The organism is Candidatus Babeliales bacterium, from assembly GCA_019749895.1.
Classification (GTDB): domain Bacteria; phylum Babelota; class Babeliae; order Babelales; family RVW-14; genus AaIE-18.
This window is the reverse complement of record JAIEPG010000002.1, coordinates 1-57,671: the sequence shown is the minus strand read 5'-3', so window position 1 is coordinate 57,671 and position 57,671 is coordinate 1. Positions and strand designations below refer to the sequence as shown.

Annotated in this window: 52 protein-coding genes and 3 rRNA genes (1 of these 55 running past the window's edge); 37 read left to right on the top strand and 18 right to left on the bottom strand. The window is 42.8% G+C overall.

The window, feature by feature from the left end; all coding sequences use genetic code 11:
* From K2W90_01315 to K2W90_01260, 12 genes are all read left to right on the top strand, one after another.
* On the top strand, nt 1-469 hold the 3' portion of the coding sequence (locus tag K2W90_01315; protein ID MBY0352985.1) for an ankyrin repeat domain-containing protein. Its footprint begins 239 nt before the window's first position; the window shows 469 of its 708 coding nt (coding positions 240-708); its start codon lies off the left edge, out of view; it ends in the stop codon at nt 467-469.
* A gap of 121 nt (nt 470-590) precedes the next feature.
* Entirely contained in the window at nt 591-2,129 is a 1,539-nt protein-coding gene (locus K2W90_01310; protein ID MBY0352984.1) for a YifB family Mg chelatase-like AAA ATPase, read from the top strand.
* Nucleotides 2,126-2,554 (top strand): 4'-phosphopantetheinyl transferase superfamily protein, encoded by a 429-nt coding sequence (locus K2W90_01305; GenBank protein ID MBY0352983.1) that lies wholly within the window; start codon nt 2,126-2,128, stop codon nt 2,552-2,554. Before K2W90_01310 ends, K2W90_01305 begins: the two co-directional genes overlap by 4 nt.
* 28 nt (nt 2,555-2,582) lie before the next feature.
* Entirely contained in the window at nt 2,583-4,190 is a 1,608-nt protein-coding gene (locus tag K2W90_01300; GenBank protein ID MBY0352982.1) for an ATP-binding protein, read from the top strand.
* A gap of 135 nt (nt 4,191-4,325) precedes the next feature.
* A complete protein-coding gene (locus K2W90_01295) occupies nt 4,326-4,910 on the top strand; it encodes an OmpH family outer membrane protein (protein ID MBY0352981.1) in 585 nt (194 codons plus the stop codon).
* A gap of 22 nt (nt 4,911-4,932) precedes the next feature.
* On the top strand, nt 4,933-5,979 hold the full coding sequence (gene lpxD, locus K2W90_01290) for a UDP-3-O-(3-hydroxymyristoyl)glucosamine N-acyltransferase (protein ID MBY0352980.1): 1,047 nt from the start codon (nt 4,933-4,935) through the stop codon (nt 5,977-5,979).
* Nucleotides 5,980-5,997: 18 nt separating this feature from the next.
* A complete protein-coding gene (gene prs, locus K2W90_01285; GenBank protein MBY0352979.1) occupies nt 5,998-6,936 on the top strand; it encodes a ribose-phosphate diphosphokinase in 939 nt (312 codons plus the stop codon).
* Nucleotides 6,930-7,496 carry an aminoacyl-tRNA hydrolase gene (pth, locus tag K2W90_01280; GenBank protein MBY0352978.1) on the top strand — a complete coding sequence of 189 codons (567 nt, stop codon included), beginning with the start codon at nt 6,930-6,932 and terminating at the stop codon, nt 7,494-7,496. Before prs ends, pth begins: the two co-directional genes overlap by 7 nt.
* 133 nt (nt 7,497-7,629) lie before the next feature.
* Nucleotides 7,630-8,193, top strand: coding sequence for an elongation factor P (gene efp / locus K2W90_01275; protein MBY0352977.1), 564 nt, complete (start codon nt 7,630-7,632; stop codon nt 8,191-8,193).
* A 35-nt stretch (nt 8,194-8,228) separates the two neighbouring features.
* Nucleotides 8,229-8,780 carry a transcription antitermination factor NusB gene (gene nusB / locus K2W90_01270; protein ID MBY0352976.1) on the top strand — a complete coding sequence of 184 codons (552 nt, stop codon included), beginning with the start codon at nt 8,229-8,231 and terminating at the stop codon, nt 8,778-8,780.
* Entirely contained in the window at nt 8,755-9,597 is an 843-nt protein-coding gene (gene kdsA, locus K2W90_01265; GenBank protein ID MBY0352975.1) for a 3-deoxy-8-phosphooctulonate synthase, read from the top strand. Before nusB ends, kdsA begins: the two co-directional genes overlap by 26 nt.
* A gap of 163 nt (nt 9,598-9,760) precedes the next feature.
* On the top strand, nt 9,761-11,104 hold the full coding sequence (locus tag K2W90_01260; GenBank protein MBY0352974.1) for a hypothetical protein: 1,344 nt from the start codon (nt 9,761-9,763) through the stop codon (nt 11,102-11,104).
* A gap of 50 nt (nt 11,105-11,154) precedes the next feature.
* Here K2W90_01260 and K2W90_01255 read toward each other — a convergent pair whose 3' ends face one another.
* The 5 genes from K2W90_01255 to K2W90_01235 all read right to left on the bottom strand — a co-directional run bounded on the left by K2W90_01255 (nt 11,155) and on the right by K2W90_01235 (nt 16,785).
* Complete coding sequence (locus K2W90_01255) at nt 11,155-12,018, bottom strand: alpha/beta fold hydrolase (GenBank protein MBY0352973.1); 864 nt, start codon at nt 12,016-12,018, stop codon at nt 11,155-11,157.
* A gap of 105 nt (nt 12,019-12,123) precedes the next feature.
* A complete protein-coding gene (gene ndk / locus K2W90_01250) occupies nt 12,124-12,531 on the bottom strand; it encodes a nucleoside-diphosphate kinase (protein MBY0352972.1) in 408 nt (135 codons plus the stop codon).
* A 140-nt stretch (nt 12,532-12,671) separates the two neighbouring features.
* Nucleotides 12,672-14,513: a 30S ribosomal protein S1 gene (locus K2W90_01245; GenBank protein ID MBY0352971.1), complete on the bottom strand. Its 1,842-nt coding sequence runs from the start codon at nt 14,511-14,513 to the stop codon at nt 12,672-12,674.
* A gap of 134 nt (nt 14,514-14,647) precedes the next feature.
* The gene (locus K2W90_01240) at nt 14,648-15,655 is read right to left on the bottom strand and encodes a PilN domain-containing protein (GenBank protein ID MBY0352970.1); all 1,008 of its coding nucleotides are present in this window, start codon (nt 15,653-15,655) and stop codon (nt 14,648-14,650) included.
* A gap of 8 nt (nt 15,656-15,663) precedes the next feature.
* Nucleotides 15,664-16,785, bottom strand: a complete 1,122-nt coding sequence (locus K2W90_01235; protein ID MBY0352969.1) for a carbohydrate kinase family protein — start codon at nt 16,783-16,785, stop codon at nt 15,664-15,666.
* 627 nt (nt 16,786-17,412) lie between these two features.
* Between K2W90_01235 and K2W90_01230 the strand changes: the two genes are divergently transcribed.
* The 10 genes from K2W90_01230 (at nt 17,413) to K2W90_01185 (ending at nt 28,116) form a co-directional block, all read left to right on the top strand.
* Nucleotides 17,413-18,956 (top strand): 16S ribosomal RNA (locus tag K2W90_01230).
* A 226-nt stretch (nt 18,957-19,182) separates the two neighbouring features.
* Nucleotides 19,183-22,191, top strand: a 23S ribosomal RNA gene (locus K2W90_01225).
* 202 nt (nt 22,192-22,393) lie between these two features.
* A 5S ribosomal RNA gene (gene rrf, locus K2W90_01220) occupies nt 22,394-22,508 on the top strand.
* Together the 16S, 23S and 5S rRNA genes form the textbook arrangement of a ribosomal RNA operon.
* A 155-nt stretch (nt 22,509-22,663) precedes the next feature.
* Nucleotides 22,664-24,016, top strand: coding sequence for a family 1 glycosylhydrolase (locus K2W90_01215; protein MBY0352968.1), 1,353 nt, complete (start codon nt 22,664-22,666; stop codon nt 24,014-24,016).
* A gap of 205 nt (nt 24,017-24,221) precedes the next feature.
* Complete coding sequence (locus tag K2W90_01210; protein MBY0352967.1) at nt 24,222-24,692, top strand: YbaK/EbsC family protein; 471 nt, start codon at nt 24,222-24,224, stop codon at nt 24,690-24,692.
* The gene (locus tag K2W90_01205) at nt 24,689-25,567 is read left to right on the top strand and encodes a CYTH domain-containing protein (protein MBY0352966.1); all 879 of its coding nucleotides are present in this window, start codon (nt 24,689-24,691) and stop codon (nt 25,565-25,567) included. The genes K2W90_01210 and K2W90_01205 overlap by 4 nt, the downstream gene beginning before the upstream one ends.
* A 153-nt stretch (nt 25,568-25,720) precedes the next feature.
* Nucleotides 25,721-26,056 carry a hypothetical protein gene (locus K2W90_01200; GenBank protein ID MBY0352965.1) on the top strand — a complete coding sequence of 112 codons (336 nt, stop codon included), beginning with the start codon at nt 25,721-25,723 and terminating at the stop codon, nt 26,054-26,056.
* 35 nt (nt 26,057-26,091) lie between these two features.
* The gene (locus tag K2W90_01195) at nt 26,092-26,481 is read left to right on the top strand and encodes a hypothetical protein (GenBank protein MBY0352964.1); all 390 of its coding nucleotides are present in this window, start codon (nt 26,092-26,094) and stop codon (nt 26,479-26,481) included.
* 102 nt (nt 26,482-26,583) lie between these two features.
* Nucleotides 26,584-27,258 carry a hypothetical protein gene (locus K2W90_01190; GenBank protein MBY0352963.1) on the top strand — a complete coding sequence of 225 codons (675 nt, stop codon included), beginning with the start codon at nt 26,584-26,586 and terminating at the stop codon, nt 27,256-27,258.
* A gap of 57 nt (nt 27,259-27,315) precedes the next feature.
* Nucleotides 27,316-28,116, top strand: coding sequence for a hypothetical protein (locus K2W90_01185; protein ID MBY0352962.1), 801 nt, complete (start codon nt 27,316-27,318; stop codon nt 28,114-28,116).
* A 6-nt stretch (nt 28,117-28,122) separates the two neighbouring features.
* Here the strand turns inward: K2W90_01185 and K2W90_01180 are convergent, their stop codons facing one another.
* Nucleotides 28,123-28,770, bottom strand: a complete 648-nt coding sequence (locus K2W90_01180; protein MBY0352961.1) for a hypothetical protein — start codon at nt 28,768-28,770, stop codon at nt 28,123-28,125.
* A 336-nt stretch (nt 28,771-29,106) separates the two neighbouring features.
* Here K2W90_01180 and K2W90_01175 point away from each other — a divergent pair, with 336 nt between their 5' ends.
* The 7 genes from K2W90_01175 (at nt 29,107) to K2W90_01145 (ending at nt 38,506) form a co-directional block, all read left to right on the top strand.
* Nucleotides 29,107-31,632: a cation-transporting P-type ATPase gene (locus tag K2W90_01175; GenBank protein ID MBY0352960.1), complete on the top strand. Its 2,526-nt coding sequence runs from the start codon at nt 29,107-29,109 to the stop codon at nt 31,630-31,632.
* 89 nt (nt 31,633-31,721) lie between these two features.
* Nucleotides 31,722-33,344: an ankyrin repeat domain-containing protein gene (locus K2W90_01170; GenBank protein MBY0352959.1), complete on the top strand. Its 1,623-nt coding sequence runs from the start codon at nt 31,722-31,724 to the stop codon at nt 33,342-33,344.
* An 81-nt stretch (nt 33,345-33,425) separates the two neighbouring features.
* On the top strand, nt 33,426-34,535 hold the full coding sequence (locus K2W90_01165) for an ankyrin repeat domain-containing protein (GenBank protein MBY0352958.1): 1,110 nt from the start codon (nt 33,426-33,428) through the stop codon (nt 34,533-34,535).
* Nucleotides 34,536-34,642: 107 nt separating this feature from the next.
* Nucleotides 34,643-35,155, top strand: a complete 513-nt coding sequence (locus tag K2W90_01160) for a hypothetical protein (GenBank protein MBY0352957.1) — start codon at nt 34,643-34,645, stop codon at nt 35,153-35,155.
* A gap of 517 nt (nt 35,156-35,672) precedes the next feature.
* The gene (locus K2W90_01155; protein MBY0352956.1) at nt 35,673-36,683 is read left to right on the top strand and encodes an ABC transporter substrate-binding protein; all 1,011 of its coding nucleotides are present in this window, start codon (nt 35,673-35,675) and stop codon (nt 36,681-36,683) included.
* A gap of 210 nt (nt 36,684-36,893) precedes the next feature.
* Nucleotides 36,894-37,787 (top strand): hypothetical protein, encoded by an 894-nt coding sequence (locus K2W90_01150; GenBank protein MBY0352955.1) that lies wholly within the window; start codon nt 36,894-36,896, stop codon nt 37,785-37,787.
* Nucleotides 37,788-37,789: 2 nt separating this feature from the next.
* A complete protein-coding gene (locus K2W90_01145) occupies nt 37,790-38,506 on the top strand; it encodes an energy-coupling factor ABC transporter ATP-binding protein (GenBank protein ID MBY0352954.1) in 717 nt (238 codons plus the stop codon).
* Nucleotides 38,507-38,570: 64 nt separating this feature from the next.
* Here the strand turns inward: K2W90_01145 and K2W90_01140 are convergent, their stop codons facing one another.
* From K2W90_01140 to K2W90_01125, 4 genes are all read right to left on the bottom strand, one after another.
* Complete coding sequence (locus tag K2W90_01140) at nt 38,571-39,062, bottom strand: hypothetical protein (GenBank protein MBY0352953.1); 492 nt, start codon at nt 39,060-39,062, stop codon at nt 38,571-38,573.
* A 15-nt stretch (nt 39,063-39,077) separates the two neighbouring features.
* Nucleotides 39,078-39,539 (bottom strand): hypothetical protein, encoded by a 462-nt coding sequence (locus K2W90_01135; GenBank protein MBY0352952.1) that lies wholly within the window; start codon nt 39,537-39,539, stop codon nt 39,078-39,080.
* Between the two features lie 233 nt (nt 39,540-39,772).
* A complete protein-coding gene (locus K2W90_01130) occupies nt 39,773-40,219 on the bottom strand; it encodes a hypothetical protein (GenBank protein MBY0352951.1) in 447 nt (148 codons plus the stop codon).
* A gap of 29 nt (nt 40,220-40,248) precedes the next feature.
* Nucleotides 40,249-41,388, bottom strand: a complete 1,140-nt coding sequence (locus tag K2W90_01125) for a hypothetical protein (GenBank protein ID MBY0352950.1) — start codon at nt 41,386-41,388, stop codon at nt 40,249-40,251.
* Nucleotides 41,389-41,535: 147 nt separating this feature from the next.
* Between K2W90_01125 and K2W90_01120 the strand changes: the two genes are divergently transcribed.
* Genes K2W90_01120 through K2W90_01090 form a run of 7 tightly spaced genes read left to right on the top strand, consistent with a single transcriptional unit; the run spans nt 41,536 to nt 47,952 of the window.
* Complete coding sequence (locus tag K2W90_01120; protein MBY0352949.1) at nt 41,536-42,759, top strand: type II secretion system F family protein; 1,224 nt, start codon at nt 41,536-41,538, stop codon at nt 42,757-42,759.
* Nucleotides 42,760-42,792: 33 nt separating this feature from the next.
* Nucleotides 42,793-43,230, top strand: coding sequence for a type II secretion system major pseudopilin GspG (gspG, locus tag K2W90_01115; GenBank protein MBY0352948.1), 438 nt, complete (start codon nt 42,793-42,795; stop codon nt 43,228-43,230).
* Between the two features lie 6 nt (nt 43,231-43,236).
* Nucleotides 43,237-43,785 carry a prepilin-type N-terminal cleavage/methylation domain-containing protein gene (locus K2W90_01110; GenBank protein ID MBY0352947.1) on the top strand — a complete coding sequence of 183 codons (549 nt, stop codon included), beginning with the start codon at nt 43,237-43,239 and terminating at the stop codon, nt 43,783-43,785.
* 1 nt (nt 43,786) lies between these two features.
* Nucleotides 43,787-44,209, top strand: a complete 423-nt coding sequence (locus tag K2W90_01105; GenBank protein ID MBY0352946.1) for a type II secretion system GspH family protein — start codon at nt 43,787-43,789, stop codon at nt 44,207-44,209.
* On the top strand, nt 44,206-45,201 hold the full coding sequence (locus K2W90_01100; GenBank protein MBY0352945.1) for a hypothetical protein: 996 nt from the start codon (nt 44,206-44,208) through the stop codon (nt 45,199-45,201). Before K2W90_01105 ends, K2W90_01100 begins: the two co-directional genes overlap by 4 nt.
* Nucleotides 45,198-46,370: a hypothetical protein gene (locus tag K2W90_01095; GenBank protein MBY0352944.1), complete on the top strand. Its 1,173-nt coding sequence runs from the start codon at nt 45,198-45,200 to the stop codon at nt 46,368-46,370. Before K2W90_01100 ends, K2W90_01095 begins: the two co-directional genes overlap by 4 nt.
* Nucleotides 46,371-46,401: 31 nt before the next feature.
* Entirely contained in the window at nt 46,402-47,952 is a 1,551-nt protein-coding gene (locus tag K2W90_01090; GenBank protein MBY0352943.1) for an MCE family protein, read from the top strand.
* Here the strand turns inward: K2W90_01090 and K2W90_01085 are convergent.
* From K2W90_01085 to K2W90_01065, 5 genes are all read right to left on the bottom strand, one after another.
* A complete protein-coding gene (locus K2W90_01085; protein ID MBY0352942.1) occupies nt 47,936-48,130 on the bottom strand; it encodes a hypothetical protein in 195 nt (64 codons plus the stop codon). The two genes, K2W90_01090 and K2W90_01085, sit on opposite strands and share 17 nt — an antisense overlap.
* 130 nt (nt 48,131-48,260) lie before the next feature.
* Nucleotides 48,261-48,902, bottom strand: coding sequence for a hypothetical protein (locus tag K2W90_01080; protein ID MBY0352941.1), 642 nt, complete (start codon nt 48,900-48,902; stop codon nt 48,261-48,263).
* A 40-nt stretch (nt 48,903-48,942) separates the two neighbouring features.
* Complete coding sequence (locus K2W90_01075) at nt 48,943-49,596, bottom strand: hypothetical protein (protein MBY0352940.1); 654 nt, start codon at nt 49,594-49,596, stop codon at nt 48,943-48,945.
* Nucleotides 49,571-50,275 carry a ribonuclease HII gene (locus K2W90_01070; GenBank protein ID MBY0352939.1) on the bottom strand — a complete coding sequence of 235 codons (705 nt, stop codon included), beginning with the start codon at nt 50,273-50,275 and terminating at the stop codon, nt 49,571-49,573. The genes K2W90_01075 and K2W90_01070 overlap by 26 nt, the downstream gene beginning before the upstream one ends.
* The gene (locus tag K2W90_01065; protein ID MBY0352938.1) at nt 50,220-51,530 is read right to left on the bottom strand and encodes a hypothetical protein; all 1,311 of its coding nucleotides are present in this window, start codon (nt 51,528-51,530) and stop codon (nt 50,220-50,222) included. The genes K2W90_01070 and K2W90_01065 overlap by 56 nt, the downstream gene beginning before the upstream one ends.
* 245 nt (nt 51,531-51,775) lie before the next feature.
* Here K2W90_01065 and K2W90_01060 point away from each other — a divergent pair, with 245 nt between their 5' ends.
* Nucleotides 51,776-52,447, top strand: a complete 672-nt coding sequence (locus tag K2W90_01060) for an XRE family transcriptional regulator (protein ID MBY0352937.1) — start codon at nt 51,776-51,778, stop codon at nt 52,445-52,447.
* 93 nt (nt 52,448-52,540) lie between these two features.
* On the opposite strand, the gene K2W90_01055 is transcribed toward K2W90_01060, so the two are convergent.
* The 3 genes from K2W90_01055 to K2W90_01045 form a co-directional block, all read right to left on the bottom strand.
* Complete coding sequence (locus K2W90_01055; protein ID MBY0352936.1) at nt 52,541-54,838, bottom strand: hypothetical protein; 2,298 nt, start codon at nt 54,836-54,838, stop codon at nt 52,541-52,543.
* A 19-nt stretch (nt 54,839-54,857) separates the two neighbouring features.
* Nucleotides 54,858-56,222, bottom strand: coding sequence for a hypothetical protein (locus K2W90_01050; GenBank protein MBY0352935.1), 1,365 nt, complete (start codon nt 56,220-56,222; stop codon nt 54,858-54,860).
* Between the two features lie 4 nt (nt 56,223-56,226).
* A partial coding sequence (locus K2W90_01045) for an ankyrin repeat domain-containing protein (protein MBY0352934.1) occupies nt 56,227-57,671 on the bottom strand: 1,445 nt, incomplete at its 5' end.

The window sequence follows — 57,671 nt, the reverse complement described above, 5'->3', positions numbered from 1 at the left end:
TGAAGATTCAGAAATAAGCTCTTCGCGAAGCCTTTGCTGCCTTTTAAAAAGAGTTGCTTCGCGCACTCCTTCGCCGCTTGAAGAACAAGATCCTTTAATGCAGGCAGTTCGTGATAACGATTATCAGAAAGTTCGATTGTTGTGTTTGTCTGGAGCAAATATTAACATTCAGGGAATCAATGGTACGCCGTTGCATGAGGCTATTCGTCTTAAAAATAATAAGATTGTTCTTCAGCTTCTTTTGTTTGGTGCTCATGTAGAAGATAATGCTAATCCAAAGCGCAAAACACCCCTGCACGTTGCTGTTGAATCTAATAATGACTATGCGGTAGAGCAGCTGTTTTATGCGCGTGTCAATGTCCGCCTTGCCGATAGTGATGGGCGTACGCCTGGGCATTTAGTTCAGATGGGTTATTCTAGCAAAAAAATAGTGAGATTGTTTGAAGTTAATCATGGCTTTGTAGAGTAAGCTTTCTCTCAAAAAATCTTGATCAAGCAACATCTTTTGCAAATTAGAAAAAATAGTGCTATACCTACTTTGCTTTATTTATCGGCAAAAGTATTGTTTGTTTTCACATAAGAAATTTTTTTTGATTATTATGCACGCAAAAGTTTATTCAGCAACAACGGTCGGTATCGACGCTCACGAGGTTCAGGTAGAAGCGGATCTTTCTTTTGGTATGATCAAGTTTTATATCGTTGGTTTGCCCGACAAGGCAATTAACGAAAGCAAAGACCGTATTCGCGCTGCTATAAAAAATAGCGGCATTCGTCTGCCGGAGCGTATGATTACCGTCAATCTTGCCCCAGCCTCGCTTAAAAAAGAGCATATTCTTTTTGACGTGCCTATTTCTGTTGCCATTTTGCAAGCAGCCAAGCTGATTGACCTTGCGCCGGCATTTATTGCTGAGACCATGTTTTTGGGCGAGCTTTCACTGGATGGTTCTATTCGCTCGGTAAAAGGGGTGTTGTCGATTGCGCATGGTGCTCTTAAAGCCGGTAAGAAACGCATTATCATTCCCAAAGCAAATACGCATGAAGCAAGTTTAATTAAAGGTATCGATATTATTGGCGTTGAATCGTTGCCAGAGCTGGTTGCGTACTTGCGCGGCGAGCTCGCTATTGAACCGACGCCGTCGTCGTTTGACAATGTTCAAACAACGTTGCAAAACCATCTGCTTGATTTTGATCAAGTTAAAGGGCAAATTTTAGCCAAACGTGCTTTGCAAATTGCGGCAGCTGGTAGGCATAATATTTTATTTCTTGGGCCGCCTGGCTCTGGTAAAACAATGTTAGCCAAGCGCTTTGCTACCATTTTGCCGCCGATGTCGTTTGATGAAATTATTGAAACTACAAAAATTTATTCCATTGCTGGTCAGCTGGGCAAAAGTTCATTGATGGTGCATCGACCATTTCGTGCGCCGCATCATACCATTTCGCAGGCTGGCTTGGTTGGTGGCGGCTCAAGCCCGCGACCTGGCGAAATTAGTTTGGCACACAACGGTGTTTTATTTTTGGACGAGTTGACAGAGTTTAACAGGCCAACGCTTGAAGTGTTGCGTGAGCCGTTGGAAAATAAAAAAGTGCTTATTTCGCGTGCCAGTTGCGCGGTTGAGTTCCCTGCCAACTTTTTGTTGGTGGCAGCCCTTAACCCGTGCCCGTGTGGGTATTATGGCGACAAGAAAAAGAAATGTGTGTGCACTGAGCAAAAAATTTCAAATTATATCAGCAAGCTTTCTGGCCCGTTGTTGGACCGTATCGATTTGCATATCAACGTTTCTGCGGTAAATTATGAAGAGATTAAGAGCGTTGAGCTTGCAAGCATGAGCTCTGCTCAAATGTTGGAGCTGGTTAATGGCGCGGTTGTGTTGCAAGAGCGTCGCTTTGGTGCCATGCGCAATGCGTTTATGAGTTCAACACAAATCGAGCAGTTTTGTAAGTTGACTGATGGTGCAGAAAGTGTAGTTAAGCTGGCTTTTGACCGTTTGGGCTTGAGCATGCGTGGGTATCATAAAATTTTAAAAATAGCGCGTACTATTGCCGACTTGGACCAAAGCGAGCAGATTGACCGCAAGCATATTCAAGAGGCAATTATGTATCGCTCATTGGACCAAAAGCTAGAAGCATGATTGTTGGTGTTGGTACTGATATTGCCCAAGTTGCGCGCTTTAACGCGTGGCTTTCTTTTTCTCGTGAACAACTTTCTAAAATATTTTCAGACTCTGAGCTGAGTGAATGCGGTTTTGCACGTTTGTCTGCTCATGATCAAGCGCAAAAACTGGCGGTGCGCTTTGCCGCCAAAGAGGCTTTTTTTAAAGCGCTGAGTGCAGCACTGGTGCAGCTGGGCTTTACTGAGACGACCTTTTCGTTTTTATTTTTATGCAAGCAGGTGCAGGTTATTAAGCAAACGTGGGAGATTCCGCAGCTTTGTGTAGACTGGCAAGCATTTGAACGCAAAATTGGCAAGCAGCTGCCAAAGTTTACTATTCATCTTTCTTTGGCGCATGAACGATTACATGTTGTCGCTTTTGTGGTATTAGTTAAAGAATGTTAAAACGTTGATACCTGGATAAGGAGCGCTCATGGTTGATCAGAAAAATCGTAAATGTCTTGGACACGTGCTACTTGGCTCGCTGGTTGAAGGCTTAATAATGCGCTTAAACGCAGACTGTTCGTTGGAAGAAATTAAGACGGGCAAGTTTGTTTCTATTGTTGGTAAGCACTACCGTTTCTTTTCGTTAATCACCGACTTGCAGCTAGAAGTTACACATCCCGACATTTTGCTCTTTCCGCCGTCGCCGGACGAGGCCTTGTTGACCGAAATGCTCAAGCAGCGTGATATGTACGCTAAAGTTGAATTACGGCCCATGCTTATGATTGACCAGCACAATCACAAAATGCCGGTAAAAACTATTCCCGGTCATTTTGCACAAGTGTTTGATGCCAGTGAGCAAGATGTGGCCGACATTTTTGGTGATGAAAAATTAGACAAAAAGTACTTTCACATTGGCTCTCCGCTGGACATGAAAACGCCAGTCTGTTTAGACCTTGAGCGTTTTACCGAGCGTAGTAATGGTATTTTTGGTAAAACGGGAACGGGTAAAACGTTTATCACGCGGCTCATTTTGGCGGGTATGGTTAAAAGTGAGCAAGCAGTTAATTTGATTTTTGATATGCACAGTGAATATGGCTATCAGGCTCGCAAAGAGGGCGGTGGGCATTCATTTGTTAAAGGTTTAAAGACATTGTTTCCCAACAAAGTTGCTATCTTTTCGCTCGATCCAGATGCAACGCGTCGTCGCGGTTGCACGCCGGACTATGAAGTTGTTTTGAGCTATCAAGACATTCATGTTGAAGATGTGATGTCGCTGCAGCAAGAACTTAACTTGCATCCAACAGCGCTTGAAGCTGCCTATTTGATTGCTAGCAAGTATCGAGGGCAGTGGCTTGAAGTGCTCTTGAGCCAAGAGGGCACGCTCAAAGAATTTGCCGACCAAATTGGTGCACATGTGGAGTCGGTTGGTGCTTTGTACCGCAAGCTTAAGCGCATAGAGCGGTTTCCTTTTTTGCAACGATCAACATCGAGCAATTCGATTATCGACCGCATGATGGAGTGTTTGGATAAGGGTATTCACGTTATTTTGGAGTTTGGTAATCAGACTTCAATGCTGTGTTATCTTTTGGTTGCCAACATTTTAACGCGCCGCATTCACGAAGAATATATGGCAAAGACTGAAAAGTTTTTGGCTTCGCAAAATAAAAGCGATGAGCCGCGCAAGTTGCTGATAACTATTGAAGAAGCCCATAAATTTTTAAATCCAGAGGCTGCTCGCCAAACAATTTTTGGTACTATCGCCCGTGAAATGAGAAAATATTACGTTTCGTTGCTGGTTGTTGATCAGCGGCCCTCCGGCATTGATCCTGAAATTATTTCGCAAATTGGCACCAAGATTGTTGCCCTGCTCAACGACGATCGTGACATTCAGGCAGTGTTGACCGGTGTGAGCAATGCAACTGGGCTTCGTACCATTTTGGCAACGTTGGATAGCAAAAAACAGGTGTTGTTGATGGGCCATGCCGTGCCAATGCCGGTGGTAGTGCGCACGCGGGAATATGACGATTTGTTTTATGGAGCAATGGTTACTTCATCTTCAAAAGATGTGAAAAAGATTATCGACGAGATTTTTTAGCTCAACCTAAAAGATTTGATATCTTGGGCCAAATCAACTCAATTTGACGTTGTTTTTTAAAAAAGCTACGATTTCTGATAACAAAAGAAAAAACGTAATTTTTTATGTATCACTGATTTTTTCAAAGGAGTAACTATGAAAAAAGTATTGTTAGGTCTTGCGTTTGCGTCAGCGTTCAATTTTGGCATGGTATTTGCAAAAAATGAGACCTTGGTTTCAATTGACAGCTTAATGCTTATGCAAGAATCAGCAGAAGGTAAAGTTCTTACTGAAGATATCAAATCAAAAGTACAAAAATTTCAAGACTATGCTAAAGAATCTAACGAAAAGATTAGCAAGCTTGAAAAAGAAATTGAAGACCAAAAAGAAGTTTTGAGCGAAAAAGCACTTGCTGAAAAAACAGAAACTCTTGCTCAATTGAAAAATGCAGAGAGCAAAACACTTTCTCTCAGAGAGCAAAGTCTTCGTCAAGAAATTCAAAAAACCCAAATGCAACTTCATGACAAACAACGTAAAGTAGCTGACAGACTTATGTCTGAACAAAATTGGGGCATGATTATTGATAAAAATACTCCAGGCGTATTGTGTGTTTCAAAAGCTATCGACAAAACCAGCGATGTTTTGAAGGCTCTTGATGCAGAATACTCAAAAAATGAAACAACGAAGTCAGTAGCGCAAGCTCCTGCAAAAAAAGAAAAAGCAACTGTTAAAACTGCGTAATTAACCTCTTAGGGCGGCTTTTATGAAATTAGCATTACAACTTGGTCAAATAAAACAAATTATTGGCGAGGGTACCAGTACTCTTGACGATTCCTTTGTAGTCAATACTATCGCTTCGTTAGAACGAGCCTGCCCCCAAGATTTAGCAGTTATTTTTGAACGTGGTGATGCTTCGGTTTTTGACAATATTTCGTCAAAAGTAATTGAGCAGAGCGGTGCGGGTCTTTTTTTGGCCTCGCAAAAGCTGGTTGACAATAAGCAGTATTTACTCGTTAGCGACCCTCTGCAAGCGTTTCAAAAATTAGTTACGTATATTCAAAATAAAGATCGAGTTTCAGCTGAAGCTCGATCTTTATTTTCTGACGTTCAGCTAGACCCTTCCGCTGTAGTGGCTCCGGGTGTTAGCATTGGCGCGGGTAGCGTTATTGGCGCGCTTGTTTATATCGGGCGCAATTGTCAAATCGGCAAGGGTGTTTTAGTGCATCCAGGCGCAAGAATTCTTGATGATTCCATAGTTGGTGATGGCAGTATAATTCATGCCGGTGCGGTTATTGGTTCTGATGGCTTTGGGTACCAAATGGGTAAGCAGGGTCTGCGCAAGGTGCCACAAATTGGTATTGTCAGAATTGGCAGAGAGGTAGAAATTGGTGCCAATACCACCATTGACCGGGGCTCTTTTGATGAAACGGTTATTGGCGATATGGTTAAGCTTGATAACTGCGTGCATATTGCCCATAACGTGCGCATTGGTGCTGGTACCGTTATTTTGCCGTTTACCGCTCTTGGTGGTAGCGTTACGGTGGGGATGGGTTGTCAAATTGGTGCACTTGTTGCCATTCGTGATCACATCAAGATTGGTAATCGCGTAAAGATTGTTTCAAAGAGCGGAATTATGCATGATGTTGCCGATGGTAGTGTAGTTGCCGGCATGCCCGCGGTTGCTTTTGGTACGTGGAAGCGCTTAGTGGTTATGTTTACCAAGCTCCCAGAGCTCTTTAAAATGGCCAATGAAGTTCAAAAAGTTCTTGAATATCAAAAAAAACCGTTCTGGAAAAAGTTTTTTTCATAATTTGTGAGTGAGTAAGCGGTGATTGTAAGTTGTCAAAATTCAAGGCTTGCTCAACTGCTCAGTATGAGGCTGGGTAAGCCTTTGGTTACCTACAATCTCGTTAATTTTGCTGATACTGAATCGTTGGTTACGTTGACTATGTCAGAAGAAGAGTTAGTTAGTAAGACTGTTGTGCTGGTCTTTCAATTTTCTTCATTTTGTCTTCAAGATAAACCAAAATATCATATCAATAACGAATTATGGCAGCTTTTGTTGGTAGCAAATACGCTTAAACAGCGTGGGGTAAAAAAGCTGGTGGGGCTCTTGCCGTATTTGCCATATGCGCGCCACGACAAAAAAGATGCTGCTGGTTTTGCCGGCAGCTTTGCGTTTGTTGGCAAACTCTTACAAGCGGCAGGCTTTGATGAGCTAATTAGTTGCGATGTTCATTCTACTCAAAATGCTTTGTTGTTACCGTTTCCGTTACGAACCATTTCACTGGTGCCTTTTTGGGCAAATTTTTTAAAACAGCAGGGCGTTGATCGAAATACGTGTATTGCTGCGCCAGATGTTGGTGGGTTGGCGCGCGCTCAAGCTTTGGCACAAGAACTTGGCTTAGCGCTGGCAACGCTTGAAAAAACGCGTATCGGGGTTGACCAGTCAGTTTCGTTGACATTAACCGGCGATGTGGCGGGCAAGCGGGTTGTAGTCATTGACGACATTATTGATACTGCCGGTACTGCTCTGCATGCGTATCAACGTATTCGTGAGCATGGCGCACGCATGGTTGAGGGTTGCTTTTCGCATGCGGTCTTGTCGGCTGGTGCGCATCAACTTGTTCAAGATGGCTGTTTTGATAAACTTTACGTTACCAACTCGTTGTTACTTGATCAAGAACAGGTGCCCAGTACCATTACGGTGCTGGCTATTGATGAATTTTTAGCCAACGCTTTAGCTGAAGAAAAGGGATTATGGTGAGCAAAGCTCAACTACAAGATTATGTTTTTAATGCCAGTACAATTCGTGCGGTGATTGGCCTGGGCAACCCAGGGGCCCGTTATGCCAAGACGCGCCACAATATTGGCTTTCGTGTTGTTGAAAATTTGGCCGCCCAGCTGAATGCTGCTTGGCAGTCAACTGACAAAATGGACGTAGCTCAGGCCTCAATGACGGTTGATGGCAGCGTGAGCAGCGTGTACCTGATTAAACCCCAAACGTTTATGAACGATTCAGGCAAGGTTATGTCATTTCTTACCAAAAAAGGCATTAAGCCAGAACAGGTTGTTGTTGTGCACGATGAGCTTGAAAAGCCTTTTGGCAACCTGAGTATGCGCTTTGGTGGTAGTGCTAAAGGCCACAATGGTTTGCGCTCAATTATGGGGGTAGTAGGGGCAGAGTTTTGGCGCCTTCGGTTTGGAATAGGGCGGCCAGAAAACAGAGATGAGGTTGGTGACTATGTTTTGACACCATTTACTCGTCTTGAAGAAGACAAAATTGGCCAGTTGCTTGATCAGGCGTGCCGGCTTATTTTTGGCTAGGTTTTAAAATAACCACTTTTTTGCTCAAAATTCATGATATTGCTGGATTAAGTTGAAAAAAACTGTATGTTGATCTACCTTTATTCATATGGTTTTACTACATTATAACGCTTTAAAGAGGTAAGGGTAACCCGTGATTTCAACATCAGATTTCAAAAAAGGCTCAACAAAGATATTGTGGAATAACGAGCCGTGGCTTGTGATAGATTATCAATTGGTAAAGCCTGGTAAGGGTGGCACTTACTTGCGTACAAAAATGCGTAATTTATTGACTGGTCGTATGTTGGAAGAAACCTTCCGTTCTGCTGAAAAATTTCCAGAACCAGATGTAGAACAAGTTAACATGCAGTACCTTTATTCTTCTGATGATATGTATCACTTTATGAACAAAGAAGACTTTGAACAAGTTGATTTAAGTGAAGATCAAATTGTTGGTGCTAAAAACTATTTGAAAGAAGGCGAAGCTTACAGCGTTATGAGCTTTAAGGGTCGCGTGGTAAGTGTTGAGCCGCCAATGTTTATGATTTTGACTATTACTGAAACTATGCCTGGTGTAAAAGGTGATACCGCTCAAGGTGGTAGCAAGCCTGCAACACTTGAATCGGGTTTGGTTATTAGTGTGCCATTGTTCTTGCAAGAAGGTGATAAAATTAAAATTGATACACGCGAAGACAAATATATTGAGCGTGTAAACTAAGAAAGCTTCTTTTTGGGAAGCAAGGGTTAAGAGCCATGAATGAAAAAAACATCATAGATCAAAACATTGTTGATGAGCGTGATAACGATCAGGACTTTGTCCTGGGAGAAGAACATCCTTTAAAAGCAGAATCTAGACGCGATGAGCGCTTTGTTGCGTTTCATTTAATTTATGCACTTGACCGTTTTGATTATACGGTTTCATTGGATGATTTGATTCAAGACTTCAAGGATGGCTTTAACTTGGATGTTGATGCTGAGTCATTTGCTTATCAACTGGCGCATGGTGTTGTTGAGCAGCGTGATCTGCTTGATGAGGGCATTAAACCCTTTTTGAAGAATTGGAAACTTGAACGGCTTGGTTGTTGCACACGACTTATTTTGCGCATGGCATTGTGGGAGCTGCGTCAACCAGACGCTATTGTTTCCATTGTTATCAATGAAGCAGTAGAATTGGCTAAAGCATTTGCTGAAAAAGATTCGTACAAGTTCATCAATGGCATCTTGGACGAAATTTGCAAAACTATAGAAAAAAAAGCAGAAAATAAAATAGAAGACGAAGATGAACCAAAAACACCTTTGGCTTGAAAAAATGAGCGGCAACGAAAAGCCGCTTTTTTTTATTTTGGGGCCATGTGCATTGCAAGATGAAGCGCATACGCTTATGCTTGCTCAAGAACTTAAAAAGTTATCTGAACAACTCTCTTTCAACCTTATTTTTAAAGGTTCTTTTGACAAAGCGAACCGCATTTCAGCCAAAAGCTATCGTAGCGTTGGTATGGATGAAGGGTTGCGTATTTTTGAAAAAGTTAAAGCAGAGTTTGATCTTCCTGTGGTTACCGATATTCATGAAGCATGGCAGGCGGCACATGTGGCCGACGTAGCTAATGTTTTGCAAGTGCCTGCCTTTTTGTGTCGACAAACCGATCTTTTGTTGGCTGCTGGCAAGACTGGCCGAACGGTTTTCATTAAAAAGGGCCAATTTGTACGGCCTGAAAAAATGGGTTCGTTGGTCGACAAAGTTGCCTCAACAGGCAATGAGCAGGTCTGGCTTGGGGAGCGTGGCTTTACCATGGGCTATGAAGACTTGGTCGTAGACCCGCGAAATTTCCCCATTATGAAACGTTTTGGTAAGCCGGTTGTCATTGATGCTACTCATGCCGTCCAGCGTCCTGGGCAGCTTGGTGATTCGTCTGGCGGGGATCGGCACTTCGTGCCCACCATTGCAGCTGCTGCTATTGTTCAAGGGATAGCAGGGGTATTTATGGAAGTTCATGAAGAGCCTGAAAAAGCTTTGTGTGATGGTCCTAATTCGGTACGTCTTTCTCAGCTTCCAGCTCTTTTGCGATACTTAGTAGACCTTGATGCCTGGGCAAAACAGCGTCCAGTTCCCGAGTGCCCATAAGTGTTTTGTGCTGTAGAATAGGGCTTTGTTCCACTATTTTTTCTTAACTAAACTCTTGCGTTTTCTTCGCGTATTTTTCTAATATTAAATTTAGGTACTATTTTGTTTAAATGTATCGATCTTTAATTTTTGAAAAATTAATGCGTTAAGTGAGGGAGAAGTTATGAAAATAGTAAAAAGCAGAGGCCTATTGGCGCTCGTGTTGGGTCTTGTAGGGGTAGATTGTGCTGCCACTGATCTGATGAATGTTAGTTTGGCACAACAAGAAACCGTCTTACTTGCTGCGCGAGGTGGTCGTGGTGGTGGGCGTTCTGGCTCTTCGGGTGCTCGAGGAGGCGGTGGTAGTTCGCGCTCGTCGGGTTCGGGGCGTAGCTCTTCTGGTGGTGGCTATTCTCGACGTTCTAGTTCTGGTGCTTCAAGTTTCTCGTCGCATGGCTCTGGAGGACGGCGCTCTTTTCGTACCAGTAGTACCGGCAGTTCTCGCGTAAGATCTACAAGCTTGGCAGGTTCTGGAGCTTCTAGTTCAAGAGTTTCTCGTACATCTAGAGCACGATCGTCTGGTCGTGTGAGCAGCCGTTCAAGCAGAAGGGCTGCAAGGCTTAGCGGCGCTGGTGCCCGCTCGCGTTCTGGTTGGCGCCGTTCATATGGCTCGGGCTATCGTAGACGCTCCGTGTTGTTTTCTAACTATCGATCATGTTATTGGAACAGGCCGCTTGGTTTGTGGGGTTGGGGCCTGATTTGGCCAGGTTGGAGTTATTTCGATCCGCTTTATGGGTTTTACTATCCAAGCTATGGGTACTACTATTGCGGTGGTGTTGGCTTCTTTGTGCCGCATGCACGCTTTGGTTATCGCTATGGTTGGTGGACATATCCATTTACCGATATAACGTATACCGTTTATGTTGCCGACCAATCTGACCGTGAAATTATCTTGAGCAATGCGACTCAAAGCGACTTATACTTTGCTTTTTATTATCAAGATGGCGATGGTACGTATATCCGTACTGGCGTTCCACGTTTGCTTGAGCGCATTGATACGGGTCAATGTTATATTCCTCGCTCTCGTCGTGGTATGAGCCGTTCGATTGTTATTTCGCATAACGATGCAGATCTTGCGCAAGAAATTGCACCTGGTGTTGCCCAACGGTTAACAATTCGTAATCTGGATATGGGTAGTGGGCGTATGACGCTTAAAGCTATTGAAGATAGTAATGAAAAATTGACTCGCTTGATTGATTTAACACAAGAAGAGCTTGATAGACTTAAAGAAATTGAAAAGCGGATTGAAGAAGATAAGGCATTGCGCAGGCAAGCGGCAGAGCAATATGAACAACGTGGTGAGTCCGATGGCGGTTTTGAGCGTAGATCTGATCGTAGATCTAACCATGATGATGAATCTGACGACCGACCAGAGACAAAAAGACGACATATAGAGCGTGAATTTCACGATGATGCGCGAGAAGAAGAGCGTATGAGCGTTGAGAACGATGACAATAGCTCCTGGTAGCATATCTCTCACAAAATAAAAAAGAGGCCGTGTTTTTTACGGCCTCTTTTTTATTTTGTGTACATCGGTCCACGTTCGGGGTCTATGTGAATGTGTCCATTGGTATGTTCAAAGTTTTCAAAGTTGCCTATCTTTTGTTGCTTAAGCTGGTGCGGAATACTCAAGAGCCAGCGCGCAACTATTGGCAAGTGTAGTTGTGAGTGTGATGGCTGATCCGAGGGCAAGATCCCGGTGTTTTTGATGGTGATTGAAAGATTGGTAATACGTTCGTGCGTTGGTAGTGTACGTTGAAAAAAGCCAAGTACCGGTTGAATGATATCGCCTTGTGAATAAAAATTATAAACGTATTCGATAGCGTTCATACTGGGCATAAAAGCTTGAGCGTCGATTGGAGTCCCCAAAAAGTATGCTGCTTGAATGGCAAAGGTTGAGATGTTGCGCCACTGTTGCTGGTACAAGTGAAAGAGCTTTTTTATCTGTGGTAGTGCTTTGCAAAAGAGCTCAAAGATTGTGGGTTCATGCTTGCGGGTGGTGGGAGTTAGGCTGAGCAAGAAATCAGCATCAAAAGTGTTGGTAGCGGCTGTGCTGAGTAGTTGGCTGGCGATGCTAATAACGTTACCGCCGTGGCTATGGCCGATTACGATAATCTGTTCGGTGGGTGGGTAGCTCAAGATGAGTTTGGCAAGTGTTTGCCCGCTGGCTACAATAGTGGCGGTAGTGGGCATGCCAGGCCAGCAAAACGAGATGGTTTTGTGGTGGAGTGTGCGTGCTTGTTTTTCAAGCTCGTCAAAAAAATCGCCTTCTGGTTGGTGCCAGGTTTCTTGGTTTGCAAATGAACCGTGAACCAGAATAACAATGCTGTTGAGGCGAGGGGTAAAACAGCAGAGTGAAAGAAAGATTAAGAGCGTGCGCATCGTTAATCCTGTCTGTGCCCGTTCGCCCTGAGCCTGGTCGAAGGGTTGGGCACTAAAAAATTAGACATTAAAAAAGGCCCGGAATTTTCCGGGCCTTTTTTAAAATTAGCTTAATTCTGGAAAGAAGAATTTTACTTCTTCTGCCGCCGTTTCTGGAGCGTCAGAACCGTGCGTAGCGTTTTCGCCAACACTTGCGCCGTAAAGTTTACGGATTGTGTTGTCTGCTGCTTGTGCAGGGTTTGTAGCACCCATAAGGTCGCGCCATGCTTTTACCGCGTTGTCTTTGGCAAGTGCCATAACAACTACCGGGCCTGAAGTCATGAATTCTACCAACTCACCAAAGAACGGACGTTCTTTGTGTACGGCATAAAAGCTTTGTGCTTGTGCCAACGATAAGTTGATTTTTTTCATGCCAACAATTTCAAAGCCTTCTTGTTCAATGCGGTCAATAATTTTCCCGCTGTTGTGTGCTCTAACTGCATCAGGCTTAATAATTGCTAAGGTATGTTCCATGTTCGGTACTTTCTTTATGGTTTGGTCATGATGATCACAAGAAGGTTGAAAAAGCGTGCAACCGGCAATGAGTAGCAAAACAGGAAGACACAACAACATTAATCTTTTCATGATCATCATAACCTTTCGTTCAAATTATATTATTCTTTAGAATTATCGTCTTTTTGCATGTGCTTTTCAAGCGCTTGCTGCAATGAGCTCTTCATAGCAGTAGGCTGCTGTTGTTGCTGTTGCTGTTCTTGACGAGGAGCTTTTTGTTCAGCGGCTGCAGCTGCTTTTTTCGCTTGGATTTTTTCAACTGCTGCTTCTTCACGTCGCTCTTCTTCGGTTGGCGCACTCTTCACCTTTTCAGGCTTTAAGCTCAAGCCAAGCTTGCGCTCTTCTGGGCTAACCTTGATAATTCTAAATTCTTTGGTTTCGCCAACTTTGATAATGTCTTCAACCTTCTGAACATCACTTTCTGAAAGTTCAGAGATATGAACAAGACCTTCAATGCCGGTAGGAAGTTTAACAAATGCGCCAAAGTTGGTAATTTTTGATACCGTACCTTGAATCATTGTGCCAACTTTATATTCGCTTTCTACCGTTGTCCATGGATCATTTTCAAGTTGTTTGATGCCCAAAGAAACCTTGCGGTTGTCTGGATCAATTGACAAGATTACGGCATCAACCATGCTGCCTTTTTGATAACGTTCACTTGGATGTGAAACATGATCGGTCCAGGAGATGTCTGAAATATGCACGAGTCCGTCAACGCCATCAAGCAATTGTACGAAAAGACCAAAATCGGTGATGTTGGTAATTTTACCATGAATTTTGTCGCCAATTTTAAACTTATCAGCAACGGTTTTCCATGGATCTTCGTTGAGTTGCTTAATGCTCAAAGACATTCTGCGGTTGTCTTTATCAAGAGCAACAACCAATGCTTCAATTTCTTGTCCAACATGGAAATATCTTGAAAGATTGTTAATACGCTCAGTCCAAGAGATTTCTGAAATGTGAACCAGCCCCTCAACGCCCTTTTCAACTTCAATGAAAAGACCGTAGTCCGTGATGCTAGAAATTTTGCCTTTGATATTGCTGTGCAATGGATATTGCGCCGCAACATGTTCCCAAGGATTTGGAGTCAATTGCTTCATGCCCAAAGAGATCTTTTCATGCATCTTATCAAAGGAAATAACCTTAACGGTGATTGTGTCACCAATTCTGACCATTTCGCTAGGATGTGCTATGCGTCCCCATGACATGTCGGTGATATGAAGCAAGCCATCAATGCCGCCAACGTCAACAAAAACGCCGTAGCTGGTGATGTTTTTAACAATACCTTGCAAGACTTGTTCTTCTTGAATTGTTTCAAGAGCTTTCTTCTTGTCTTCAAAGCGTTGTTCTTCAATGTATTTTCTGCGAGAGATAATAACGTTACCGCGCTTCTTATTAACTTTAAGAATTTTGCAGGTAACTTCTTGACCAACAAATTGATCAAAATCAGTAACACGTTGAATGTCGATTTGTGATCCTGGCAAGAAAGCAGGGATCCCAACGTCTACGCTCAAGCCACCCTTAACTTTATGGGTAACCACACCGCGAACTGGTTCGTCAGATGTTGCCAAGTCGGTAATATTGTCCCAAGCTTTAAGTGCTTTAGCTTTTTGATACGACAATACAACACAACCGCCTTCATCTTCAAGGCGATCAAGAAGCACATCAATTTCTGTGCCTGATTGAAGACCTTTAAGTTCATAGTCTGAAAACTCATATTGAGGAATCAGTCCATCAGACTTATAATCAATATTAACAAGTACGCCATTGTTTTCTTTTGCAATGACTTTACCTTTAATAACTTTGCCTACTTTGAACTTGTTTGATATATCATCATAAAGTTCAGTAAGTTCGGCTTTCTGTGCGTCATTGAGTTGAAACTCATCTTCAATGAGCTCAGCACTCCAGCGAGAAGAAATCATTTTTTGATTGTCTCTTACCATGATAATCCCGAGTCAACACATCAGCGGTAAAAGGACGAAAGCCCTTTTGAATCAGCTGTATGGTTTAAAAAGTTATACTTATAACAACAAATAATACAATCTAAATGGTACCAAAAAACGATATAGTTGGCAAACTACACTTTAAGCGTGGCCGAAAGCTTGAAAAAGTAGCTTTTCTTGGGTTGATTTTCAGATTTTTTGACCATCTTAATGGTTGCGGGGTCAACAGCCTTTATAGAAGGTATTTTTTGCAAGTTTGCTATGAATGTAGTAATTGCCTTGAGCGAGGTGCTCTTTCCTTGCATGGCCATAGTATAGCTGGTAGTGTTTGTTGCGTGTTTGCTGCCCATTGCTTGTGGGTTTTTGATTGCTGAAGCGTTCAGCGATTCAAGCCAGCAGGCAGATGGTATGGCCCGGGAAATGCTAGTTAAAAGCTGGCTAAACTGAAAGGCTCCTGTTGGTGGCTTTAAAATAGTGAGGCGCTTGGCAAGTTCCTGTTCAGACTGCTTGATCTGATTGAGGGTATTAATCTCTTGTTCAAGGTTTTTGGTAGTTGCAAGCAAGTCTTCTTGAGTGCTGGTAGTATGTGCCAGATCATGCTTCATATTGGTATAAACCGAATGAAGCAGCAAGATCATAACGCCTGCGCTAGCCCCTGTGGCCCCAAGCCACCAGGCGGGGCTGTGTTGGTTGTACCGTTTAAACGGCTTAAGTAAGTCTTGTTGATCGGTAAGCATCTTGTATGGGACTGACTGTGCTTTGTCTAGTATTAATGGCTTTGCAATAATAGCAAGAAGTCGTAATGGGGTTTTTGTGGTACACAGGGCTGTTTGCAATGTTGCTAATTGTTGTAAGGCGGGCTGGTGGTTGGCAAGCCCTGCAAAGCACAGAACTGCTTTAGGTCTGCAAAGTCCGTGCTTGGTGGTAAATTGACTTATGGAATGGGCAAGGGTGGTGGGGTTGTAAATTATGCCGTTTATTATTACGGTTGATTCTAGGGCCATTTTTTCCTGTTTTTTGATGCGCAACGTGTTGCTCGCTTTTTTGAATAGAACGCAAGTCAGTTCTTTATCTTGTATTTGTAGGTACAGGATAATGGATTGTTGTCCCAAGGACTTAATGAAGTTCTTTAAATAATTCATCATGCTGTTTAGGTAAGGGTGTAGTGTTGTAATAGTGTGTGATTTAAAATGGCTGCTTGCTTCTCAAGTTCTGCATCATTCAAAATACCGTTTTTTGCGCCAATTTTGGTTAAAACTGATGCGCTGTTTAAAATGCCATGTCTAAGCGCATCGTGAGGCTCAAAGCCTTTTTTTAAGCTTGCAACAAAACACGAGCCAAAAGCGTCGCCAGCGCCTACCGGGTCTATTACTTTAATCTTTATGCTGGGATGAAAGTAAACATCATTTTTTGTTGCCACATAAACACCGTTGGCGCCATTGGTAATGACTACAATCCGGGGTCCCATACTTAGTATTTCTTTAAAGAACTTTTTGGCGCTAAAGCAACCGCCGTCGTAAACGATGGGGCTGGTAATTAAGTAGGGTTCTTCGTTGCGTTTTGTTGGTGGGCAAATGATGGGTGTTTGTTCTTCAAGAATCTTCTTGTACGTTTGGTCCGTTTCAACTAATGAAAGCATAAACATGCGTGCTTCGTTTGCATTCATGATAAGTGTTTCTATAAAGGGGAGCGATTCGCGCAGTGTTTGCACCCCTTGTGAAAGTTGACTGCTGCCTGGGTTGATAGCAATTGGCTTGTTGTGCTCGTGAGCAAAGCGCACAATCTCGGGAAGTAATGCCGCTGAATCATCGCTTAATGATGTTAGATACAATTGATCGCATTCTTTAATGGCATCAAAAGGGATGTCTTGGCGTTTAAGAAAGCTATTTGCGCCGCGATGGACAAAGATGGTGCGTTCATGCTGCAATGATTTAATGATAAATGATGAGCCGGTGGCATGTTCTTGTGTTTGTTTAATAAGGTTTGTTTTAATGCTTCTATTTTCTAAGTCGTGTATGACGGCTTCTCCTGCGTTATCAGTTCCTACTTGGCAAAAGCACGAAACGTCAAAGCCGCGCAACTTAAAGGATGCAGCAGAATTGGTTGCACCCCCGCCTGTTAAATACAAGAGTTCATCAATACCAATCTTTTCGCCCGTTTCAAAGAGCATAAAGGTTTGAGACGAGCTTTTTTTGGTGATGGTCATATAATCAGCGCCTGCGTAGTCTAAATAGATGTCTTGCGTGGCGCCGCCCATGGTTAATATCTTCATACGTACGTTCCTTTTAGATGATGCCAATAAACACTCCCAGTGTAGGCATAGGGTTTTCAAGTTGCAAGAGTATCTGTTTATAGGTTCAAAAATGGTCAAAAACCTCCTGAAAGTAGGCCTTTTACTCATTATATGAATTTAGGGGCACAAAAAGCTCTTCTTTTTAGGGGATTTTTGGGGTGTTCTTTCCTTATATATAGGACCCATCTAGAGGAGGTGTTTTGGAGTGGCAAAAAAGGGGTGCAAAGAGTTCTGGTATGTGGGTGGTTGTTTTGAACCCTTTTTATTAAAATTTTTAAACTATTTTTAAACTTTTTTAATTAAAGTTACGAATAATAGTTTTTATTGTTCTCGAAAACATCGACTGGATCGATGTTTTCGAGAAATAAAAAAAACTTTAAATATTTTGCAAAAAAAGCTTGCTAACTCAAAAAGAAAAAAGTATAATACTTCTACAATCAAGGAAATGAGATGAAACGAACGAAGTTAAGACACATTGAAATTAGATTCCTGGTTGATTAAATAAAGAAAATTTTGAACTATCTTTGAAATGTACGAAACGACGTCCGCATAAAGATAGGTAATTAAAAGATTACCTCTGAGTGCAATGACCTTGTGTCAATTTTTGATACGGAGAGTTTGATTCTGGCTCAGAATAAACGCTGGCGGTGTGCTTAACACATGCAAGTCGAACGAGAAAATTCCTTCGGGGATGAGTACAGTGGCGAACGGGTGAGTAACACGTGAGAATCTGCCCATTAGTGGAGAATATCTTCGAGAAATCGAGGTTAATACTGCATAAGTCCAGCTTGCTGGAGAAAGACGGCCTCTTTGCTGTCGCTGATGGATGAGCTCGCGTCCTATTAGTTAGTTGGTGAGGTAAAGGCTCACCAAGACGAAGATGGGTAGCCGGCCTGAGAGGGTGTACGGCCACATTGGGACTGAGATACGGCCCAAACTCCTACGGGAGGCAGCAGTGGGGAATATTGCGCAATGGGGGAAACCCTGACGCAGCGACACCGCGTGGAGGATGAAGGTTTTAGGATCGTAAACTCCTGTTAAGTGGGAAGAAAGAACAGTATCTAATACATACTGGAGATGACGGTACCACTAGAGAAAGCACCGGCTAACTTCGTGCCAGCAGCCGCGGTAATACGAAGGGTGCAAGCGTTATTCGGAATCACTGGGCGTAAAGAGCGCGTAGGCGGCTTATTAAGTTGGTTGTTAAATACCTTGGCTCAACCAAGGAACTGCAGTCAAAACTGATTTGCTAGAGGATAAGAGAGAGAAGTGGAATTCTCGGAGTAGCGGTAAAATGCGTAGATCTCGAGAGGAACACCGGTTGCGAAGGCGGCTTCTTGGCTTATTCCTGACGCTGAGGTGCGAAAGCGTGGGGAGCAAACAGGATTAGATACCCTGGTAGTCCACGCCGTAAACGATGATCACTAGATGTTGGTAATACTTAGTATTATCAGTGTCGAAGCTAACGCGTTAAGTGATCCGCCTGAGTAGTACGGTCGCAAGACTAAAACTCAAAGAAATTGACGGGGGTCCGCACAAGCGGTGGAACATGTGGTTTAATTCGACACTACGCGAGGAACCTTACCTAGGCTTGACATGTAATTGTTACTGGTAGAAATATCGGGTTCTATGGAAACATAGACTGTTACACAGGTGCTGCATGGCTGTCGTCAGCTCGTGTCGTGAGATGTTGGGTTAAGTCCTTTAACGAGCGCAACCCTTGCCGTCAGTTGCTCATTCTTCGGAATAGCACTCTGGCGGGACTGCCTTGGAAACAAGGAGGAAGGTGGGGATGACGTCAAGTCCTCATGGCCCTTATGCCTAGGGCTACACACGTGTTACAATGGCAAGTACAACGGGCTGCAATACCGCGAGGTGGAGCAAATCCTTCAAAACTTGTCTAAGTTCGGATTGGAGTCTGCAATTCGACTCCATGAAGTTGAAATCGCTAGTAATCGCGTATCAGAACGACGCGGTGAATACGTTCTCGGACCTTGTACACACCGCCCGTCACACCATGAAAGTCGTCAGCACCCAAAACTGTCTTAGCTAACCTGTAAAGGAGGCGGTCAGTAAAGGTGAGGGGGATAATTGGGGTGAAGTCGTAACAAGGTAGCCGTAGGAGAACCTGCGGCTGGATCACCTCCTTTCGAAGGAGATCAAGATCTATAAGATCTTAAGGTGTTATTTAATATAGAAATAAATACAAGTAGTTGCACTCAGAGGCATATTTTATAAAAGACGTTTGTTTTGTGTGTTTTAAGAAGATAGTTAATATAAAAAATTAAAGATCTTTGAAATATATAGTCTAACTGAATATCGAAAATACAAATGAGTTTTACTCAAAAAAGACAGTAATTTTGTATGAGAGTTTGTAGATAATTGAAAAGAGCATTTGGTGAATGCCATGGTATCAGGAGGCGATGAAAGAAGTGGAAGGCTGCTGTAAGCCTCGGGGAGCTGCCAATCAAGCTTTGATCCGGGGATTTCTGAATGGGGAGACCCACCTAGGTGAAGCCTAGGTATCTTTATCTGAATACATAGGGTAAAGAGGCGAACGACGTGAACTGAAACATCTAAGTAGCGTCAGGAAAAGAAAACGAATGTGATTCCCTAAGTAGTGGTGAGCGAAACGGGAACAGCTTAAAACTTGTGCTGTGTAAGCCTGCATGCGTTGCAGTACGAGGGAAGCGAGATATAATATCTGGGCAATGCAGTTGCTCGGGTCAAGTAGTCAGTATATTTGAATGCACTGGGAAGTGCGACCAAAGAAGGTTATAGTCCTGTAAGATAAATACTGAAAGTGCTTGATAATTATACTCTCAAGTATCACGGAGCACGTGAAATTCCGTGAGAATCTGCCCAGACCATTGGGTAAAGCTAAATACTACCTGATAACCGATAGTGAACGAGTACCGTGAGGGAAAGGTGAAAAGAACCCCGGGAGGGGAGTGAAATAGAACCTGAAACCAAATGCTTACAATCGGTGGAAGCACAATATACGAATGTGTGACCATGTACCTTTTGCATAATGGGCCAACGAGTTGCTCCTACGTTGCAAGGTTAAGTCTTGAAAGGACGAAGCCGTAGCGAAAGCGAGTCTGAATAGGGCGTTTAGTAGCGTGGGGCAGACCCGAAACCTAGTGAGCTATCCATGAGCAAGATGAAGTCTTGGTAAAACAAGATGGAGGTCTGAACCCGTGTGGGTTGAAAACTGCTGGGATGACTTGTGGATAGGAGTGAAAGGCTAATCAAACTGGGAGATAGCTGGTTCTTCTCGAAATATATTTAGGTATAGCCTCGTTTGATCGTAGATGGCGGTAAAGCACAGTTTTGGCTAGGGGGCGTAAGTTTACCAAACCATTACTAACTCTGAATGTCGTCTATTTATAGAACGGGAGTCAGACTGCGAGGGATAAGCTTCGTAGTCAAAAGGGAAACAGCCCAGACCATCAGCTAAGGTCCCAAAGTATTCATTAAGTGGTAAAAGATGTGGAAATACACAGACAGCCAGGAGGTTGGCTTAGAAGCAGCCATCCTTTAAAGAAAGCGTAATAGCTCACTGGTCAAGTGTTTTTGCGCTAAAACATGAACGGGGCTAAATGAATCACCGAAGCTATGGATTGTATCTTTTAGATACAGTGGTAGAGAAGCGTTCTTTTGTGGCAAGTTTGACCGTAAGGACAGATGGGGACAAAAGAAGTGAGCATGTTGGCATAAGTAACGAAAAAACAGGTGAAATTCCTGTTCGCCGAAAGCCCAAGGGTTCCGTGAGAAAGGTTCATCCACTCAGGGTTAGTCGATACTCTAAGCCGAGGCCAATTGGAGTAGGCGATGGGAAGCAGGCTAAATATTCCTGCACCACTTTTAGCGTTTGAGTGAAGGGGTGACGCAGAAAGATAGGTTGACGTGGGGTATGGTTTACCACGCTAAGCATTTAGGAGGATTTTGTAGGCAAATCCGCAAAATCATCACTCTGAGGTGTGACGGGCATATCAATTCTAAGTGAAAAGATATGTTCAGCTGATTCTCCGCTGACTAGAAAAACCTCTAGCGAGCAAAAAAGTGATCGTACCGCAAACCGACACAGGTGGGCGAGTTGAGAATACTAAGGCGTTGAGATAACTCTCATTCAGGAACTCGGCAAAATAGCCTCGTAACTTCGGGAGAAGAGGTGCCAATGTCGTTATTTTATGAGAATAAAAGAAGCGATTGTTGGTTGCAATAAAGAGGTTCAAGCGACTGTTTAACAAAAACACAGGGCCATGCTAACTCGTAAGAGGATGTATATGGTCTGACGCCTGCCCAGTGCTGGAAGGTTAACAGGAGATGTTAGTTCTTCGGAGCGAAGCATTGAATCGAAGCCCCAGTAAACGGCGGCCGTAACTATAACGGTCCTAAGGTAGCGAAATCCCTTGTCGGGTAAGTTCCGACCTGCATGAATGGCGTAACGACTTGAACGCTGTCTTGATGAGAGACTCAGTGAATTTGTAGTCCCGGTGAAAATGCCGGGTACCCGCGATAGGACGGAAAGACCCCGTGCACCTTTACTATAACTTGACATTGATTTTTGGATTAGCATGTGTAGGATAGGCGGGAGACGGTGAAGCTACGGCGCTAGCTGTAGCAGAGTCAATGGTGAAATACCGCTCTTGTTCGTTTGAAAATCTAACTTTTTTCCGTAATCCGGAGAAAGGACATTGTCTGGTGGGTAGTTTGACTGGGGTGGTCGCCTCCCAAAATGTAACGGAGGCGTTCAAAGGTTCCCTCAAGGCGAATAGAAATCGTCTTAAGAGCGCAAAAGCATAAGGGAGCTTGACTGCGAGACATACAGGTCGAGCAGGTGCGAAAGCAGGATTTAGTGATCCAGTGGTTCCGCATGGAAGGGCCATTGCTAAACGGATAAAAGGTACGCCGGGGATAACAGGCTAATCTCCTCTAAGAGTCCATATCGACGAGGAGGTTTGGCACCTCGATGTCGGCTCATCGCATCCTGGGGCTGGAGAAGGTCCCAAGGGTTTGGCTGTTCGCCAATTAAAGCGGTACGTGAGCTGGGTTCAGACCGTCGTAAGACAGGTCGGTCCTTATCCATCGTGGGCGTAGGATATTTGAGAGAAGCTGTCCCTAGTACGAGAGGACCGGGATGGACAAACCTCTGGTGTTCCGGTTGTTTACCAAAAGCAAAGCCGGGTAGCTAGGTTTGGATGAGATAACCGCTGAAAGCATCTAAGTGGGAAACTCGCCTCAAGATAAGATATCCCGTTTATGCAACTTCGGTTGCATAACATTAAGATCCCTCGAAGACTACGAGGTTGATAGGTTGGGTGTGTAAGCACAGTAATGTGTTCAGCTAACCAATACTAATAGATCGAACGTTTTATCTACATCTAATTTAATTTAGTCTCTTCATACAATTTTCTGTTTTGTTCTTTCCGATATTCAACTATGACTATGAAAATTATGCAAGCAACTTACGTTGCATCACGTTTTGCTACGAGTTGCTTGCATAATTTAAAATTACCTGTATAATTTATAGGTAATTAAGATCTTTAAAAATTATGAAATATTTAAAAAATTTACAAAATTTCCTGGTGGCGATAGTGCTGGGGTAACACCTGTTCCCATTCCGAATACAGAAGTGAAGACCATCACGCCGAAAATACTTGCTTGGAGACGAGCCGGAAAAATAGGTACTGCCAGGTTTTAATTAAAGCCGCTAACTGCAAAGTTAGCGGCTTTTTTCTTGTCTATATTTTGTACCAAAACAATCTCGATGTACCTGGTTTTTGATGGTAGAATTACCGTGATGTATTTTTTGTGAGTTTTTGTTCAACTTTTAGGTAAGCAGGGATTCTGTATGGTGCGCAATGTATGCTTCAAGTTTTTACTGGTATTTTTGTTTGCTAGCTCTTCGCTATTTTCACAAAAATTTCCCAAAGATTTTCAATGGGGTACCGCTATTGCAGAGTTTCAAAACTCTGGTGCCGATACGTTGCCAGACTCAAACTGGGCTCACTTTCAACAAAAAATAGGTCTTCAGTCTGGCAAGTCAGTTGATCACTGGAATAACTATCAAGAAGATATTGAGCTCATGAAAGAAATAGGACTTAACTCTTTTAGGTTTTCTATCGACTGGAGCAGTATTGAACCTGAGCAAGGCAAGATTAATGAAAGTGCTTTGCAGCATTATGATGATCTTTGCACGGCGCTGCTTGCCGCTGGTATAGCGCCCATGGCAACGCTGCATCATTTTACGCACCCCGCCTGGTTTGATGATTTGGGCGGTTTTGAGCGTGTTGAGAATATTAACTATTTTGTGAGCTTTGCAAAAACTGTTTTTGCGCGTTTTAATGACAAGATTCAGTTGTGGTGCACCATCAATGAGCCTGCGGTTTATGCATTTGCGGGTCATTTGATTGGTATTCATTCGCCAGGCAAAATTGCGGTAAAAGATGGCTTTCGTGTGTGTGGTGAAGTTTTGAAAAATCTTTTAATTGCGCATGTTGAAGTTTATGAAGCCCTAAAAACTATGCCTGGTGGCGATAAGGCGCAAATTGGTATTGTGCATAATGTGCTTAAGTTTGCCCCGCGTTATTGGTTTGAGCCGCTAGAAGCGGTAGCTTGTGCTTTTTTAACACCAATCACTAATGATGCAACTATGAACTTTTTACGCACTGGCGATTATATATATGAACCGTTTAGTACGTTTAGTTATAAGCCATGCCGCATTGTCCATGAAGATGAGCGTGCGCCGCATTCGTTTGATTTTATTGGATTGAATTACTATGCAACGGCCGTTATTGGCTTTAATAGCACTACTATTTTTGGCTCGACTTGCTTTCCAGGTCAAATTATGGGCGATATGGATTTATCGCTGGACCCGCAAGGTTTTGCCACAGCAATCAGAGAAGTTGCAGCATTGGGCAAGCCCGTTTACATTACCGAAAATGGCATGGCTGATAATAGCAAAAAAGATGATCAACGCCGTCAATTGCTCATTATGACTTCGTTGGAAGAGGTGGAAAAAGCCTTGCAAGAAGGTATTGATATTCGCGGTTATTATTATTGGACGCTTGTTGACAACTTTGAGTGGCATAAAGGCTTTGATGCAAGTTTTGGTTTGCATGACAGAGAGCGCAACAAAAAATCAAGTGCTGATGTGTATAAAAATCTTATTGCTGAGTATGCAGGGGTGCAGCAAATTTCATAAAATAAATTCTTGAAAACGTAATTTACAAGGGTAGTACCAAAAAGTACTACCCTTTTTTGTTTTTTGTATTTGTCTACTCTGTCAAAAATTGCAAAAACATTGATAACTATTGCCATTTATTCAAAAAAAGTGCACCATAACGCTGATTCAAAGATATTATTTTTTTTGAATAAATAAAAAGGAAAAGTTTGAGGGGTAAAAAATCATGAAAACAAAGCTTGAGCATCTCGTGGCTGCACATCAGTCGCTCGAAATTATTGTTTGCGATATTCCAACCAAAACATCAGAAAGTGCAGCAGAATTTTTGGGTGTGCCCTTGAACAGCATTGTCAAAACGCTAGTGGTTAAAGCTGACACACAAAAGTTTTTTGCTTTTGTTTTATGTGGACATGACCGGCTTGATCGGCATGAAGTTGTAAAAATTTTACATTGTAAAAAATTTCGTTTTGCCACGCCTGAAGAGACTTTGTCTGTCACCGGCTATCCGCCCGGCGGTATCCCACCAATCGGCCTGAACGATGGTCTTGAAGTTTTTATCGACGACAGGGTAATGCAGCATAACGTTGTTTATGCTGGTGGAGGTCAAGTTGATAAATTGTTAAAAATTCAGCCCGAACTTCTTGTTGCGTTGAGCAGCGGTCACATTGGTCAATTTTCTTTGGAGATTCAAGAATGAAGAAGAAATTATTGTTCATTGCGTGTGCAGTTTTTGTTTTGAGCTGCCAACTTGGCGCTCAGTCTCAAGAAAGTCAGTTTTCAGAAGAAATCGAAATCAAAATAAAACTTACCAACGAGCAATCTGTTCAGCTTGCCAACTGGCTTGAAAAGAATGCGCAGCATTGTGGCACTGTTGAGTTAACTGACAGCTACTTTCAGCATCCATCAATTTTGACTACGTTTCGTAGCCTAGAAGGTTTTGATGATGCACACGTGTACTTGCGCGTTCGAACGCAGCCAGGCAAGGCATCGGTATGTTGTAAAACAAGTGGTGAGCAGCTAGAGCGGCGCATTGAAGCTGAGACAGCTGTCTCTTCTGGTCATGAGATGGTAAACATTCTTACGCTACTTGGTTTTTATCCACATATTGAAGTAAAAAAAACGCGCGTGAAGTACGAAGTTGCGTTTGCAGGTGCTACGCTTGAAGTGGCGCTTGATCAACAGGTACAAGGTTCTGTTGCTGGCGGTGATTTTGTTGATTTTGGTAATTTTACTGAAATAGAAATCAAAGGTGGCAACAAAGAAGTTGCGGTTCTCTACAACTTTTTGCAGCATGTTGGTATTAGTGAATTTCAACTTTCTACAAAAAGTTATTATCATATCGTGTTAAATCCAACACATAATTTTTATGAAACCAGAGTGTTAAGTTCTCAAGAATATGCTTGTTTTGCTGGTTCTCCCGTGGCTATTTTGCCAGCATGCCTGTTGCTTGCTGCAATTGTTGCCGGAAGCGCTGCATCTATTTTGGTTGGTTATTTTGTGACATACCTAGTTACTGCATTGAGTGGTGGTGGTGGGGAGTTTGGGCCAGTGGCTGGGCCACTGATGAATTAAGTAAGTAAGAAGTCATTGCCGGTAGTGTCTACACGCTGACTGTTGATTTAGCGCTTTATTTACAGATGGCTCTCTCAGCTGTTTAAACTAGCTCCCGACATGGTCGGAAGTTAGTTGGAGCGTATGTGCTCTATGTACTGGGAGGGAGTGTCTATGAAGTCGCTTGTTGTGTTGATTGTTGTGCTGAGTATGTGTGGTGGTATGAGCCAGGGAAGGTCTTATGAAGTACAGACGGGGATAATGCAAAAGGATGCAAATAGTTGCCCAATGCTGCTTGCAGATTCTGGGCAGGAAGAGCTTGTTGACTTGGCTGCGTGTTTGCGAGTTGATGATCCGGAGTCTAGAGCACATCTTATTGAAATTTTTTCGGCATTTCAGGGTGCCGCATTGGCTTTGGGCATTGTTGGCCTTTTCGTTGGTGGTGGGTATTTTTTGTATCATTGCTGGCCAAATTCACTACGCGAGTTTTGTTTATTGGAAGAAGTATAAGTTATTTTACATCTTGTTACACGAAGGAGTTTTTTATGAAAAAGATAATGATATTTGTTTTTACATTGTGCGCATTGCAGGCACAGGCTTCAACGCCTGTTGAAGCACAAGTTGCAGCATTGATGCAAGATAGTGAGCTTATGAAAACGTGTCTTGCGTTGTACCAAAATGGCGAAACGCCTGAGCAGATTGTTAAGCAGTTGCTGCAGTGTGATGATAAGCAGGCATATGTGGTACATGGAATGACTCAAGCAGCCATGGAAACTGCTATGGCCGCGATTTTGGCAGGTTTTGTTGGATTTGTAGGTGGGATGTTCACTTTTTGGGGCATTCATGAGGCTGTTAACGCGAGACCTCGACAACCGATGACGTATGATATGGAAAACAAGCGTTGGCTTGTTGCTCCAGACACGAGAAATACTTAATTTTTGAACGTAGGCACTTCATAATTTCATGAAGTGCCTACAAGTTGTGTATCGTTTCTTATTTTTTTATCGCACCAAAAAAGGTGCAAGGGAGATTCCGTAATGAAGAAGGTACTTTTGTTAGCTGTTTGTTTGTTTTCTTTCCAAGCTCATGCAGCCATGCATGCTCCGGCAGATGTTAACGAGGCAGTGGTAACATTGATGCAGGATAAAGCTTTTGTAGAAAAGTGTTTAACACTTTACCAAAACGGTGCAGCGCCAGAAGAGATTATTGAACAGTTGTCTGAAGAAAAGAAAGCTCATGGCAATGCTTTAGTGCTTGGTAGTTTGGTTGTGGTTTCGGTGTTGAGTATTTTTTTGTGGTGCAACCCAGCATTGGCAACAAGTTTGTATGAAGGTACTAGCTCTTTGTGCAGTTGGTTTTTTGACAATGCTGTACCTGAAGTTGACGATGACGCTGCGCAGTCTTGTTCAGATATTGTTACTCAAGTTTGCAATACTGCTAATACATGCTACGAATATTTCAACGAATGTGCGTTTGAGTATGGACCAACAAAACTAGTTGAAATTGCGCAAGATGGGATGCGTGAATCAGCTAGTAATCTTACTATATGCCCAGTAAATCCTTTTGCTCAGGTAATCGATGTGTGTCGTCAGGTTTCTGGTACATGGTTGCCCGACCGAGACTGCTTTGCCCAGTTTTGCCCAGAGAGTATGAACATAGCTACGTGCGTTGCGACTTCGGAAAATTCATATTCGCAGTATGAATATCTTTAATTTTTTGTATCATTTCTTATTATTTATCGCACCAAAAAAGGTGCAAGGGAGATTTTCATGAAGAGAGTACTTTTGTTAGCTGTTTGTCTGTTTTCTTTTCAAGCTCATGCCGTAATGCATGCTCCGGCAGATGTTAATGAGGCAGTGGTAACATTAATGCAGGATAAAGCTTTTGTAGAAAAGTGTTTAACGCTGTACAAAAACGGTGCAGCGCCAGAAGAGATTATTGAACAGCTGTCTGAAGAAAAAAAAGCGCATGGTGGTTTGGGTATTGTTTTGGGCGTGGCGGTAGCTGCTCTTGGCGTACTTTTGTGTCAATACCCAGAGGTGCTGACAACGTTGTGTGAAGGTGCGGGTTCTTTGTGCACGTGGTTACTTAACAATGTAACCACCATTACTGATCCGATTAGTGAAGGTGCTGGTGAATTGTCAAATTTTATTCAAGGTGGAACGCTTATCGAGCAGGCATGCAAGGGTGCTCAGTGTGCACAAGAGATTGTTTCAAATGTAGTTCCTAGTGCATCGTCGTTTATTGAATATGCATGTGATATTGCTGGTACCTGCTATCCTTATTTCAACGAGTGTGCGTTTACGCAAGGTCCTGCGGCATTGGTTGAAGTTGCGCAAAATGGGATGAGTCAAGCGGTTGGCAATACTACTCTTGGCCTGTGCCCTGCAGAGCCTTTTCAAGCGGCAATGGATGTTTGCCGCCATTCAGGGTTCTCGTTTCCCGATGTGTGGCACTGCCTTTCTCAGTTTTGTCCAGAAGGCGTGGAAGATTGTTTTTCAACCTTTGTACTGAGCTCTGTAAATCATGCGGGTTTAAACCCAACTGATATGGTTAATTCAGGCGCATAAATCAGTTTAAATTTCTTCAGGTGTTGGATGCAAGATTGCAATAACCTGCGCATCTGAAACTTGAGGAAACTTGTGATAGTAGGTGCTGATGGCGGTAAAGTGGTCTGGCGTGTGCAACACAACAACATGGTCAGCCGTGCGCTTGAGTTGTGCAAGTGCGTCTTGTGAGGCAACTGGCACGGCTGCAATAACTTGCACTGCGCCAAGTTTTTTAACGGTAGCAAGTGCTGCCAGCATAGTAAAACCAGTGGCAATGCCGTCATCAACTACAATCACTGTTTTGCCCGTAAAATCTTGTTCAGGCAGGTCGGCTCGGTAGGTTTCTACGCGTTGCTCTGCCTCTTTTTTTTCTGTAGCAGTTAACTCAGCCAATGTTTCTTTGCTGATACTTAATAAATCTACTGTTGCATCATCAATAAATGTTTTACCGTCTTGGCTGACGGCGCCAACTGCCAGCTCTGGGTTGCCAGGTGCGCCAATTTTTCGTGAGACAACAATGTCGAGTGGTGCGTTCAATTCTGCTGCAACCACGGCTGCAACTTCAACCCCGCCTCGCGGTAACCCCAGTACGAGCGCATTTGCAACATCTTTATATTCGTGCAGCGCGTGAGCAAGCTTTTTCCCAGCATCGTGGCGATCAAAAAATGGCGTCATCAGATTTCCTTGGTTTAAAGTTAATATTACAATATTACTTTTGCGGTTTTGATTTGTTTTTTGCCCCGTTCTCCCTGAGGAGCATGGCGTAGACATGCGTCTCGAAGGGTAAAAATTTTGCAGAAGAAACGACCCTTCGAGACGCTCTTCGAGCTCCTCAGGGAAAACGGAGTTGGTACACAACCTAAATCAAAGATCAATTTCTGGGTGCTCGTCAAATTATGATCAGATACGTGCCGTCAATGCAAACTATTGATTTCTTGCTAAGAATTGTTCGAAATTATAAGAAATCCTTTTCGCTGTAACGATAATTTTTTGTAAAATTGAGGGGGAATTATGATATTTTCTACAGCAGCCGGAAAAACTGGCGCAGAGGTAGTAAAAGAGCTGGAGACGTCGCTTGAAACCGGATTGTTTGCGCTTGAAATAAAAAAACGACGTCAACAGTACGGTCTTAATGTTTTGCAGTCTAGTAGCAACAAATGGTGGCATATGCTTGCGCGGCAATTTGCTTCTTCATTTGTTTATCTGCTTCTTATTGGTGCGGTTATATCATTTTTTTTGGGTGAATATTTAAATAGCGGGATGATTCTCCTGTTTGTGGGCATTATGGCAGTTCTTGGTTTTTATCAAGAATTTTTTGCTCAGCGTACTATGCAGATGCTTAAAAAATATGTGACGTACGAGATGAAGGTGCTGCGTGATGGCAAAGAGATGCTGGTAGACAGTTCATTGCTGGTGCCGGGTGACATTGTATTTCTTGAGCCGGGCGACTTGATTACGGCAGACATGCGGTTGATAGAAGCAGAGCACGTGACTATTGATGAGTCGAGTTTGACCGGAGAATCGGTTCCTGTTGAAAAGTCTGTTGATAAGCTTGAAAATATTGAGCAGGTTTTTGAAGCAAAAAATATGGCCTTTACCGGGACCACAGTAGTAAGTGGTCAGGCAAAAGGAGTTGTTGTTGCTATTGGTACTGAAACAACCTTTGGCCGTGTTGCACGCTTGACCACCAAGTCGGCACCATCAAGTCGCTTTTCACAAGATATTAAAACAATTAGCACGTTTATTTTGTACTTGGTTGTGCTGACGTTGGGGATTGTCTTTTTCGTTAACTTCTTGGTAAAAGGCGATGAGTTTGATTTTGTGCACATGCTTATTTTTTCTATCAGTTTGGCGGTGGCAGTAATTCCAGAAGCGCTGCAAGTGGTGATCAACTTTTCGTTGGCGTATGCAGCCCGCATTATGACAGCAAAGCAGGTTGTGGTAAAACGGCTTTCAGCAATTGATGACTTGGGCAGTATCGAAATTTTATGTACCGACAAAACCGGCACTATCACCGAAAGCATTATGGAAGTTGCCGATATTTTTGCCTACAAGCCGTACGATGAAAAGCAGGTGATAGGGTATGCCACGTTTGCGGGTGCACGCTTTGCGCAATCGCACCAATCGTTTGACAATGCGCTGGTTGCTTATCTTGAAAAAAATGGCAGCAGTCACGTTGAAAATATCGAGCGGCTCGATTATGTGCCGTTTGACCCACAGCGTCGTCGTACCGCCAGCTTGGTAAAAGAAAGCGAAGCGTACCATTTGATTGTGCGCGGTGCGTATGAAGATATTTTTGCGTTATGTAATTTTAAAGAAGATGAGCAAATATTGGCATGGATTGCCAATCAAGGTGGCGAGGGCAGGCGCATTATTGCTATTGGGCATAAGCAGTTTACCACCAAGCCAGACGATCTTTTGCATGTTGAAAAAGAGGTAGATTTTGTTGGGCTCGTTTCTTTTTCCGACCCCATAAAAGCAACCGCGCACGATGCTATTAAGTACGCAGCAAAGCTCAAAATAGATATCAAGATTTTGTCTGGAGATGCACCCGAAGTGGTGGGTGCTGTTGGTTATAAAGTTGGTCTGTTAACATCGCCGCACGATGTTATGCTGGGCAGTGAGTTTAGTGCGTTGTCTGAGCCTGAGCAGCGCGAAGCGGCAGAAAAGTATCATGCGTTTGCGCGCATATCGCCAGAAGATAAGTATCGGATTGTAAGTTTGTTGAGCGAAAAATATACGGTTGGTTTTTTGGGTGATGGCGTGAACGATGCACCAGCGCTTAAGCAGGCTGCGGTGGGTATTGCGGTCCCCAACGCGACTGATTTGGCCAAGGATGCGGCTGACATTATTTTGTTGGAAAATAGGATTGGCGTTATTTTGGACGGTGTTGTGGAAGGCCGGAAGGTGTTTTTTAACACGCTTAAATATTTGCGCGTTACGTTGACATCAACGTTTAGTAATTTCTTTACCATTTCTATTGCCGCCCTGTTGCTACCGCACTTGCCTATGCTGCCAATCCAGCTCTTGTGCTTAAATATTTTGGCTGACCTTCCGCTTATTTTTATTGCAACTGATACGGTTGATGCTTCAGAAATTACCCGCCCCGAGCGGTACAACATGAAGTCGTTATTTATTTCAATTACGACAATCGGCTTTGTTTGTAGCTTGTTCGACTTTTCATTTTTCTCAAAGCTTTACAAAGAGCCGGCGGCTGTTTTGCAAACGCATTGGTTTTTGTACAGCATTGCTTCTGAGCTGTTTTTGTTTTTTGCCTTGCGCAGTAAAGCTATATTTTTTAGAACAAGTAGGCCGTCCAACTTATTGCTTATCTTTTTATGTGTTGCTGCTGTTTCGGCAATCTCGTTACCATATACCCAATTTGGCCAATCAGTTTTGAGTTTTGTTACGCCAAATTCTGTTTTCTTGCGCTGGATTATGACGGTAGTAGCAATGAATTTTGTTGTGCTTGAGATTGTGAAAAGAGTTTGGAAGACGGTATTTCATAACACTGAAGTTGTTGACAGACGTCGGTAAATTTTGTTGCCCGCGCGTGTGCGCGCGGATGCTTTGTACTTTTTTAAAGCGTGTGTTTTTTTGAGAGGGTAGTTTAATGAAGAAGCCGTTTGTTCGTTTGTTTGTTTGTTTGTTTGTTGAGTGCGGGGTTGGCGCACGGTGCTGCACCAATCATGGATCCGGCAATTTCTGATGCAATTTATAAGAACAATAACGTTGCTCTTCAGGCAGCATTGGTTGGTGGCTACAAATTTACGGGGCAAGAAGAATTTTATTTTGATTCCAATGAAAAGTTTGTTGCTGGGCATGAGCCAGCAGCATTTAAAAGAAAAGAAGAGTTTAATATTTGGTCTCATATGAAGCCAAAACTTTTGCATTATGTTGCACAAAAATCTTCAATGGATCTTTTTAAAATAGTTTTTGGCAATCTTGTGAATGCTGATGTTTTGAAGACTGCTGATACGGGGGGGCCCGATATTATAACATATGCTTCTGGGGAGCGTGATAAAATTCACTGGCTTGGTACTACTTTTAAAGATTTTTTTAAAACTTATAAGAGTCATGGCGGTAGAAATATCTTACATTATGTTGCTGCATTTGATCTTGCGCATGATGCTATAACTCGTGTATTGACAAAATTCTTTGGGGATACTGGGCAAGAATGTGTAGATATTGTTGATTTTAAAAATTTTGTGAATCAAGCAGACAACCAAGGCATAAGGCCTATTGTGGTTGCTGTCCAAAAAAATACTGTTTACACGATTCACAAATTCTTAGCAGAAGGTGCCGAAGTTGAATTTAAAGTTAAAGGTTATGATGACTTGGCCGAGAAACCCGATGGACCTTGCAATTTTATGCAAGCACTTGGAGGTTTAGTAGTATCAAAATCTGCTGAGTACAATGCAGCATCGTTTTATGCAATTTTGGCCTCGAGATACCTTTTATTTTGGTATTTAAAATTTGATGGTCAACTTGGTATTAGTTTTGAAAATGTATTAAAAGATCTTGAATTACAAAAAAAGATTAACGAAGTTGATTATAATGGCCAGACGCTTTTAATGAAATTTGCTATGGATGCTACTAGGCAAGATCGTTTAGAGTTTGTTCTTAAAGTGCCAGGCATTGATATTGAAAAAGGAAATCCGTTGCATATTGCAGCTGAGGCCGGATGGGCTTTCGGATGTAAAACATTACTAACTGCTGGTGCCAAGGTTGATGCTGTAGATAGCGATGGTAATACGGCATTGCACGTTGCCGCGAGAGCTGGAAAATCTCAGGTATGCATAGAACTAGTTAGTAAGGGCGCTGATGTGAACGCGGTCAATAATGTTGGTAACACGCCATTGCATTGTGTTTTTTTACGCAATCCGGGAAGTGCTGGGGATGCTGTACAACAAGTTGATATTGTTGATTATTTAATTGCACAAGGTGCCAAAAAAATTAAAAACAAAGCTGGTGATGATCAAGAAGCTTTATTAAGCAAAGGTTCATTTGCTGCACATTTTAAACATCATATGAAAGGTGGAGCAGATGCAGATGGTTCAGGTGCGTTTCAGGCGCTAAAAGATAAATTGCATGCTCTTGCGCCGGGCGTGGGAGTATCTGCAGGCGGCGGCGGTACGGGCGGTGGCGGCGGTGCTGGCGCAAAAACACCACTCAAACAACTCAAGCAATCGCTCAAAGCTCTCAAAGCAAAATTGGCAACATTAGCGGGCAAGTTGGCAGGACTGTAATAATTTAAAAAAATGGTGCGGCTGGTGCTTGCTGGCTGCACCGTAAAAATTTGTTGGTTTCTAAATTGTGGAGATAGTGATATGAACAATGCGTGTGTGGTCTTCTTATTTTTGCTTAACATGTTATTGGTACGTTCCACACACGCGGCAGCGAGCAGTACAACGCCGCTGCATGATGCCGCACAAGCGCTTTATGTTGATTTGTGCAAGCAGCTCATTAACAGCGGTGTGGATGTGAACGCGCAAGATGCCAATGGCAACACGCCGCTTCATTTGTTGCTTGCTCAACTTAAACCCTTGAAGAATAACGCGCTTGACGCTCTTGTAAGCAAGATCGGTCAGGAGACGCTTACCAAAATTGATGCGATACAAAGTATTCTTGAAATCTGGCCTCATGCCCAAAACAAAACAAACAAAGTGGGAATGAGCGTACAACAAACGCTCACAGATGCCCTGCTTGACAAGACGGCAAAAGGGTGGGCGGTTGCCGATCCATTGCCGGGTGTGTTGGCAAAGGTTTTGAGATTGCCTGTGCCCAAGAGTCCTGCAACGGGTCCTGCAACTCCGCCAAGTACGGGGGGTGGTGTGGTTGGCGGTGCAACTGAAGCCGAACGTATGGAAAACATTGCCAATATAATTTATCAAGGCGCTAGCTTCGAATCATATTTGAGTGGTGTGGGCCACGTTTATAAATTTGATGGATTTGATGGAACAGAGTTGTTTAGTCCGTTAGGAAAGATGGGGCGCAGAGGTAGGGCTGAACCTACGCAGGGCCAAAAAGATTTTAATAAGAAGTTTGGTGGGAACAATCCTAAACTTTTGCACTATGTTGCCTTCATGTCCAAGGAGGAACCCTTTAAAAAACACTTTACAGAAATTTTTAATCATCTCAAAAATAACGATGCGTTGAATGCTGTTGACAGTGCGGGCAATTCTGTGTGGTTTTATGTCAATGAATCAGAAGCTAAAGATAAGGCAGCCAAGCTTGCATTTTTGGCAACAAAATTTCCTGGTCATGTGTATCCGGAATCAAAGAAAGTTGGTTTGGTGCCGCCGTCTGGTGGCACTGGTTCTGGTGGTACGGGCAAGCCCAAGAGTGGCACAAAAGCACCTCTTAAACAACTCAAAAAGTCGCTTAAAGCTCTCAAAGCAAAACTTGCAACATTGGCCGGTGAGTTAGCAAATTTGTAAATGACTGCCTTTATATAATGCTTTTCAAAGAGATATTTTTTTTGTAGACTCCCGTTCCACCATGTATTACGGTTTAATTCAGTAAAAATATTAGCAAGGATGTATACATGAAATTTCTCTTTGTTGCCACGATGCTTTTTGTGACTGCTCTGACGAGTATTCACGGTGCATATTCTGCTTCTTCTGCCTTAGATTTGAGCTTTCCAATTCCCTTACCTGAGGTACAAAGTCGATTGGGCCTTCGTGGCACATTTGAACGAGTATGGGATCAAGCTTTCAATGTGCGGATGAAGTCTACGGGTCTTATTTTTTGTAGTCACTGGCGAGATGATAGTAACTATGTTCCTAGAAAAGGGGTCGCGGTGATGGTGCTTTCTGACTTTGTGCAAGTCATACACAAACCGATTGGCATTGATGATGAGCATCTGATGTACGAGTATCGGTTGACAGAGCACCAGTGTTCTAAATTTAAGAAAGATCCCGAGCCATTTCTCCTGTGCGTATACGAAGATTCTGCAAAAGTCCTTTGGAGAATTTTGTTCTACCGCTGTGGTCATGTTGTTGCACCAGGTGCTGCCCGTTGGCAAACGTTTCGTCGTATTTTTGAGAAAAAAACATAGTTTTTATGGGTGGTTTTCTTTTTTTGCTGCAGCGTGCTACACTCAAAAAAGTTGAGACGTTTGTTTTTTAAGATGAAAGGATATGCCATGGCTCATTACGCAGTACTCAGCCATAACGCTTTTAACTCCAGACCGCTTGTGGTCTCATCTTTTGCATGTCTTTCTTTTTCTGTTCTTTCTTGGCGCTGGTGGCGCTAATCATATCATTTCAATCAAATTATTTTGTTTCTGCGCCCGACCCTTCGAGACGCCTGTCTTCGCTAAAAGCTTCGTCAGGCTCCTCAGGGAGAACGGGGAAAGTAGCGTCGTGAAGTAAATTGTTGTAACATTGTTTGATACAGCAGTGCGAACATCATTGCAGCAAAAAAAGAAAAAACTAATTTGAAAATCTGTAATAACTTTATGAGTAACGAACAAGTATAAAAAACATTCACATTCTCCGCCCTCCCTGAGGAACCTTGCGAAGCTTTTAGCGAAGCGGGGTGTCTCGAAGGGCAAAAATCAGAAAGATTAAACTATGAAAAAAATACTCTATCTTGCTATCTTTGGCCTCCACGCTTGTTTAACTGGCTACCTAGCATATCTGCTTTACGCACCAGAATCTAAGGTTGTGCACGCAACGGCAACCCGTACGCATCGCGTTGCCATTTTAACGCCGGTAACGCACCCAAGTTTGGAACAAATTGAACAGGGTTTCCGCAAAACTTTGCAACAAGATACAACGGCAAATTATGAATGCACCACGTACAATGCCAACGGCAACCGCTCGCTCATGCGCTCACAAGTTGAAGAAATTTTGGCAGGCAACTACGACTTAGCATTTGCCATTGCTCGACAACCGGCCCAAATGCTTAAAGAAATAAGTATTAAAAAACAACAGTTGGTACCGATTGTTTTTGGTGCGGTTTCCGACCCTGTTGGTAGTGGAATAATTGATGCGGAACAAGCCTCCAACAATAATGTGACCGGTGTTATTGAAGTAACAAATTATGAATTGCAGCTCGCGCTCTTGCACGCGCTTAAGCCTTCAACCAAGCGCATGTTGCTGGTGTACGATCCAAACAGTGGCTTTGGCAAAGATAAAGAAGAGATTGTTCGTTTGGCTGGTGTGCACGGCATTGAAGTTATGGGTATGGAAGTTTATGCTGCCAGTGAAATTTATGGCAAAGTTTCTTCCGCAATGAGCACGGTTGATGCAGTTATGGTACTCAAAGATAACACGGTTGTTTCTGGCTTGGAAGGCTTAATTAAGCTGTGCAACCAACATGGCGTTACGCTCTACACAACTGATTTAGATTCTCCGGCAAAAGGTGCGGCACTTGGTTTTGGTGTGGAAGAGTATGACTTTGGTGTTGAAGGTGCTAAAAAAGCGCTCTTAATTTTGAATGAAGGTAAGAACCCAACTAACATTCCGTCAACACCGCTGGCTAATAATAAAATTAAGTTGAACACACAAGCTGCTGCTGCGCAGGGCTTGCCGCTGAGTCGCGAGACAGTGTTCTTGATGAATTCGGGTGTGGTGATTTGAATAGTGCCTACTGCGCCCTTACCCTTCGACAAGCTCAGGGCGAGCGGGGCTTCGTAGGGCAAGTTATTCAGCCGTTCGTCCTGATTCTTCGGCAAGCTCAGAGCTAAAGGCCCTTCCCGCCTGCCCTGAGGAAGAACTCGTAGAGTTCTGTCTCGAAGGGTCGAAGGATTTGAACGGCAAAAAAGTAGCTCTTAAAAAATTAGGAAAGTAATGCTTAACGTATCGCTCATTATTCTTGAACAATTATGCATGTACCTGCCACTCATTCTTGGCGGGTACATTGCTTTCTCGTTGTTAAAAGTGCCCAACATCAGCATAGAAAGTGCGTATGTTTTTGGCTCAATTTTGGCAGCAAATTTTATGGTTATTGGTCAAGGCGTGCCTATGTTTTTGTACGTGCCCATAATTTTTGTGTTAAGCTTTGCTGGTGGCATGTTGGTGGGGCTGGTGACAGCGCTGCTCACGCAGTACGGCCGTGTGCCACACTTGCTTTCAAGTATTTTAACGATTGGTATTTTTCATGGTGTTAACCAATTTGTTTTGGGCAATGCGCACCGTTCGCTGAGTGGCCTGCGCAATCCGCTGATTATTTCTGAGTACTTTGTAAAAAACCCAGAGTTGATAATGTTGTTGATGGTTGGTTTAGTATTGTTGGCTGGTTTGTTTTTGTTGCTGCGCACGCAGCTTGGCTATGCCTGTGCTGTCTTTGGGTACAATCCAAAATTTTTTGAAAACTATGGTATATCCACTAACTTTGTGGTGCTAACTGGCGTGGCACTTGCCAACGGCCTTGCAGGAGTTTCGGGCTATTTGGTTGCGCAATCGAGTGGCTTTGTAGACACCAGCGCCGGTTTTGGTATGGCGCTGTTTTGCATCACGGCGCTTATTTTGGGTAAATCGTTGTGCTTTTTTGTGCGCTCATTTTCGGTTAATGTGCCGCTGATTGGCTTGGTTGTTTACTGTGCGCTGCAGCAGGTGCTGCTCAAAATTGGCTTCAATTTAAAATATTTTACCATGATGCAATCGCTGCTGGTTTTGTTGATGGTCATCAACCGTTTTCGCTCAAGCCGTACGAGTAGAAACGTTAATGATTTGGGGATTTAATTATGACGCATGCACTTGAAATTCAACATCTCAACTTTAAATTTGCGCCACAAGCGCCATACTTTTTTAAAGATTTAACGGTCAGTTTTGAAAAAGGGCGTATTCATTTTATCAGAGGTTTTAACGGCGCGGGTAAATCTACGCTGTTTAGATTGTTGCGTGGTAAGCTTGAAAAGCAGGAAGTGGTGCAGGGGCAGATAGTTGTTGATGGCAACGTGCAAACGCTGGAGACGAGCAAAGAGCAGTACAACGCATTAAACACTATCAACATGGTTCAGCAAAAATTTGATGTCATGTTGGCTGATCAACTTTCATTTGAACAAAACCTACGCTTGGCCAACTTGCCAGAACAGCCCGGTTTGGCGGGCCTACCGGCTCACAAACCAGTGCCAGCATTTGTGCAGCGTTTTGGTATTGATATAAAAAAACCGGTACATTTACTCTCTGGTGGGCAGCGGCAAATTTTGGCAATATTGATGGCGTTGCAAAAATCGACTAACATTTTATTGCTCGACGAACCAACGGCTGCGCTTGATGAACAGAATGCAGAGATGGTGATGTTGTTTTTACACGATCTTGTTGCAAGCTCAGGCTTGACAGTCTTAATTATTTGTCATGACCGAGAGCTGGTTATGCGCTACGCGCAGCAGAGTTATTTTGAATTAGTCGTTGATGCGCAGGGTGTGCGGTCGGTTGTGCAGCAGCGCTTTCAAGAATAAAAAAACTACTAATAAAAAAAGGCACCGCAATTTTACGGTGCCTTTTTTATTAGTACTAACTTTTTTACCAACCTTGTGATGGAGCCATCTCCGCGATTAAGTTGTTAAACTTGTTGGTAAGGCTGCGTAGCTGGCCGTTGGTTGCAGATTGTTCTATTGTACGTGTTTGATTCGCTGTGACTGATGAGCTTTGCAGGCTTGTATTATAGGACTCAATTAATGTTTTGATCTGGCCTGCTATATTTTTTGCTCTAGTAATTTTTTTACTTTCTGGTTGTTGTGTGCCTTTTGGCAAGCCTGGGCCATTGTTAATAAAGTACCCAAGAAAGAACATGGTTGCATCACGTTGTGTTGCTGTTTTGACCATTGGATACCCACTACGGCATTTATCAAGAGCCACTCCGACTTCGTCAACAATTTTGTTGACTGCATTTTGTGCCGAGGCTGTTGTAATTGAAGCTCGAGGGATAACGTCTAGAGCGCCTAATTGACTACTAATAGCTGCTGTAATGAGTATGAAAAGGGTGGTACGGTGTAAGTGTTTTGAAAAAATCATTATAAATCTCCAGGGTTATTGTTGTATCGCTACTTGAACCATAGTTATAGCCCTCACTGCATTGGCAAAACCTATTGAAAGTTTACCCAAGGCACCGGTTGCTGCGGCATCGTTTATTACCTTTTGAATGTTAATCGCGGTGTTACTGTCAAGATAACTTTTATCAAGTGTAATTTGTGTCTTAAGATTTTTTGCTGCTGTTTGAGCTTGAGCAATTTTTGTTTGGTTTGCGTTTGGTATGTCTATATTGAGGCCATTCTGAATGAAAGCGGTTAAATTACCCAAAGCTTGCGCGGTAGTGGTGCCGGTATAACCAACGTTTTTTAAGCTGCTATTTGTTCGTAAGATTATGCTATTAAAAGCATTTTTTGCAGTAGTAATGTTGGTGCTTGTCGCTGCAGCATGTACCTGGCTTCCAACTGTTGCTGTAATAAGCAGGGCAACGGCTGCAAAGAGTAAGTTTTTTGAAAGATTCATTTTAAGTCTCCTGTTTTGGACTTTTTGTCGCAAATAAGTAATTTTTACTTCTTATTACTTATTATAGGGAGCTTGGCTTTGCAAAGTCAATAAATTCAAATAGAAAACATTTAAACGTGCTTTTGCCTCAAAAAAATGAGGGTTTTGTCGAAGAAATGGGCTGAATAAAGCAAAAAGAGGCTGCTTTTAGAAACGGTCTAAAAGCAGCCTCTTTTTTAAAAACGATAAAAATTTTATGCAGATTTTATGCTACTAACTGCTTGGTCAAATTCGCTGGCAATAATGCTCAGTGAGCCGTTTGATGCAGTGCCTGCAATAATCTTTTGCATATTTTTATTGGTTGTATGAGCAAGTGTGCGATCATGAAAAAAAAGTTCTTCTCTCAAGCTTCTTGCGAGTTGTTGTGCCTGTGTAACAGCTGCCGTATTGGTTTTTTGTATACCTTTTGGTCCTCGAGCAATAAAATCAGTCAGGTTGGCAAGTACTGAAGCGATTGAAGTACCATTGTAACCGATAGTATTGAGAGACGATGCTACTTGTGTAATGACGGCATTAAACGCATCTTTTGCTTTGGTGGTGTCTGCTTTGCTAGCTGTTGCTGTGTGTGCTTGGCTGCCAATGGTAACTGCAACAAGCAAAGAAAGGGCTGCGTATTGTAAATTTTTTGAAAAATTCTTCATTAAAAAAACTCCTTAAAAACGTTAGAAAGTTAACAAATAATGCCGCGTTCAAAAGCGACAGCTTTCATTTTTGCTTGAGCCAGTGCATCAAGCAATGTTTCTTTTTTAGTTTTTATACCGTCATCTTGTTCATCAGCTTCTAAAAAGTAAATAACACCATTAGCAAGATCTTGTTCAATTTCGTCAAAAAAATCCATTGGCTGAGCGCCACCGGTCAGGTCAAGGTAGTAGCAAAAGCGGTTGGTGTGGTCCCATAGCAGGCCATCAAGATCGTCCATGTGGTCAATAACGCCGTTGGTGCCAAGCAGTTGCAAATCATTGGCAACGGTTAAGAAAGAATCCCATACACCTTCTGGCGATCTAAAGTTCCAAATTTGTTTGGTAAGCATGGTTTCTAAAAAGCGAACCGTTTGTTGGCGCAGGCGCGTGCGTACTTCTTGTTCTTCTTCTTCTTGGGCTGATTTTTGCTCGTGAATGCGCAGTTGTTTTTTAATGCTTGCCGCAATATCGTACGAAAGATCAGACAAAAAGACGTCGGGGTCTTTTTTGAACGACCTAAACTTTTCGGTAAAGCGTGAGATGAGCAAGTTTTCGGTGTGGCGGCGGATAAAGCGCAGGTCATTTTTTTTACTATTTTTTACTGCTTTTTTATTTAAATAGTGTGGCAGCGCTTCGGCAAAGGCAGGCAAAATTTGTAAGACAACGGTATTGTCTACCAGTTCGCAGTCCCACGCTTTTAATTTTTGGTTAAACAAGCGCATGCCAACATAAACTTCATGTGCCCCCAGGTTGAGCTCGTGCGCAAGTGTTAAAAATTCAACAATGTTAGTTCCGTCTTGTGAGAGTGTTTGAGCATAACTTCTGGCATTGTACATCTCTTTAATAAATTTATTCATCGATAAATTAAAGTCATGCTCTTTTGCTTTTTTGGTTCTGCTGCGCAACGCCAGTTGCGAGCAATTGAGGCTGCGAAAGTAGTTGCGAATACTGTTGGTGCTAAACTGCAAGGGTGTTATATCTTTTCCTAAAACATCGTCAAAGTCGAGCTGTTTGGGTAGTGACTTTACTTTTTTTACAGAAGTCTTGCGAGCAGTCAGCAGCGGTGAGTGCAGCGGTAAGAAAAGAGCTGTGAAAAGAAGAGAAAGAAAAAAGAGTTTTTTTCTTTTCATTCAGGAATCCTTTCTGCTAAAGTGGGGTTGGCGGTTGGTAACAATACGCTAAAATAGTGTATTAATTACGAAAACATACCAGAGAACTATCTACCTTTGCAAGAAATTACCATATGAATTTCAAACGAGTTGAGGAGCACGTGAGCAATGCCTCTTTATAAGTATGATTCTTTTAATCGGCGGGGCGGCCGTGTGACGGGTACCATCGACGCAGTGTCTCTGCACGCAGCCAAAGAAATTTTGCAAGGCCAGGGGCTCATGCCGGTCAATATTAAAGAGATAACGGCTGGCTCAGCTGCTGCCGGTGGCTTTTCGCTCAAAATGCTTTTTGAAAGGCCTATTGAAGTAAAAGTTGTTGTGTTGTTTACCAAGCAGCTGGCGGTGTTGTTGCGTGCGGGTATCCCGCTGTTGCAAGCACTTGAGTTGTTGATTGAACAATTTGAAGGGCGCTTTAACCGCTTGCTTATTCGCGTGCGCGACGGTGTTAAATCTGGTGAGCCGTTTGCAAAAGAGCTTTCTAAATATCCCAAAGTTTTTTCCAATGTTTATGTGCAGCTGGTGCGCGCTGGTGAAGCGAGCGGTAACTTAGATTCAATTTTAGAAAGCTTGACCGATTATTTAGAACGTGCTGAAGAGACGCGCAAAAAAGTAAAGAAAGCAATGTCGCAACCAATTATGATGTTGTCATTTGCTGGCTTAGTGGTAGTGGGGCTATTGACGGTGTTGGTACCGCGGTTGCAAGATATGTTTAAGCGCATGAAGACTGACTTGCCTGTTCCAACCAAAATTTTGGTGGCACTGTCGAATCTTTTGGTGCACCACTTTCTTGAAATTGCAGGTGGCTTGCTGTTGATTGTGGTGCTCTTTACGTATTGGAAATCTACCAAAAGTGGTGCCTACAAGTTTGATGAGATCTTATTAAAGTTTCCCGTGACTGCTTATTTTTCGCGTACCAAAGCTATTGTGCAATTTAGCAAAACGCTGGGCATGCTGATTAACAGCGGCGTTAACCTGGCCGAGGCGCTTGACATTGTGTGTAATATTGTCGAAAATCGAGTACTGGTACAGAAATTGCGCGATGCGCGTGATAAAATTATAAAAGAAGGTAAGATAGCAAAGTATCTTAAGCAGACGGGCATTTTTCCCAGTATTGCAAGCTATATGATTAGCACGGGGGAAGAGTCGGGCAAGCTTGGTGCTATGCTGCTGACCGTTGGGCACGACTACGACGTTGAGCTGAAAGAGTTGACTGACGGCCTGACGGCAAAGATTGGTCCTATCATGACCGTGGTGATGGGGCTTATTGTTGGGTTTATTATCATGTCCATCTTCTTGCCAGTGCTCAAGATGGGTGATATTACTAATTTGTAGCAAATGTATGATTATTTTAATAACGAGGTATGTATGAATTTTGCAAAAAAAAGTAGTGCATTTTCGATGATCGAAATTTTGGTTGTGGTGTTCATTATTGGTTTGTTGGCAACATTGGTTGGTCCAAACGTTATGAAGTTAATGACTGGTGGCCAAACGAGTGCTGCAAAATCAATGGTTACTTCATTTAAAGCAGCATTAGCTGACTATCGTATGGACATGGGCGCTTTGCCAAGTCAGCGCGAAGGCCTGCAAGCGTTGGTTCAAAATATAAACAATAATCCAAAGTGGAATGGCCCATATCTTGAAGGTCAAACTGAAGTACCTAAAGACCCGTGGAGCAACGATTATGTTTATAACAGACCGCCACAAGTTTTTACGAGCAAATATAAAACGTATGAAGTCTTTTCGTACGGCAGTGATGAAGGTCAAGATACTCCTCAAAATAAATGGATTGCATCAGGATCTTAATTGATCATGAAAAAACCTTACGCATTTACGCTGATTGAAATGTTGGTTGTTATTGTGCTGATAGGCATAATAGCAACCATGACAATCCCGCGTCTGATGCGGCGCAGCCCCTCAACTGAGTGGCCAAATATTGTGGACGAGATGAATAATCTCGTCTCTTTTGCTCGTCAAGAAGCCATTTGTACGCAGCGCGTGCACCGCCTGCGCATAAAAGCAGGCAAAGAGACGCCAACGTTTGTGGTGGTTGAAGATGAGCGTACCGATCCAGAAAACCCTCAGAAAAAAATTTATCATCAAGTTGCATCAGACTTTTTTGAAACGCGTTATGACTTGGCGCAAGAAATTGCAGTGAATGCTGTTTTTATAGGCAAGCGCGAGCTTTTTGCTCAAAGTCGAGAAGCCTTTTGTTATATTATTTCAGACGGTTTGGTACAAGATGTTTTGCTGCACCTTTCGCGTCAGGAAGATAAAAAAGTTTCGCAAGTGAGTTTGAAGATGAATCCGTTTTTGGGTACGTTTACGCTGCTAGACGGCCACGTAAAGCCGGAGAAGTAACATGCGTCGTTCACAAGGTTTTACGTTGATTGAAGTGGTGTTGGCGCTGGGCATTTTGGCAACCGTCATGTACACGCTTTCAAGCTTGCAGATCAGATCGCTCTATCGCATTATCAAAGACCGTGAACAAATCGAAAAAGTTTTTCTTACCAAGCAGCATATCTATCGCGCACATGTAAAGCCGCTACCTGCCGGTAAAAGGCTAGTAATTAAAGTTGAGCAGCCGGTGGCAACGTTTACAACTGAAGTCAGCGAACTTGGCAAAAAGTCGGCACTGCGTAAATTTGCACACGACCTGAACTTACTCAAAACTGAATGTTTATGGAAAAGTGAATTTATGAGTGGCCAGCTAGACATGGTAAGTTTTACGCCTAAAACTGAAGAAGAAAAAGAAAAGCAAAAGAAGAAGGGTGCAAAATCATGATGCCAAAGCGTCGCGCATTTGCGCTCATGGAGCTGCTTATTGCTCTTTCACTTTCAAGTTTTGTAATTTTGGGTCTCATGAAGGGCTATCAAAGTTTGATGGACTACCTTGAGCGCAGTCGTGTGATGATGGGTGTTAACCGCACGGTGTGTCTGCTTTTTAACCAGCTTGAGCGCGATATTATGGCTGCGTTTGTAGCACAACCGCAGGAAGAAATTTTTCCTGAAAAAGATAAGGATCACGAAAAGCAGAAGCAAAAAAAACGCGAAGAGCAGGAAAAAGAAAAAACCATGAGCGCTGAAGACAAGAAAAAGGCTCATGAAAAAAAATTAGAAAAATTAAAAGAGTATTTCTTTGGTACGGTTGATGAAGATCAATTTATCCAAATTCAGGGTAAGCGTCGCTATTTATTTAAAAATCTAACGTTTCTTACCACTGGTGCTTTGCAGGTTTATGGCGAGCACAAGGTCCGCTTTGTACGTGTGATGTACGAGCTGGTCAAAGACAAAGAAAACAGTAAAGAGGGGCATGACAAATATCTGCTGATGCGCAAAGAGACGCGCGATATCGAAAATTTTAAGATGCGCATTAGTGACTTTGATTATGAAAAACAACAAAAGCAGCCAATTCAAACGCATGTGGTGGCCGACAATATTAAGCACATGAGCGTGACGTACGTCACGTTTAGAAAGCCAAAACAGCCAAAAGGCCCGGCATCAAAGCAACAAGAAGAAGAGGAAGAGGCGCGCCTTACCAAGTGGGGCGAAGAGCCATTTACCAAGGGCGTGGTACCGCGCTGGGTAGAAATTAGTATCTCTTTTTGGAACCGGACCATGCGCGGTGAAGATACGTTTGAAATTTTGTTTCCAGTTCTTACCTACCCAACGCCGCAAGAAAAACCAGAGCATGAAAAAGATGGTAAGCAGGAGCATGCCGACCAAAAAGAACCGGTTCATGTTGATGGTGGTACCGTGCACGGAGTAGATCAATGAAAAAGCAGCCCGGTTTCATATTAATTTTTTCGCTGATTATTATTTCGATCATGCTGGTGCTTACGCAGCAGCTGGTGCGGGGTGTGTATGTTGGTGCTCATTTTAGCCGCACCATGGTAGACCGCGAGCGTGCTGAAATGTTGGTACTTGGTGCGCTCAATATTGCGTTGGCCAAGTTGACGATTGGCGATGAAAAAGAAGAAGCACAAGCCCTTCGACAGGCTCAGGGCGATCGGGCTTTTGATGAGCCTGAAGCTGACAAAAAAGAAACAAAAGAGAAAAAGAAAGCACAAACGCCTAAACAAAAATTTTTGATGCGCGTGTTGCCGTATTTAAACCGTTGGCAGACGATCAATTTGACGGAAGAACATGATGGCATGGCCGGTCAAGTTAAGATTTGTATTTGCTGTGAGCATGGCAAAATAAATATTAACGAAGCGTATGATTTTGAAAAGCAAGAGTTTAAACCGGTCTATCAAACATTATTAAAAGGTTTGGAGATTAAAGGCAAGTTGGCAGCTGGAGAGATTTTACAGCGCTTGGACGATTTTTTGAAAAAGCGACGTCGCAAGTTGGATGATATTTCTGAATTGGGTCAGATTGAAGACTTTGGTCAGCTCAATGCTTTTTATATGCCGCCTCGCCTTGCACGTGCAAAAGGAGAGAAAAATACACCAAATCTTGACCTTGCGCTCCAAGATATTTTTACGCTATGGACACCGGCAGCAGAAGTTGAACTGCTCTTTCTTTCAGATGCGTTGTGTGCAATTTTGGGAATTCGCAGGCCAATGGCAGACGATGCTCAAACAATGGCAGAAAAATTTAAGAAGGTGGTGAATGAATTTTCAGAAAGTTGGGGACAAAATGTTGATAGTAATTGGCAGCATTTGGAGCCCATTTACGGAGAAAAGCCCAAGTTTCTTTCTGAAGTAAAAGATATTTTTTCTAAACAATTTGGGCCAAAAGTATATTCTGTGTTATGTTATGGAAAAGTTGGCAATGTTGAGCAACAGTTGCTGGCAATTGTGCAAGAAGAGGAAAAAAAAGTAGAGCAGAAAAATTCAAACGATGAAAAACACGCTGATACCAAGCAGCAGCCAGAGCCCGACAAAAAAGCTCCTGCTCAGCCTCAAAAATCTTTCAGAATTGTCAGATCATACTGGCTCTAAAAAAATACTCATTATAACGTAGGGTACCCTCGTGAAAACCGAAACACGCGTCGGATTATTCATTTTAGCAGCCATTGGTATCTTTTTATATTTAAGCATTAACATCAGAGCATTTCGCTTTAACAAAGATAAATATAATGAGTACAAAGCATATTTTGATGATGCTGGTGGTGTTGTATCAAAAGCTGTTGTCAGAATTGCTGGTGTTGAAGTTGGTTGGATAGACCAAGTTAATTTGCTTTCTGGTGGCAAGGCTGAGTTTGTGCTGCGCATTCACAAGAAAAATAAACTAGCAAAAAATTCGTATGCCATGATTAACCAAGATGGTTTGATTGGCACCAAAAATGTTGAAATAGATCCGGGTGACCCCACAACCGGGGTTTTGTTGCCGGGCAGTACGCTCTCTATGCCGGGCAAAACGCCAGCAACGGTGGGCGAACTTCTTGAGCAATTTCGCGATATTGCAACCGGCATTCAAGATATAACGTCGTCGTTTAAAACCGTTTTTGCCTCGCGAAAAGGCGAAGATAACTTGCGTAACACGCTCGAATCGGTTGCTAAAGCCTCCGACCGTATGGCAGATTTTTCAGAAGTTTTGCAGCGGACTTTAAAAAGCAATGAAAACAGTTTGAATATGATTGTTTCAGATTTTAGAGAAACAGTAGTGCATTTAAAGACCAGTATTCCTGCCATTACCAATGATGTTCATGAAGTTGCAGGAACCTTTAAAGAATCTGGAGAAAAAGCAGGTTCTGCGTTTAGCCACCTGGAAGACACGGCAGTACAAGCCCGAGATACTTTTAGAGGTGCTGGTGAAGTTGTCGACAAAATTAATACCGGCAAAGGTGTTATTGGTAAGTTGATTAATGAAGATGAAACGTATGGTGATCTTAAAAAGACCATTCGTGGCTTCAAAAATTATGTCGGTAAAACACAGTCGCTTATGCTCAATATTGACATGCATTCAGAAACAATGTTGCGTCATAGCACTTCAAAGGGATATTTGGAACTTAAGCTGAGACCAAGTTCTGATTATTTCTATCTTGTTCAATTGGTGGGCGATGAGCGTGGGAGTGTCTCTCGTGAGGTTGAGTTTATTACCCGTCGCGATGATAAAGGTACTATCTTGCGCGCCAGCGAGCTGCCTGTTCCAACCGAGCGAAAAATTGAGTGGGCTGACCAAGTTGAACGCACGGTACAGAAAAAAGACGATGTGTTGTTTGGCTTACAATTTGGTAAGCGCTTTAACAAGCTTGCGTTGCGTGTGGGGCTATTTGAAAATACCTTTGGTGCCGGCGTGGACTTTAATGTGCCGCTGTATACCGACAAATTCCATTGGATCACTACGTTTGAAGCATTTGATTTTAGAGGCAGAAATCGTGTAGAGGTTGGTCGCCCTCATGTTAAATGGCTTAACCGTGTCTTCTTCTTAAATAATCTGTATACAACATTCGGTTTGGATGACTTTATTAGTCGTGACAACGCAAACCCATTCTTTGGTGGTGGCTTGCGCTTTGGTGATGACGATTTAAAGTATTTCTTGGGATCGCTGCCAATTGGCGGCTTTAAGCGTGGAAAGTAGAATTGAGAGAAGGCAACGGTATGTGGTTGCCTTCTTGAGCATTTACTGATTCTTCTTCATCATCGCAAAAGACAAAATGCGTACCATACGATGTTTCATAGATTTCGTCGTAAACGTTATCGTAAGAAAACTGGTAAGAAATACTGGGTGTGTTAAGTGTTTCTGGTACGCGGTTCATTTTTGTAGTCTTTCTGGACAATACTTGTTATTACGGGCCCTTGTGGGCTGTTATAAGAGAAATATAGCGCTTGCGTATTTTTTATCAATACTTACAGGCAAAGATTATTTAAATTTTCTATATGAAAATATTAATCATAGGATTTAACGCTTAAAAGTCCGTTTTTTCCAATGGAAATGATGCAGGGCCTGTCTGGGGTGCCGCCTCCGCCTGAAAGTCCTTTTGAGTAATGCAAGACTTTGATACTTGCTGGCTTTCTTGGATTGCTTGAAATAATGTACTGCCAAGAAGCTGGCATTGGGCAAGTCTTTTTTTGATATCCTTCAACGCAATAAATTTTTCCAAGTGGCGTAGTTATTAAAAGATAGCTTGTGGGGAGTTCTGGAAAGGTGAGTTCTTGTTCTGTGGGAAAGCTTGGGAAATAAAAAGGCCAGCTCAATGTTGCTACTGGGTAGTAATCTTCAAATGATTCGGTGCTTGAAGATGTGCTATGGTAGGGTGAGAGAGGGGCCGGTTCGCTAGAAGGTATTGTGTCGTGGGATATTGCTACGGTTGGTAATGAACTTGGCGCAACAAATGTCCCTGCATTGAGTGATGACTGTGCTGGGATTGTTTGTGTGAATATTGATTGTTCGTTGAGCACCAGCTCTATTGTTATTTCTGTTGCCATTTCGTTTTCAATGCCTGCAACGCGCCACGCTTGTGCTGACGATATACAGCTAAAAGCGAGAATGAGTGCAAAGCTGAAGGGGGTAATAGTTGAATGGTTCATGATGAAACTCCTTATGAAAATGGGATAGTGGCAAAAGCTGTTAGTTGTTAATGATGTGTTCTACGCGCTTTAAAAAAAGCTTCAACCTTCTATAATCATTGCCCGACAACAGAGAAAATGTTTGGCAAAAATCATGAAATACCTTCTGTGTGAGTTTCTTTTGTGTCGTTAAGTTGTGCAATATTGCCAACAACAACTCATCCAGGTTAGATATTTTGTGCTGAAAAGAAAACAACATTGGTAAAAAGATCGGATTACTCAGGAACTGAGCGGAAAGTTCCGGTGCGCATTCTTTAACAAATGCGTGAATTTTGCTTGGCTTTGGCGGGAGCGCATATAAAACCTTTTCAAGATTTTCTTTGTCTGCGTAGCCAAGAATTTGTACATCAAAGGTTGTTTTTAAAAATTCAAAAATTTGTGGCTGTTCGGCCAAAAGCTCTTCTTCAGTTTTTTGGTAGGGAAAGGGGTAGCGCATTGGGTCCATGGAGCCGGTTTGAATTTGTACCACGCAGCCCAAAATAATGTGCTCGTTGCTTTCAACTTGTACTAGTGAGCCAAAGTTAGGAAAAAAATTCCATGACCAACATTGAGCGGTAAATGTTTCCAGGCTGCTTTGAATTACTTCTGCAAAATGGTTGTAGGTGCTTGCCTGCATAGCAGGAATTGTTTTAGAAGAGGGGGCTTTGGTGCTCATGGTCCTGCTTGCTTTTGATAATGTTAGACAAATAACTGGTGCGGTGCACAATGCTGGGCCCGTGCTCTTTTATGCTGACAATGTGTTCTGCGGTTGCATAGCCCTTGTGTTGATCAAAGGCATAGGCAGGGAAAAGTTTTTGCGTTGTTGCCATCAGCCGGTCGCGCGTAACTTTTGCTACAATTGAGGCAGCAGCAATAGAGCGTGAGTAACTTTCGCCAAACGTAAAATTATGAAAATCTAAATTGGCATGCTTGTACGGCTCATTCATAAAAACCGGCATGGCGTCTACTACCACGTAGCGCAGTGTTTCAAATTGGCTGCCCATCATGTTGATCAGTTGCACATATGCTTTACGCATAGCGCGCAGCGTTGCCTGATAAATATTGATTGCATCGATAGCGTGATGGTCGGCCTGCGCAATTGAGAAAAGACAGTTTTTTACAATCCAGGCATAGGCCTGTTCGCGCTCTTCTTCGGTCATAATTTTAGAATCTTTGAGTAATTTGTAGGTAGTGTTGGGCGGCAAAACAACTGCTGCTACAACTACCGCCCCTGCTAGTGGGCCGCGACCTGCTTCATCAATGCCGCACACGCGCAAGCCGTTTGCCCAGGCGTCTTTTTCAAAAAACTGCTTGGGGAACAGGTGCTTTTTCTTGGCTGATTGCTGGTGCGACATGGTTTGCTTGGCTCACAAAAAGTTTTCTAAATTCATCAAGTTCATAAAGCTTGCGCTGGTACAGCGAGCTGTTATCAAGAAAGCTAGTATACAACAAAGCAGCCTGTTTACCAAGTGCTGTTGCGTTGCATTCATCTTGCAGTAGCTCAATGCACACGTCCTTGCCGGTGAGTAGGTTTGGCAAGCTTATGTAGGTTGGATTAACGAAGGTTTTGAGAATTTTATGAGAAAGCCATGAAACTTTATACGTAACTATGGTTGGTACGCCCAGTAATGCTAGTTCAAGGGTAATGGTTCCCGGTTTGCTTATTGCCAGGCAGCAAGTACTTAACGCATCTTTTTTTGCTTCTTCATTTTGAACAATCGAAATAATGCTGGTGGGGATCCCTGCTTTATCCAAATACTTTTGCACTGCGCTTGGTTGGAACGATGATGCAATAGGAAACAGATAATGTGTTTGCGGGAACTGTTGTGAAAACTCTTGTATAAATTTTACAAAAATAGGCATCATGGTTTTTAGTTCGCCAAGCCTAGAGCCGGGAAGCAGGGCAATGGTCGGTCTTTTTTCGCGTGGTTCACGCAAATACGGTTCAAATTCGTTAATGTACGGATAACCAAGCCACGTAGTTTGCATGCCAATTGATTGGTACCAGGCAACTTCATGCGGGTACAAAACAATAATGTTGTCGCAATACGCTTTTAAGAATTCGTCAATGTTCCATGAGCCCCAAAACCATAGTTCTGGCGGTGCAATAAACGTAATATTCATGTTTGCGTTGCGTTTTTTAAGTGCGCGTGCAAAGGGGATATTAATGAGTGGAAAGTCAACGAGTACGACTTCGTCAAAATTGTTTGCTAAAACATAGTCAACCAAACGATTAAAATGCTTAAGTTGGCCAGGCAGCGTGAGCGCGAGTGATAAAAGACCGTTGCCAACGTACAGCTCGTCAAAACCTTCAAGTATCTGCGCGTTCTGAGCTTTCAAAAATTTTTGTCCCAGGGCTTGGCACTCAACAGCAACTCCCTGGTCTTTTATTTTTTGCAGGTACCAGGCACCAAGTTTATCGCCCGAAACTTCACCGGTTAACATAAATATTTTCTTTGAGGATTTATTGTCCCCAGGGTTTTTGCTCATTTTTTTGGAAAACTGTTGAGCTTGGCGGACAAGTATGGTTGTATAGGCAAGGGCCGTGATAAGTGAAATGCTGGTAGCTGCAAAGAGTGTTAAAAAAAATATGCGTATAAATTTCTTCATTGTTTTTTTATCTCTCATGTTTTTTGCTCAGACTATCTTGGTATTTGAGCGAGTTTAAAAAAATTTTATGAGTTTTGAAACAAAATTGTCACAAAGAAACATTTTTTTTTATCATTCATCTTGAATTTTTGATAGCATTTCTATTTGACATGGTTTATATTATTTTAACAGATTTATATGGCTAGGCTGTCGAGTTAACACTACATAATCTTTGTCTTGGCTACATTATGTGGAAAGGAGTATTTATGTCATCAACAGAGTTACGGGTTAAAGAGTTGCTGAGGGAACGAGGGTGGACTACCAAAGTTCTTGCAGAAAAGACCGGTATGTCCGAAAGTTATTTGACGCATATCAAAAATGGTACGCGCCGTTGGAATGAGGACGCGTTAAAAAAACTTGCTAATGCGTTTGATATTCATCCTGTCGATTTGTTTGCACAACGTCGAAGCAGAACCGACAATGTAGACACCACGGTCAAAATTCCTGAAACAACTGCAGTTGACCTTCAACTCAAAATTGTTCCGGTGATGGGTGACATTCCGTCAAATCCTTCTCCCTACAACAATCAGTTGACGCAGGTAACAACGGGCTACAAAGATATTTTTGTGCCAGTTTTTAATAGCTCTGATGATTCAATGTTTTGCTTAAATGTTGAAAGCAACGCTATGGCGCCAACGTTTGTAAAAGGAGATTATTTGATTATCTCTCCTGAAACGTGGACTCGCTCTGGTGATATTGCTGCCGTTGAATACGGCAACGAAAACCCTATCAAAGGGATTTTGCAAGTTACCTACATGGAAGATTTTATTGTGCTTGAATCAGTCAACCACAAGCACCCGCCTGTGGCCTTGATTCGTGGTAAAGATAATTTCCGTGTTGTGGGCAAAGTAACGCATCGTTACCAAAAGCTTAGCTAGAAGTTATTCTTTCATTGCTGAAAAAATGAGATTAAAAAAAGCACCCGCTCTTAATTTGAGCGGGTGCTTTTTTTGAGTCTATTATTTTTTTACTTATGTGCGTTGTCGCTTGTTTTTACTTTTTCTATTTTCTTTGGTTGATGTTCGCTCTACTCGTTTGCTTGAATCATCAATAACGGGGGTACTTGTCCCTCGATACGCTTCACAAAGTGGAGCACTCGGGATGAGCGAAGACGAGCTTGAAGAACTTGATGCAGAACTAGCGCTTTTAAAACTTTTTCTTATTGGTTTTTTATATGCTTTTTTAAGTGTTTCAACGACTTCATGTTCATTGCTGAGCGATTTGATTTTTTTATATAGTTCGAATTTTTTTTGAACAACACTGCTCAGTGATTTTTGACTTTGTGCTGGTTTAACTTCAGCCCATTTGTTTTTTGACATTTCTGATCTTGTTTGTTTGTAAATTTGACAAGGTGTTTTTTTTGTAGTTTTTACAAACCTCCAAGGTGTTTGGGTGAGATGATCTAATGAGAACATCCAATGCAGTTCATTAAAAATAAAATAAATGTCGATCCTTGGTGTTGGGGGAGTGTCAAAAGTAATTTCTGATTGATAAACGGTAACATTAAGCAAAGTAATTTCTTGGCCTGCCTTGCCAGCCAAGGTTGTTTCAAATTCAGATGGCGTAGTGCTTCCCGAGGTCGCTCTTAAACCTTCAAGTATGAACGAAAAATCGTTAATACCGGTAAGTTTTTTAATAACAAAAGCGTTAGTGGATTTGTAAGAGGCGCAATCAAGAAATGCGCTGCGAATGAAATCTAAAATACCAACAGTTTGTTGGTTACTTTCAATAATAATTTCTGCAAAGTGATGAACAGCTGAGCCGCGGATCATTGAGATGATTTGAGGAAAATGGATGGTGTGTTGGTCAAAAAATTGGCGGTCGCTTTCATTTAGAACTTTGAAAGAAAGTGGGTAGGCTTTTGGGTTTGCTGTAATGTTGGCTTCAGTTGTTGGATTGTTAAAGATTTCAAGACCCGTTGGTAAATTGACCCAAAAATGATGTGACGATATGGATAATGGGTTATAAGTTGGTGTGTGGGTGGGTTGTGCTTCTTTGCCAATAATCTTTATTGGTGTTTCAATTTTACTTGAGTAGAGTAATAAACCTTCCTTCTTTTCAATAATAAATTGTTTATTGTTTTCTTTGTATATTTGTGCCTTTGCGCGACCAATAACCTCAATTTGCTCATTGAGTTTGAATGTTTGAAAACTGTGGCCGTAGGGTAGCCAAATTTGAGGAAGTGAGTTGGTGCCGTGTGTATTGCCAAATCTTCTTGTGGAGTTAGGATTTAACATAGTGAAAACTGATAAAAATGTATTAATCGAAGCAAATTTTGTTGCCTGGTTGAAGAAATTTTTATTCAATTCTTTTGCATGTGACAAAGTCCAGTAGACGACCGCATCTGTTATTGAAAAAACTATAATTGGGAAACGGTAGCTCTCCAGGGCTGTATTTGCTGTGTCGTTGGTAAATTCTAGCAGGTCAAGGTTTTTTCCTCCTAAATAGCACGACCATAAGCCAACTGTTCCTGTCTTGCTGAGGGGAGTTTCGGTTCTTTTATTAAGGAAATCGAGCAAAGCTTTAATGTTTTCAGGTTTAGTTCCGCAAATGCTGCTCTCAAGCATTCCATGGCCAATAACCATAAAGTCGCGAATGACTCCTTCTGCCATTGGAATAATAATATTTTTTAAAGCAGCAGGATTGAATGCAAGGGATTTTTTTGGTTTACAGGTGGGATGTGTGGGGTCAGTGCTATGTGCGATGAATCCTAAAAGCTTATCGATATTTTGTAAATCTGGTGTTGGTAATAGGTCTGAAAGTTCAATCATCTTTGCTACATCAAATCCTGTAGTGCCGTAAATTGCTTCATACTTTTGGGGGATTAGTAGAAAAAATGGTGTATCTGGAATAGTAAAAATGCGCCATTTTTTCTGATAAAAGTCGATATCTTTAAATCTTCTTTCGGTATGTTCGTGAGTGCTGTAGTCAATGCGAGCGATTGCGTTGAGCAAAATAGAGGCGCTTGTTATAATTGGGCAGTAAGCATTTTCAATAAGGCCAACCAATGCGTATGTGCAGGCTCCTGAGCTTTCAGTGGTGGGGTTTTCGTAGTTATGTTCTTCAATAATTATGGAGCATGGTGCATGTTTAACTTCAGCCGTTTTTATTTTTTCAATATTCTCATCGGCATAATAATAGTCAGCTGGCACGTCAGAGCTGCTTGAGCTTGAACTGCTAGACGAGCTGCTGCTTGAGCTTGCAGCAGGGTGTGCCACTGGTAGGCTGAGCGTGAGAGCGAGCAATAAAAATGATAAAAAGCCTTTCATGATAACCTCTATTTTTTATTTATGTGCGACGACGTTTGGTTGTGTCTTGTTGCTCGAGGGGTTGGTCGCTGCGCTTGGTGAGCATGGCAGGCTCTGCCTGGAGTTCGTTAATTTCGGGTGAGCTGCATGAGGTAGCGCTTGCTGTGACTGTGCCAGATATAGTTGATTCTTCGGTTGTTGCGACGCAATCTGTGCCTTTCTCTAGTTCTGAGCTTTCTGGCTGTGACTCAGCGATCTCGGATGTGAATTCTTCAGAGCGATCGTGCCATGCAAATTGTGGAATGATGTACTCGTAACCTTTTACAAATGCCAGGTTAGGTGTGTAGATTTCTCTCATAAACGCGTGGCCTCTGGTTTTGAAAAATAGTGCCTTCTGGTCGAAGTTGTCTTGAGCGATGTAGACTAATTTATTGATCTTTGCATTGCAGCGGGGGGTAATATCTAATCCAATAGTATTATCGTCATAGCGCTCAACAAGAGCTTGAATTATTGGATCAACTACCGCATTGCGCTCCGCATGTGTTTCGCTGAAAAAATTTTTTACGTAAAGGACCACTATTGGCGCGGGGCTTTTTGACAAACATCCCTTATCATCTGGAAGATGTTGTCCTTTAGTGAAAAGGCGGGCGACTTTGAAGTCGTAAATGTTTCTTAAGCGATAATCGGTCAAAATGAAAGGGAGAAAGTCTGCTAAAAAGGGAAGTAAATAGTTTGGTTTTACTTGCAAATGAATTTTCCATATGCAGCTGCGTACTTTTATTGCTTCTTCTCGTGCTTGCTGTGCCTGATCGAGTGAATATTTTTTTGGGTTGAGCATTTCATTATTAACTATTTTTTCCAGTGCGGCGGATGGTACAAAAAAATTGTATAGGGAGCCAGGTTCAAAATGAGTTGTCACTTTGTTGTCTTTGATCTGGAAAATCAAACCAAACTTCTCATGCTTCTCCGCTAGTGTATCGAGTGTTTCTTCAGGAACAAATGTTGAATGTACTGGTAATGTTGGGGTGGCAGTTTCTGTTTTTTTTATGAAAGAGATCCACTGTCCTGGATATTTGTCTGCGTAAGTATTGGTCCCGCTAAGATCTCCATATGCCACTCCGTAGCGAGCATTTAATGCCTCGTATAAAGCATTACGACTTGCATCGTCATAGGCAAACCGGAAGTAGGGAGAATAATGTTGAAATTCTATTCCTGTAGATGCAGCGTCTCCTTGATTTCTGATAAACGTTGAACCAAAAGGGTTTTGAACAATTCTAACTCGTTTCTTTGGGTCCAATTGTAGTGTTCGAGCTGGATGATCAGATTGAGCAGCTGCGTGAGCATTGCTTCCAAGAGTTGCTGTGGCAAGTATAAAAAAGAGTGTTATTCCGTAATGTTTCTTCATAACTTTATTCTCCATCGCGAGAGCGTTTTTCTCGTCCGCTTTGGCGGCCGAGCAATGTATCGTTCGAGTTACTTGGGCCTGAAGAGCTTGGGCCTGAAGAGCTTGGGCCTGAAGAAGAGGCTTCGCCATAGCTACTTGAACTACTCGAGGAGCTTGATGAGCTGCTTGAACTACTTGAAGAACCGGAACTGGTAGCGGCCTGGTCTTCAAGGGTAGGGTCAATAAAACCTATCGATCCTTCAGAATCTTGGTGATGGGAACGTTGTTTTTTTGTAGGGCGAACAACAATTCTTACCAACCTTGGCTCATTGTTTTCGCGAGTGAATTCGGTAGCGTTGCGGCAGTTTGGGCAGGTTGCGGTAGGTTTGAAGTTTGCGCCCATGGTATTTCTGATGTCATCGTTATCGGCAAGTTCTATTCTAGCTGCCGTTTTGATACAGTCGGGGTGAAAGTCGTGTCCGCAACGAAGCGTTGTACAAGAGCCCTGTTCAGCAAAGTTTTCAAAACAGATGGTGCACTGATCTTCTTCATCTTTTTCTACGGTGGTTGCCGCTTGAGAACCACGTTTTTGAATATCATTCAAAAGATATGCAAGTTCATGGTGTCCTTTTTTTGCTGCTATCTCAGCAGGGGTTTTACGAGTAAGATCGACGATATCGACGGTAGCGCCTGCTTTGATGAGTTCTCGTAGGCAGTCAAGACGGTCATTTAGTGCGGCAATATGCAGGGGGGTAAAGCCTGCGTGAAGGCCAGCATTGACGTTGGCACCTCTCGTGATTAGTTCTTGTAGGCAGTCAAGATGGCCATGGAGTGTGGCCAAATGCAGGGGGGTGAAGCCTTCGTATTGTCCTGTAGTCGGAGCAGCATCGACGTTGGCGCCTCTCGTGATTAGTTCTTGTAGGCAGTTAAGATGGCCATGTTGTGCGGCAAAATACAGGGGGGTGTTGCCTTTAATAGTCGCAGCATTGACGTTGGCACCTCTCGCGATGAGTTCTTGTAGGCAGTCAAAACGGCCATGTTTTGCGGCAAAATGCAGGGGGGTTTTGCCTTTGATAGTCGCAGCATTGACGTTGGCACCTCTCGCGATGAGTTCTTGTAGGCAGTCAAAACGGCCATTTAGTGCGGCCGAATGCAGGGGGGTGACGCCTTCGCTTGGTCCTGTAGTCGGAGCAGCATTGACGTTGGCACCTCTCGTGATGAGTTCTTGTAGGCAGTCAAAACGGCCATATTTTGCGGCCGAATGCAGGGGGGTGACGCCTTGGTATGGTCCTGTAGTCGGAGCAGCATTGACGTTGGCACCTCTCGTGATTAGTTCTTGTAGGCAGTTAAGATGGCCATCGTGTGCGGCCGAATGCAGGGGGGTGAAGCCTTGGTATGGTCCTGTAGTTGGAGCAGCATTGACGTTGGCACCTCTCGTGATGAGTTCTTGTAGGCAGTTAAGATGGCCAT

What these genes read in the sequence shown, in the direction of transcription:
- K2W90_01305 (MBY0352983.1), top strand. Translation starts at nt 2,126, where the DNA reads ATGATTGTTGGTGTTGGTACTGATATTGCCCAAGTTGCGCGCTTTAAC.
- K2W90_01300 (MBY0352982.1), top strand. Translation starts at nt 2,583, where the DNA reads ATGGTTGATCAGAAAAATCGTAAATGTCTTGGACACGTGCTACTTGGC.
- K2W90_01295 (MBY0352981.1), top strand. Translation starts at nt 4,326, where the DNA reads ATGAAAAAAGTATTGTTAGGTCTTGCGTTTGCGTCAGCGTTCAATTTT.
- lpxD (MBY0352980.1), top strand. Translation starts at nt 4,933, where the DNA reads ATGAAATTAGCATTACAACTTGGTCAAATAAAACAAATTATTGGCGAG.
- pth (MBY0352978.1), top strand. Translation starts at nt 6,930, where the DNA reads ATGGTGAGCAAAGCTCAACTACAAGATTATGTTTTTAATGCCAGTACA.
- nusB (MBY0352976.1), top strand. Translation starts at nt 8,229, where the DNA reads ATGAATGAAAAAAACATCATAGATCAAAACATTGTTGATGAGCGTGAT.
- kdsA (MBY0352975.1), top strand. Translation starts at nt 8,755, where the DNA reads ATGAACCAAAAACACCTTTGGCTTGAAAAAATGAGCGGCAACGAAAAG.
- K2W90_01260 (MBY0352974.1), top strand. Translation starts at nt 9,761, where the DNA reads ATGAAAATAGTAAAAAGCAGAGGCCTATTGGCGCTCGTGTTGGGTCTT.
- K2W90_01255 (MBY0352973.1), bottom strand. Translation starts at nt 12,018, where the DNA reads ATGCGCACGCTCTTAATCTTTCTTTCACTCTGCTGTTTTACCCCTCGC.
- ndk (MBY0352972.1), bottom strand. Translation starts at nt 12,531, where the DNA reads ATGGAACATACCTTAGCAATTATTAAGCCTGATGCAGTTAGAGCACAC.
- K2W90_01245 (MBY0352971.1), bottom strand. Translation starts at nt 14,513, where the DNA reads ATGGTAAGAGACAATCAAAAAATGATTTCTTCTCGCTGGAGTGCTGAG.
- K2W90_01240 (MBY0352970.1), bottom strand. Translation starts at nt 15,655, where the DNA reads ATGAATTATTTAAAGAACTTCATTAAGTCCTTGGGACAACAATCCATT.
- K2W90_01235 (MBY0352969.1), bottom strand. Translation starts at nt 16,785, where the DNA reads ATGAAGATATTAACCATGGGCGGCGCCACGCAAGACATCTATTTAGAC.
- K2W90_01215 (MBY0352968.1), top strand. Translation starts at nt 22,664, where the DNA reads ATGGTGCGCAATGTATGCTTCAAGTTTTTACTGGTATTTTTGTTTGCT.
- K2W90_01210 (MBY0352967.1), top strand. Translation starts at nt 24,222, where the DNA reads ATGAAAACAAAGCTTGAGCATCTCGTGGCTGCACATCAGTCGCTCGAA.
- K2W90_01205 (MBY0352966.1), top strand. Translation starts at nt 24,689, where the DNA reads ATGAAGAAGAAATTATTGTTCATTGCGTGTGCAGTTTTTGTTTTGAGC.
- K2W90_01200 (MBY0352965.1), top strand. Translation starts at nt 25,721, where the DNA reads ATGAAGTCGCTTGTTGTGTTGATTGTTGTGCTGAGTATGTGTGGTGGT.
- K2W90_01195 (MBY0352964.1), top strand. Translation starts at nt 26,092, where the DNA reads ATGAAAAAGATAATGATATTTGTTTTTACATTGTGCGCATTGCAGGCA.
- K2W90_01190 (MBY0352963.1), top strand. Translation starts at nt 26,584, where the DNA reads ATGAAGAAGGTACTTTTGTTAGCTGTTTGTTTGTTTTCTTTCCAAGCT.
- K2W90_01185 (MBY0352962.1), top strand. Translation starts at nt 27,316, where the DNA reads ATGAAGAGAGTACTTTTGTTAGCTGTTTGTCTGTTTTCTTTTCAAGCT.
- K2W90_01180 (MBY0352961.1), bottom strand. Translation starts at nt 28,770, where the DNA reads ATGACGCCATTTTTTGATCGCCACGATGCTGGGAAAAAGCTTGCTCAC.
- K2W90_01175 (MBY0352960.1), top strand. Translation starts at nt 29,107, where the DNA reads ATGATATTTTCTACAGCAGCCGGAAAAACTGGCGCAGAGGTAGTAAAA.
- K2W90_01165 (MBY0352958.1), top strand. Translation starts at nt 33,426, where the DNA reads ATGAACAATGCGTGTGTGGTCTTCTTATTTTTGCTTAACATGTTATTG.
- K2W90_01160 (MBY0352957.1), top strand. Translation starts at nt 34,643, where the DNA reads ATGAAATTTCTCTTTGTTGCCACGATGCTTTTTGTGACTGCTCTGACG.
- K2W90_01155 (MBY0352956.1), top strand. Translation starts at nt 35,673, where the DNA reads ATGAAAAAAATACTCTATCTTGCTATCTTTGGCCTCCACGCTTGTTTA.
- K2W90_01150 (MBY0352955.1), top strand. Translation starts at nt 36,894, where the DNA reads ATGCTTAACGTATCGCTCATTATTCTTGAACAATTATGCATGTACCTG.
- K2W90_01145 (MBY0352954.1), top strand. Translation starts at nt 37,790, where the DNA reads ATGACGCATGCACTTGAAATTCAACATCTCAACTTTAAATTTGCGCCA.
- K2W90_01140 (MBY0352953.1), bottom strand. Translation starts at nt 39,062, where the DNA reads ATGATTTTTTCAAAACACTTACACCGTACCACCCTTTTCATACTCATT.
- K2W90_01135 (MBY0352952.1), bottom strand. Translation starts at nt 39,539, where the DNA reads ATGAATCTTTCAAAAAACTTACTCTTTGCAGCCGTTGCCCTGCTTATT.
- K2W90_01130 (MBY0352951.1), bottom strand. Translation starts at nt 40,219, where the DNA reads ATGAAGAATTTTTCAAAAAATTTACAATACGCAGCCCTTTCTTTGCTT.
- K2W90_01125 (MBY0352950.1), bottom strand. Translation starts at nt 41,388, where the DNA reads ATGAAAAGAAAAAAACTCTTTTTTCTTTCTCTTCTTTTCACAGCTCTT.
- K2W90_01120 (MBY0352949.1), top strand. Translation starts at nt 41,536, where the DNA reads ATGCCTCTTTATAAGTATGATTCTTTTAATCGGCGGGGCGGCCGTGTG.
- gspG (MBY0352948.1), top strand. Translation starts at nt 42,793, where the DNA reads ATGAATTTTGCAAAAAAAAGTAGTGCATTTTCGATGATCGAAATTTTG.
- K2W90_01110 (MBY0352947.1), top strand. Translation starts at nt 43,237, where the DNA reads ATGAAAAAACCTTACGCATTTACGCTGATTGAAATGTTGGTTGTTATT.
- K2W90_01105 (MBY0352946.1), top strand. Translation starts at nt 43,787, where the DNA reads ATGCGTCGTTCACAAGGTTTTACGTTGATTGAAGTGGTGTTGGCGCTG.
- K2W90_01100 (MBY0352945.1), top strand. Translation starts at nt 44,206, where the DNA reads ATGATGCCAAAGCGTCGCGCATTTGCGCTCATGGAGCTGCTTATTGCT.
- K2W90_01095 (MBY0352944.1), top strand. Translation starts at nt 45,198, where the DNA reads ATGAAAAAGCAGCCCGGTTTCATATTAATTTTTTCGCTGATTATTATT.
- K2W90_01085 (MBY0352942.1), bottom strand. Translation starts at nt 48,130, where the DNA reads ATGAACCGCGTACCAGAAACACTTAACACACCCAGTATTTCTTACCAG.
- K2W90_01080 (MBY0352941.1), bottom strand. Translation starts at nt 48,902, where the DNA reads ATGAACCATTCAACTATTACCCCCTTCAGCTTTGCACTCATTCTCGCT.
- K2W90_01075 (MBY0352940.1), bottom strand. Translation starts at nt 49,596, where the DNA reads ATGAGCACCAAAGCCCCCTCTTCTAAAACAATTCCTGCTATGCAGGCA.
- K2W90_01070 (MBY0352939.1), bottom strand. Translation starts at nt 50,275, where the DNA reads ATGTCGCACCAGCAATCAGCCAAGAAAAAGCACCTGTTCCCCAAGCAG.
- K2W90_01065 (MBY0352938.1), bottom strand. Translation starts at nt 51,530, where the DNA reads ATGAAGAAATTTATACGCATATTTTTTTTAACACTCTTTGCAGCTACC.
- K2W90_01060 (MBY0352937.1), top strand. Translation starts at nt 51,776, where the DNA reads ATGTCATCAACAGAGTTACGGGTTAAAGAGTTGCTGAGGGAACGAGGG.
- K2W90_01055 (MBY0352936.1), bottom strand. Translation starts at nt 54,838, where the DNA reads ATGAAAGGCTTTTTATCATTTTTATTGCTCGCTCTCACGCTCAGCCTA.
- K2W90_01050 (MBY0352935.1), bottom strand. Translation starts at nt 56,222, where the DNA reads ATGAAGAAACATTACGGAATAACACTCTTTTTTATACTTGCCACAGCA.